At 63.5% G+C, this 55,169-nt stretch carries 56 protein-coding genes; 29 read left to right on the top strand and 27 right to left on the bottom strand.

The annotated features are described in order from the left end of the window. Positions 1-60: 60 nt before the first annotated feature. From AQ12_RS07185 to AQ12_RS07175, 3 genes are all read right to left on the bottom strand, one after another. Positions 61-738 (bottom strand): hypothetical protein, encoded by a 678-nt coding sequence (locus AQ12_RS07185; RefSeq protein ID WP_152682712.1) that lies wholly within the window; start codon positions 736-738, stop codon positions 61-63. A gap of 291 nt (positions 739-1,029) precedes the next feature. Further along, positions 1,030-1,881, bottom strand: coding sequence for a hypothetical protein (locus AQ12_RS07180; protein ID WP_048439202.1), 852 nt, complete (start codon positions 1,879-1,881; stop codon positions 1,030-1,032). A 35-nt stretch (positions 1,882-1,916) separates the two neighbouring features. Then, positions 1,917-2,525 carry a hypothetical protein gene (locus AQ12_RS07175; RefSeq protein ID WP_161798994.1) on the bottom strand — a complete coding sequence of 203 codons (609 nt, stop codon included), beginning with the start codon at positions 2,523-2,525 and terminating at the stop codon, positions 1,917-1,919. A 363-nt stretch (positions 2,526-2,888) separates the two neighbouring features. Between AQ12_RS07175 and atzF the strand changes: the two genes are divergently transcribed. From atzF to AQ12_RS07155, 4 genes are read left to right on the top strand one after another with little or no spacing between them, the layout of a single operon-like run. Beyond that, positions 2,889-4,586 carry an allophanate hydrolase gene (atzF, locus tag AQ12_RS07170; RefSeq protein ID WP_048439200.1) on the top strand — a complete coding sequence of 566 codons (1,698 nt, stop codon included), beginning with the start codon at positions 2,889-2,891 and terminating at the stop codon, positions 4,584-4,586. Between the two features lie 46 nt (positions 4,587-4,632). Further along, positions 4,633-5,637: an ABC transporter substrate-binding protein gene (locus tag AQ12_RS07165; protein ID WP_048439199.1), complete on the top strand. Its 1,005-nt coding sequence runs from the start codon at positions 4,633-4,635 to the stop codon at positions 5,635-5,637. Between the two features lie 5 nt (positions 5,638-5,642). After that, the gene (locus tag AQ12_RS07160; protein ID WP_048439198.1) at positions 5,643-6,494 is read left to right on the top strand and encodes an ABC transporter permease; all 852 of its coding nucleotides are present in this window, start codon (positions 5,643-5,645) and stop codon (positions 6,492-6,494) included. Next, the gene (locus AQ12_RS07155) at positions 6,491-7,318 is read left to right on the top strand and encodes an ABC transporter ATP-binding protein (RefSeq protein WP_048439197.1); all 828 of its coding nucleotides are present in this window, start codon (positions 6,491-6,493) and stop codon (positions 7,316-7,318) included. Before AQ12_RS07160 ends, AQ12_RS07155 begins: the two co-directional genes overlap by 4 nt. 6 nt (positions 7,319-7,324) lie before the next feature. Here AQ12_RS07155 and AQ12_RS07150 read toward each other — a convergent pair whose 3' ends face one another. Genes AQ12_RS07150 through AQ12_RS07140 form a run of 3 tightly spaced genes read right to left on the bottom strand, consistent with a single transcriptional unit; the run spans position 7,325 to position 9,992 of the window. Next, on the bottom strand, positions 7,325-8,014 hold the full coding sequence (locus tag AQ12_RS07150; RefSeq protein ID WP_082151446.1) for a TetR/AcrR family transcriptional regulator: 690 nt from the start codon (positions 8,012-8,014) through the stop codon (positions 7,325-7,327). Next, the gene (locus tag AQ12_RS07145; protein ID WP_238587671.1) at positions 8,011-9,264 is read right to left on the bottom strand and encodes an amidase; all 1,254 of its coding nucleotides are present in this window, start codon (positions 9,262-9,264) and stop codon (positions 8,011-8,013) included. Before AQ12_RS07145 ends, AQ12_RS07150 begins: the two co-directional genes overlap by 4 nt. After that, positions 9,192-9,992, bottom strand: coding sequence for a cysteine hydrolase (locus tag AQ12_RS07140; protein ID WP_048439231.1), 801 nt, complete (start codon positions 9,990-9,992; stop codon positions 9,192-9,194). The genes AQ12_RS07145 and AQ12_RS07140 overlap by 73 nt, the downstream gene beginning before the upstream one ends. 227 nt (positions 9,993-10,219) lie before the next feature. On the opposite strand from AQ12_RS07140, the gene AQ12_RS07135 reads away from it, so the two are divergent. Genes AQ12_RS07135 through AQ12_RS07085 form a run of 11 tightly spaced genes read left to right on the top strand, consistent with a single transcriptional unit; the run spans position 10,220 to position 19,263 of the window. Continuing rightward, the gene (locus AQ12_RS07135; protein ID WP_238587672.1) at positions 10,220-11,155 is read left to right on the top strand and encodes a BMP family protein; all 936 of its coding nucleotides are present in this window, start codon (positions 10,220-10,222) and stop codon (positions 11,153-11,155) included. A 54-nt stretch (positions 11,156-11,209) separates the two neighbouring features. After that, positions 11,210-12,832, top strand: a complete 1,623-nt coding sequence (locus tag AQ12_RS07130) for an ABC transporter ATP-binding protein (protein ID WP_048439230.1) — start codon at positions 11,210-11,212, stop codon at positions 12,830-12,832. Beyond that, positions 12,829-13,908 carry an ABC transporter permease gene (locus AQ12_RS07125; protein WP_048439194.1) on the top strand — a complete coding sequence of 360 codons (1,080 nt, stop codon included), beginning with the start codon at positions 12,829-12,831 and terminating at the stop codon, positions 13,906-13,908. The genes AQ12_RS07130 and AQ12_RS07125 overlap by 4 nt, the downstream gene beginning before the upstream one ends. After that, positions 13,905-14,828: an ABC transporter permease gene (locus AQ12_RS07120; RefSeq protein WP_048439193.1), complete on the top strand. Its 924-nt coding sequence runs from the start codon at positions 13,905-13,907 to the stop codon at positions 14,826-14,828. The genes AQ12_RS07125 and AQ12_RS07120 overlap by 4 nt, the downstream gene beginning before the upstream one ends. Beyond that, positions 14,825-15,037 carry an AtzG-like protein gene (locus tag AQ12_RS07115; RefSeq protein WP_238587670.1) on the top strand — a complete coding sequence of 71 codons (213 nt, stop codon included), beginning with the start codon at positions 14,825-14,827 and terminating at the stop codon, positions 15,035-15,037. The genes AQ12_RS07120 and AQ12_RS07115 overlap by 4 nt, the downstream gene beginning before the upstream one ends. Then, positions 15,037-16,419, top strand: coding sequence for an AtzE family amidohydrolase (locus AQ12_RS07110; RefSeq protein ID WP_048439192.1), 1,383 nt, complete (start codon positions 15,037-15,039; stop codon positions 16,417-16,419). The genes AQ12_RS07115 and AQ12_RS07110 overlap by 1 nt, the downstream gene beginning before the upstream one ends. Then, positions 16,419-16,796 (top strand): oxalurate catabolism protein HpxZ, encoded by a 378-nt coding sequence (gene hpxZ, locus AQ12_RS07105; protein ID WP_048439191.1) that lies wholly within the window; start codon positions 16,419-16,421, stop codon positions 16,794-16,796. The genes AQ12_RS07110 and hpxZ overlap by 1 nt, the downstream gene beginning before the upstream one ends. Positions 16,797-16,805: 9 nt before the next feature. Beyond that, positions 16,806-17,495 (top strand): cysteine hydrolase family protein, encoded by a 690-nt coding sequence (locus AQ12_RS07100; protein WP_369798998.1) that lies wholly within the window; start codon positions 16,806-16,808, stop codon positions 17,493-17,495. A gap of 19 nt (positions 17,496-17,514) precedes the next feature. Beyond that, positions 17,515-18,228, top strand: a complete 714-nt coding sequence (locus AQ12_RS07095; protein ID WP_048439190.1) for a GntR family transcriptional regulator — start codon at positions 17,515-17,517, stop codon at positions 18,226-18,228. Between the two features lie 43 nt (positions 18,229-18,271). Continuing rightward, positions 18,272-18,952, top strand: a complete 681-nt coding sequence (locus AQ12_RS07090) for a helix-turn-helix transcriptional regulator (protein ID WP_048439189.1) — start codon at positions 18,272-18,274, stop codon at positions 18,950-18,952. Further along, on the top strand, positions 18,949-19,263 hold the full coding sequence (locus AQ12_RS07085) for a hypothetical protein (protein ID WP_369798997.1): 315 nt from the start codon (positions 18,949-18,951) through the stop codon (positions 19,261-19,263). The genes AQ12_RS07090 and AQ12_RS07085 overlap by 4 nt, the downstream gene beginning before the upstream one ends. Positions 19,264-19,393: 130 nt before the next feature. Here AQ12_RS07085 and AQ12_RS07080 read toward each other — a convergent pair whose 3' ends face one another. From AQ12_RS07080 to AQ12_RS07055, 6 genes are read right to left on the bottom strand one after another with little or no spacing between them, the layout of a single operon-like run. Then, a complete protein-coding gene (locus AQ12_RS07080) occupies positions 19,394-20,068 on the bottom strand; it encodes an RraA family protein (RefSeq protein WP_048439188.1) in 675 nt (224 codons plus the stop codon). A 54-nt stretch (positions 20,069-20,122) separates the two neighbouring features. Next, positions 20,123-20,848 carry an amino acid ABC transporter ATP-binding protein gene (locus tag AQ12_RS07075; protein ID WP_048439187.1) on the bottom strand — a complete coding sequence of 242 codons (726 nt, stop codon included), beginning with the start codon at positions 20,846-20,848 and terminating at the stop codon, positions 20,123-20,125. Further along, positions 20,845-21,582, bottom strand: a complete 738-nt coding sequence (locus tag AQ12_RS07070) for an amino acid ABC transporter permease (RefSeq protein WP_048439186.1) — start codon at positions 21,580-21,582, stop codon at positions 20,845-20,847. The genes AQ12_RS07075 and AQ12_RS07070 overlap by 4 nt, the downstream gene beginning before the upstream one ends. 1 nt (position 21,583) lies before the next feature. Continuing rightward, positions 21,584-22,282: an amino acid ABC transporter permease gene (locus AQ12_RS07065; protein ID WP_048439185.1), complete on the bottom strand. Its 699-nt coding sequence runs from the start codon at positions 22,280-22,282 to the stop codon at positions 21,584-21,586. A 33-nt stretch (positions 22,283-22,315) separates the two neighbouring features. Further along, on the bottom strand, positions 22,316-23,137 hold the full coding sequence (locus tag AQ12_RS07060; protein ID WP_048439184.1) for an ABC transporter substrate-binding protein: 822 nt from the start codon (positions 23,135-23,137) through the stop codon (positions 22,316-22,318). 51 nt (positions 23,138-23,188) lie between these two features. Further along, a complete protein-coding gene (locus tag AQ12_RS07055) occupies positions 23,189-24,385 on the bottom strand; it encodes a pyridoxal phosphate-dependent aminotransferase (RefSeq protein ID WP_048439183.1) in 1,197 nt (398 codons plus the stop codon). A 123-nt stretch (positions 24,386-24,508) separates the two neighbouring features. Between AQ12_RS07055 and AQ12_RS07050 the strand changes: the two genes are divergently transcribed. Together AQ12_RS07050 and AQ12_RS07045 are read left to right on the top strand one after the other, a co-directional pair. After that, positions 24,509-25,471, top strand: a complete 963-nt coding sequence (locus tag AQ12_RS07050; RefSeq protein WP_048439227.1) for a LysR family transcriptional regulator — start codon at positions 24,509-24,511, stop codon at positions 25,469-25,471. A 77-nt stretch (positions 25,472-25,548) separates the two neighbouring features. Next, on the top strand, positions 25,549-26,382 hold the full coding sequence (locus tag AQ12_RS07045) for a hypothetical protein (protein WP_048439182.1): 834 nt from the start codon (positions 25,549-25,551) through the stop codon (positions 26,380-26,382). Here the strand turns inward: AQ12_RS07045 and AQ12_RS22005 are convergent. Beyond that, entirely contained in the window at positions 26,355-26,903 is a 549-nt protein-coding gene (locus tag AQ12_RS22005) for a GNAT family N-acetyltransferase (RefSeq protein WP_161798993.1), read from the bottom strand. The genes AQ12_RS07045 and AQ12_RS22005 overlap by 28 nt on opposite strands. A gap of 8 nt (positions 26,904-26,911) precedes the next feature. After that, the gene (locus AQ12_RS22000) at positions 26,912-27,727 is read right to left on the bottom strand and encodes an IclR family transcriptional regulator (RefSeq protein ID WP_053076599.1); all 816 of its coding nucleotides are present in this window, start codon (positions 27,725-27,727) and stop codon (positions 26,912-26,914) included. Between the two features lie 137 nt (positions 27,728-27,864). Here AQ12_RS22000 and AQ12_RS07030 point away from each other — a divergent pair, with 137 nt between their 5' ends. The 7 genes from AQ12_RS07030 to AQ12_RS07000 all read left to right on the top strand — a co-directional run bounded on the left by AQ12_RS07030 (position 27,865) and on the right by AQ12_RS07000 (position 38,247). Next, positions 27,865-28,692, top strand: coding sequence for a TauD/TfdA family dioxygenase (locus AQ12_RS07030; RefSeq protein WP_161798992.1), 828 nt, complete (start codon positions 27,865-27,867; stop codon positions 28,690-28,692). Further along, positions 28,693-32,013, top strand: coding sequence for a carboxyl transferase domain-containing protein (locus AQ12_RS07025; RefSeq protein WP_048439180.1), 3,321 nt, complete (start codon positions 28,693-28,695; stop codon positions 32,011-32,013). Between the two features lie 72 nt (positions 32,014-32,085). Further along, positions 32,086-33,078, top strand: coding sequence for a tripartite tricarboxylate transporter substrate binding protein (locus AQ12_RS07020; protein WP_048439179.1), 993 nt, complete (start codon positions 32,086-32,088; stop codon positions 33,076-33,078). Positions 33,079-33,084: 6 nt separating this feature from the next. Then, positions 33,085-35,259, top strand: coding sequence for an acetate--CoA ligase family protein (locus tag AQ12_RS07015; protein ID WP_048439178.1), 2,175 nt, complete (start codon positions 33,085-33,087; stop codon positions 35,257-35,259). After that, positions 35,246-36,142 carry a crotonase/enoyl-CoA hydratase family protein gene (locus AQ12_RS07010; protein ID WP_048439177.1) on the top strand — a complete coding sequence of 299 codons (897 nt, stop codon included), beginning with the start codon at positions 35,246-35,248 and terminating at the stop codon, positions 36,140-36,142. The genes AQ12_RS07015 and AQ12_RS07010 overlap by 14 nt, the downstream gene beginning before the upstream one ends. A gap of 17 nt (positions 36,143-36,159) precedes the next feature. Then, positions 36,160-37,482, top strand: coding sequence for a histidinol dehydrogenase (hisD, locus tag AQ12_RS07005; protein ID WP_048439176.1), 1,323 nt, complete (start codon positions 36,160-36,162; stop codon positions 37,480-37,482). A 9-nt stretch (positions 37,483-37,491) separates the two neighbouring features. Further along, entirely contained in the window at positions 37,492-38,247 is a 756-nt protein-coding gene (locus AQ12_RS07000) for an SDR family NAD(P)-dependent oxidoreductase (RefSeq protein ID WP_048439175.1), read from the top strand. 18 nt (positions 38,248-38,265) lie between these two features. On the opposite strand, the gene AQ12_RS22950 is transcribed toward AQ12_RS07000, so the two are convergent. The 3 genes from AQ12_RS22950 to AQ12_RS06990 form a co-directional block, all read right to left on the bottom strand. After that, positions 38,266-38,433 carry a hypothetical protein gene (locus AQ12_RS22950; protein WP_161798991.1) on the bottom strand — a complete coding sequence of 56 codons (168 nt, stop codon included), beginning with the start codon at positions 38,431-38,433 and terminating at the stop codon, positions 38,266-38,268. 125 nt (positions 38,434-38,558) lie between these two features. Beyond that, complete coding sequence (locus AQ12_RS06995; protein ID WP_048439174.1) at positions 38,559-39,050, bottom strand: VOC family protein; 492 nt, start codon at positions 39,048-39,050, stop codon at positions 38,559-38,561. Between the two features lie 117 nt (positions 39,051-39,167). Continuing rightward, the gene (locus tag AQ12_RS06990) at positions 39,168-40,358 is read right to left on the bottom strand and encodes an alanine--glyoxylate aminotransferase family protein (RefSeq protein ID WP_048439173.1); all 1,191 of its coding nucleotides are present in this window, start codon (positions 40,356-40,358) and stop codon (positions 39,168-39,170) included. Between the two features lie 54 nt (positions 40,359-40,412). Between AQ12_RS06990 and AQ12_RS06985 the strand changes: the two genes are divergently transcribed. Continuing rightward, on the top strand, positions 40,413-41,363 hold the full coding sequence (locus AQ12_RS06985; protein WP_048439172.1) for a succinylglutamate desuccinylase/aspartoacylase family protein: 951 nt from the start codon (positions 40,413-40,415) through the stop codon (positions 41,361-41,363). 43 nt (positions 41,364-41,406) lie between these two features. Here AQ12_RS06985 and minE read toward each other — a convergent pair whose 3' ends face one another. The 6 genes from minE to AQ12_RS22680 form a co-directional block, all read right to left on the bottom strand. Further along, positions 41,407-41,673 (bottom strand): cell division topological specificity factor MinE, encoded by a 267-nt coding sequence (gene minE / locus AQ12_RS06980; protein ID WP_048439171.1) that lies wholly within the window; start codon positions 41,671-41,673, stop codon positions 41,407-41,409. A gap of 2 nt (positions 41,674-41,675) precedes the next feature. After that, the gene (minD, locus tag AQ12_RS06975) at positions 41,676-42,491 is read right to left on the bottom strand and encodes a septum site-determining protein MinD (protein ID WP_048439170.1); all 816 of its coding nucleotides are present in this window, start codon (positions 42,489-42,491) and stop codon (positions 41,676-41,678) included. 25 nt (positions 42,492-42,516) lie between these two features. After that, positions 42,517-43,281, bottom strand: a complete 765-nt coding sequence (minC, locus tag AQ12_RS06970; protein WP_048439169.1) for a septum site-determining protein MinC — start codon at positions 43,279-43,281, stop codon at positions 42,517-42,519. 629 nt (positions 43,282-43,910) lie between these two features. Then, the gene (locus AQ12_RS21995) at positions 43,911-44,138 is read right to left on the bottom strand and encodes a response regulator (protein WP_082151440.1); all 228 of its coding nucleotides are present in this window, start codon (positions 44,136-44,138) and stop codon (positions 43,911-43,913) included. Then, entirely contained in the window at positions 44,093-45,670 is a 1,578-nt protein-coding gene (locus AQ12_RS21990) for an ATP-binding protein (RefSeq protein WP_053076595.1), read from the bottom strand. The genes AQ12_RS21995 and AQ12_RS21990 overlap by 46 nt, the downstream gene beginning before the upstream one ends. A 34-nt stretch (positions 45,671-45,704) precedes the next feature. Continuing rightward, a complete protein-coding gene (locus tag AQ12_RS22680; RefSeq protein WP_152682708.1) occupies positions 45,705-45,905 on the bottom strand; it encodes a hypothetical protein in 201 nt (66 codons plus the stop codon). On the opposite strand from AQ12_RS22680, the gene AQ12_RS06960 reads away from it, so the two are divergent. After that, positions 45,904-46,866 (top strand): Gfo/Idh/MocA family protein, encoded by a 963-nt coding sequence (locus AQ12_RS06960; protein ID WP_152682707.1) that lies wholly within the window; start codon positions 45,904-45,906, stop codon positions 46,864-46,866. The genes AQ12_RS22680 and AQ12_RS06960 overlap by 2 nt on opposite strands. 165 nt (positions 46,867-47,031) lie before the next feature. Then, entirely contained in the window at positions 47,032-47,796 is a 765-nt protein-coding gene (locus AQ12_RS06955) for a hypothetical protein (protein WP_048439167.1), read from the top strand. 473 nt (positions 47,797-48,269) lie between these two features. On the opposite strand, the gene AQ12_RS22675 is transcribed toward AQ12_RS06955, so the two are convergent. Beyond that, positions 48,270-48,947, bottom strand: a complete 678-nt coding sequence (locus AQ12_RS22675; protein WP_152682706.1) for a hypothetical protein — start codon at positions 48,945-48,947, stop codon at positions 48,270-48,272. A gap of 278 nt (positions 48,948-49,225) precedes the next feature. On the opposite strand from AQ12_RS22675, the gene AQ12_RS06945 reads away from it, so the two are divergent. Beyond that, positions 49,226-49,789 carry a hypothetical protein gene (locus AQ12_RS06945; protein WP_152682705.1) on the top strand — a complete coding sequence of 188 codons (564 nt, stop codon included), beginning with the start codon at positions 49,226-49,228 and terminating at the stop codon, positions 49,787-49,789. A gap of 137 nt (positions 49,790-49,926) precedes the next feature. Continuing rightward, positions 49,927-50,805 carry a HAMP domain-containing sensor histidine kinase gene (locus AQ12_RS06940; RefSeq protein ID WP_161798990.1) on the top strand — a complete coding sequence of 293 codons (879 nt, stop codon included), beginning with the start codon at positions 49,927-49,929 and terminating at the stop codon, positions 50,803-50,805. A gap of 138 nt (positions 50,806-50,943) precedes the next feature. On the opposite strand, the gene AQ12_RS06935 is transcribed toward AQ12_RS06940, so the two are convergent. From AQ12_RS06935 to AQ12_RS06925, 3 genes are read right to left on the bottom strand one after another with little or no spacing between them, the layout of a single operon-like run. Continuing rightward, positions 50,944-52,974 (bottom strand): DUF3732 domain-containing protein, encoded by a 2,031-nt coding sequence (locus AQ12_RS06935; RefSeq protein ID WP_048439163.1) that lies wholly within the window; start codon positions 52,972-52,974, stop codon positions 50,944-50,946. Next, complete coding sequence (locus AQ12_RS23515) at positions 52,971-53,450, bottom strand: three component ABC system middle component (RefSeq protein ID WP_048439162.1); 480 nt, start codon at positions 53,448-53,450, stop codon at positions 52,971-52,973. Before AQ12_RS23515 ends, AQ12_RS06935 begins: the two co-directional genes overlap by 4 nt. Continuing rightward, positions 53,447-54,673, bottom strand: a complete 1,227-nt coding sequence (locus AQ12_RS06925) for an ABC-three component system protein (RefSeq protein WP_048439161.1) — start codon at positions 54,671-54,673, stop codon at positions 53,447-53,449. Before AQ12_RS06925 ends, AQ12_RS23515 begins: the two co-directional genes overlap by 4 nt. Positions 54,674-55,169: the final 496 nt, after the last annotated feature.

Here is a 55,169-nt window from a genome sequence, read left to right as displayed (position 1 = left end):
GAAACCTTGATGTCCAATCTCTGGCCCGCGCGTCACCTGCCACTGGCCATGCCGGGTTACTCAGCGCACGACCCCGCCATACACCCTGCCTGACGATTGGCTGCGGCAAGTACATTGAACCCCGGGCACCGCGTTGCCATCGGAAATTGCGCACTTTTGCAGCGACCAATCGGCTTGCTGCTTTGGCTGGGCGGACACGTCGCAGCTCGCTCTTGTTGCCCTGTTTTCAAGCGCCGGGTTTTTTTCGCCGGTTGGTATTTGGGGCGTAGTCCCGATGGATCTGGTGATTCCGCCGTACAGCTTGTTGGTTGTCTTGCTGATGCACGAGCATTGGTGTCCCGCCTGCGCGGCTGAACCAGCCGGCACCACGCACGAATTGAAAAACCAGTCGCTTTGTGTCTTCGGCTGCGCCGAGACATCGCACACGAGGGACTGCGCCTCAATCGCACGCCGGGGCCGGCCATTCGAATGAGTCGCGTCCTGTTCTTGCATGCATGTGCCACGAGCGTCGCAGAACGCCGGCTCGCCAAGCCGCCGGATCAAGGCATGGAAGGCGTCGCGCTGGTGGATGCATGCAGCCCTGCTTACCGACGCGCCGTTGCAGATCTCGGTTGCAATGGACTTGAACTGGGCATCGCAGTACTCCCTGGTGAGCCCACTGTTTCGAGTGCCATAGCACTGGTCATGTGCCCGGCAGGCAGATTCAAAACTGACGCCGTTCGAAATGGCCTGCCCCATTTCGTAGATCTGGGCGAGTCCGCGCTGCCACCTGCCGGAGCCGCAGACCGTCACCGGATTTTGAATTTGCGTATCCGGTGGAGGCGATCCGCTGCCCGGGACTGTTGAAGGTTCCGCGGGCAATGGATCAGGGCATGAGACTCTCACGGCCCCCTTGACGGGAAGCGATGACGGCCCCGATGTTCGCATCAGGTACCCACTGGGCAGTCGCCAGCAATCTGCGAGAGCTGGCAAGCATGCGGCCGAACACAACCAGATGCCTGCTACAGCGAGAGTTCTCAGGCCCACGACTCAAGCCCGAATGGACGACGGCGAGCTTGACAGACTTCCCGGTAGTGTCGAGGGCAGCATGGCCCTCAGGTTCGTTTCGATCTTTGCGAATATGAGGTACAGGGCCAGCAACATGAAGGCGGCAAAGCAACTTCCTGCGAGCCCGAGCAGAAAAATCGCCCGCGCCTTCGCGGCTGCGATCCTGGCGAATTCGGCGGCCTCTTCTGCTGTTACCCGGCGCGCTTCCTGATCACGGAAAGCGCGTCGTTCCGCTTCGATCAAGGACCACATGCGAGCATGAAAGTTGATGGTCGGAATCACCACCGAGCCGACGGCTTTGTCCTTCTTGAGTTTGGCCACCTCCGGATTCTTGAGAACCGAACAGGTGAAGTCGGTCATCGCCCTGACCCAATCCGGCCCACGCGCCGGATTGGAGTCCGATGCGATGCGTTCGATACGTGAACGCAGGGCTTCATTGCGCAGTGACTGTTCAGGTCCACTGGTCGTCTCGGTCTCCTGTTCCGAGAGTTTCCGGAAATCCTCTGAACAGCGAAAGATCGCAAGCACCTGTTCCGCGTATTGCTGCGTCACGACATTCGGATCCTGCGCTGGCTTCGCGCCGCCACCTTTTTCCTCTTCGAGGCGGCGCTTTTCCTGCTCGATCAGGTATTTCTTCAGGTCTTCGATGGTGATGGTCCGGGCCGGTGGTTCTTTTGCGGGTGAGGGTGGTTCGGGCTTTTGCATGAAGTTGTATGCCACGAACGGAAGCATGACGAAGATCGCGAGGATCGCCATCGTCATCAGGAAAACAATGACGTACTTGAATATCAGGAGGTACTTGTCCTCTAACCGGGTATTCGGCGTTTCCTGCATTTATGAGCTCCGATGAACCCGGGGGCACCCGGGAATTAAAGATCCAGCGATGACTTGGCCTTGGGAGGGGGGGGCTTGCCGCCCTCGGCGGCGGGAGGTTTTGGGGCTGCAGGTGGAGCGGTCGCCGCAACTGGACTGGGAGCGGGGACTGGCGGCACCCTGATCGTGGGGGCAGTCGCCGCCACCGGCTGCTTGGCCTTCTTCGCCGCAGCCTCGGCGGCCATGCGGTCGGCACGTGCCTTTTCTGCCGCAAGTATTGCTGCGCGCCTGTCCGCTTCAGCTCGCCGCAGAGCTGCGTCGCGTTCTGCGAGAGCCTTGGTGGTTCGCGCGCTGTGATCGTCGGGCAATACGTTGAGTGAGACCGTCCGGGCATTGCCAAGGCATCCGATGGCGCTGTGCAGGCCCTGGAATTTCATCTTTCCGTAGACCTGTATCACACTGGAGCCCGCGCGTTTGTAGGAGTGGCGCAGCGAAAGCGCTCCATACGGAGTACCCGCACGCAAATTCTCCACACGCCCGTCGCCGAAGTCGACGACCAGGTTGCAAATGCTCTGGTTGCTGTTCTCGATCGGCCTTAGGTCAATGACGACTTCAAATTCTTCGCTGAGGCCGACCTCCGTCCTGGACGCGCGAGCTGAGGCCAATTCCTGGGCCTGGGCTTGGAGCGTGGGGATCGCGTAAGCCGAAAAAAGCAGCGCGGTGCACTGAGCAACGGCAACCGCGCGCATTCTGCCGCGAACGCAGCCGGCACAGTCGCGCAACAACCCACCCACAGCCTTTGTCAGGGCCTCGAATACAAGGAGCTTGGGTACCATGGAATCCTCCAGGCCGGCCAGGACACTTACTCGCATATGGCCTGTAAAAGCGCCCGGCACTGCATCCGGATTCCGGCTACGGCAGAGTACCTATTGTTTCCAAGTGTGTAAAGAGAAACAACGCGTGTCGCAATTGACGCCGTCCCGCCGCCACGCCATGGCACGCGCCTTGCATCTCAACTTGGATACAAGATGGGATGCTCAAAGATGGTGCAGGCGTGGATCACACGATTCGATCAACCGGTGTCGCTCTCGCAGGCGCAGGACGGCCCCCTTGCGGGTCTCGTTTTCGCCGCCAAGGACAACATCGATGTGGCGGGTGTTCCTACCACCGCTGCCTGTCCCGCATTCGCCTATGTGCCCGCTGAACACGCCACCGTGGTGCAGCGCCTGCTCGCAGCAGGTGCGGCGTGCCTGGGCAAGACCAACCTCGACCAGTTCGCCTGCGGCCTGAACGGCACGCGCTCGCCCTATGGCGCAGTGCCCAATGCCTTTGACGCGCGCTATGTGAGCGGCGGCTCCAGCTCCGGGTCGGCCTATGCGGTCGCAACCGGGCAGGTCGATTTCGCGCTCGGCACCGACACCGCAGGTTCCGGCCGCGTGCCTGCGGGGCTGAACAACATCGTGGGCCTCAAGCCTTCCAAGGGCCTGATCAGCACGCACGGCGTGGTTCCTGCTGCGCAGAGCGTGGACTGCGTGTCCATCTTCGCGCGCACGGTGGGCATGGCCGTGCGTGTGCTGCGCTGCGCATCGGCCTACGACCCGCGCGATCCGTATTCGCGCAAGCTGCAACTCGCTGCGCAGCCCTGGCGCGGTTCATTTCGTTTCGGTGTGCCGTCGGTGACCGAATTCTTCGGTGATGCCGTTGCCGAATCCGAGTTCGGCCTGGCGATCTCGCGCCTGCGCGAACTCGGCGGCACGCCGGTTGCCATCGACTACACGCCGCTCGCGCAGGCTGCGGGCCTGCTTTACGACAGCGCCCTGGTGGCCGAGCGTTACGCTGCCGTGCGGTCTTTCTTCGACGCGCATGAGGACGAGGTGATCGAGCCGGTGCGCAGCATTCTTGCGAGCGGCAAGGCCTACAGCGCGGCAGATTTTTGCCAGGCGCAGGTGAGGTTGCAGGCGCTCGCGCGTCAGGCCGCTGCGATGTGGGATTCGATCGACGTGCTGCTGGTGCCCACGGCGCCCACGCACTACACCATCGCGCAGATGCAGGCCGACCCGGTGGCGCTCAATCGCAACCTCGGCGCGTACACCAACTTCGTCAACCTGCTGGACTATGCGGCGCTGTCGGTGCCCAGTTCGATGCGGCCAGATGGACTGCCGTTCGGCATCACGCTGATAGGGCAGTGCGGCAGCGACCTGCAGCTGGCTGAACTCGGCCAGCGCTATCACCACGCGACCGGTCTGCTGCAGGGCGCGACCGGCGTGCCCTTGCCCCAACAGGAAACGATAGAAGGATTGCGCAGCCCCGCCTCGGTGCGGGTCGCCGTGGTCGGCGCGCATCTGTCCGGCATGCCGCTCAACAAGCAGCTCACCGAACGCGGGGCCACGCTGGTGGGCGCCGCGCAAACCGCGCCCGACTACCGGTTCTTCGCATTGCCCGGCACCGTGCCGCCCAAGCCCGGTCTCGTGCGCGTCGCAGCGGGCAGCGGCTCGCGCATCGCGCTGGAGCTGTGGGACATGCCGCTGGAGCACTACGGCTCATTCGTATCGCTGGTGCCTGCGCCGCTGGGCATCGGCACCCTGGCGCTCGCCGATGGCCGCACGGTGCAGGGCTTCCTGTGCGAAGCGCTTGCAGCGCAAGGCGCGCTGGACATCTCGCACCACGGTGGCTGGCGCACGTACATGGCTTCGCTGGCCGTTGCCGAACCGCTGATCACGCCCTGATCACCTCCATCCATGACCTCACGCTGAATCTTCCAGGAGCATTGCAATGACACACTTCACGTCGAATCCACCTGTCGCCACCGGCCGCCGCAAGCTGCTGCAAGGCGCGCTCGCAGCATCCGTCCTGGGGGTCGCCTCGCCTCTGCTGGCGCAGGGTGCGCCAAAGATTCGCATCGGCTACTGGCCGGTGGCAGCCGGCTTGCCGTTCTTCGCAGCGATTGAAAAGGGCTACTTCAAGGAAGCAGGCCTGGATGTAGAGCCGCTCAAATTCGCAGGCGCGCAGCAGGTGATGGAAGCCATGCTTGCGGGCCGCTCCGACGGAAGCTCCAACGGCACAGGCTCGGCCAATCTCGCCATCGGTGAGATCGCGCAGCCGGGCCTGTTCAAGATCTTCTGCACCAACCCGAGCAACGCAACCCATGTGCTCGAAGAGTTCATCGTCGCCAAGGACAACCCGGTCAAGTCCGTGGCCGATCTGCGCGGCAAGCGGATTGCCAGCGGCCCCGGCATCCAGAACGTGACGCTGTGCAAGACCATGCTCGAGCGTGCAGGCGCAGGCGTGATGAGCGTGACCGAACTGCCCATCGGCCAGCACGTGGCGGCCATCGTCGCAGGGCAGGTCGACGCGATCTACACGCTGGAGCCGACCGGCACGGTGGGCCGCATGAACGGCACGACGCGCGTGCTCGAAGCAGGCGTGGTCGCGCGCTACATCCTGGGCGATCCGCAGGCGCCGTGGCATGGCGGCTCTGCCAGCCTGACCACCGAGTTCATCAAGAAGAACCCCGACACCGCCAGGAAGTACATGGCCGCCTATGCACGCGGCGTGGACCTGGTGCGCAAGAACCCGGCTGAAGCGCGCCAGTTCATGAAGGGCTACACCGCCATCGAAGGCGCGCTCACCAGCGAAGTGCCGCTGGCCTCTTACATGATGTTCAACGAGTTCAAGGCAAGCGACGTCGCGTACTTCCAGAAGTTCTACGACCTGTTCACCGAAAAAGGCATCTTCGAAAAGAAGGTGCTGGTGGACGGCCTTCTGTACAAGGGCTGAGCGACATGGCTGATTCCCTGAACGTCACCGTGATCGCAGGCGGCGCAACGCCCAAACCGTGGGTGCCGCCTTCGGCCAACGCCATGCCACTCGCGCCCAGCCGATTCGACTGGAGCCGCGCGCTGCCGGTGCTGGGGCCGCTGCTGCTGTTCATCATCTGGGACCTGGTGGTGCGCATGGGCCTCATCAAGCCCATCTTGCTGCCGCCGCCGCTGGCCACGCTGGAGACGCTGGTCAAGGGCCTCGCCGGTGGTCCGTTGCTGTTTGACTTTCTGGTGACGGTCAAGCGCACCTTGCAGGCATTCGCCATTGCAGCCGTCGTCGGTATGCCGCTGGGCGTGCTGCTCGGCAGCAACGAGAAGGCGTACCGCAGCGTCGAGTTCCTGATTGATTTCTTCCGGTCCACACCGTCGTCGGCGCTGATCCCCTTGTTCCTGCTGATCTTCGGCGTGTCCGATATCAACAAGGTCGCCATCGCAGCGTTCGGCGCATTCCTGATCGTGATTTTCAACAGCGCTTATGGCGTGATCAACGCGCGCAAGCAGCGCGTGATGGCCGCGAAGGTGATGGGCGCTTCGCGGTGGCAGGTGTTCCGTGATGTGCTGGTGTGGGAGAGCCTGCAGCCGTCCTTCGTCGGCTTGCGCTCGGCGGTGTCGATGGCGCTTGTGATCGTGATCGTCGCCGAGATGTTCATCGGCTCCGACGCGGGCCTGGGTCACCGCATCATCGACGCGCAGCAGGTGCTCAACGTCAAGAGCATGTACGCCGCGATTCTTTCTGCCGGCGCTTTGGGCTATGCGCTCAACGTGCTGTTTCTGCTGGCTGAACGCCGCATCGTGCACTGGAGTGGAAGATGAGCGCTGTCCTGAACGCCCCCGGCGCCGACTACGTCGATGTGCCGCCGCCCGCATTCACACCCGGCCCGGCCGGCACCGAGATCACGATACGCGGCCTGACGAAATACTTCGCTGGCTGGCCGCTGTACGAGAACTTTGATCTGGACATTCCCAAGCACAAGATCGTGTCGGTGTTCGGCCCCAACGGCTGCGGCAAGTCCACGCTGATCAACATGATCGCGGGTCTGGTGCCGATCGACTCCGGCGAGATCCTGTTCGACGGCAAGTCGCTGAAGGACACGCGCATCGGCTACGTGTTCCAGAACTACCGCGAGGCACTGTTCCCGTGGATGCGCACCATCGACAACATCGCCTATCCGCTGAAGCTGGAGAAAAAATCCAAAGCTGAGGTGGACAGGCGCATGGCCGAACTGGTCGCATCGTTCGATGTGAAGTTCGACCTGAATCGCTATCCATACGAGCTGTCGGGCGGGCAGCAGCAGACCGCATCCATCATGCGTGCATTGGCGAACAACCCCGAAGTGCTGTTCCTGGATGAGCCGTTCTCTGCGCTCGACTTCGAGATGACACTATTCATCCGCGAGAAGCTGCAGGAGGTGTTCATGAAGACCGGCACCACCATGCTGCTGGTGTCGCACGATCTCGAAGAAGCGGTGTACCTGGCCGACGAGGTGCTGCTGCTGACCAAGCGGCCCACGCGCGTAGCCGAGATCCTGCCTTACCGCGAGGCGCGTCCGCGCACGGTCGAGACGCTGTCCGACCCGGGCTTCATCGCCACGCGCAAGCGCAGCCTGGAGATCTTCCAGCGCGAGGTCAGGCGATGAAAGCCGCTATTCGGCCTGTGGCGCAAGGAACGCCGCCACCATCTGCCGGGTGAGGTTCAGATGCGCCTTTTGCCACGACCCCTTGTTCAGGTCCCGCTCGAAGATGCGCGACAGGGTAAAGGCATGGGCGCGGCCGTAGTAGGCCAGGCTCACCATCGCCACGTACAGATGCAGCGCGTCTATGCCTGGGCGCACCGTGCCCGCAGCAGCGCCACGCGCAAGCAGCTTGCGGATCACACTCAACACCGGCGTGGACATCTCCGGGATGCGCGCGGAGCGGGCGAGGTGGCGTGCTTCGTTGAGGTTCTCGAAGGCCAGCAGTTTGCGCAGTTGCGGGTGGGCCGCGAAGTGGTTGTCCACGAAGTCGAAGATGCGCAGCAGTCCTTCGAGTGGCTGCAGGTGATCGGCACCGACTTGCAGTTCGTCGTGGCGCAGGTCGGCGAGCACAGCTTCGAGCACCGCGACATAGAGGTCGTCCTTGCTGCCGAAGTAGTGATACAGCATGCGGATGTTGGTGCCGGCTCGCTGCGCGACGCGGTCGGTGCGCGCGCCGCTGTAGCCGTGGTCGGAGAACTCGCCTACAGCAGCTTCAAGGATTGCCGCGCGGGTGCGCTCGGGGTCGCGCCTGGGCGGCCCTTGCAGTCCTTGCGGTGCGGCAGCTGCGCTCGCCTTGCGGCGAGGGGTACGTGATGTCAAGCGTTGCTCCGGTTGTGAGTCAGTGCGACGGCAAGGTCGAGCAGTTGCTCGTCCTGTCCGGCGGCGGCGATGAAGGAGACCGCCACGGGCAGGCTGTTCGCGCTTGCCAATGGCATCGTGATTTGAGGCAGACCGGCGTGGCCCGCGATGGAGCCGAGCGCGAGTGCGCGTTGGTAGAAGAGACCGAGTTCGTCGCCACTCGCGTTGCGCTGCAGGGCGACGCAGGGCGCGGCGGGGATCAGCCAGGCCTCGCCGGGCGCGAGGCGCGTGGCAAGGCTGTGTCTTGCTCGCGTTCGCCAGGCGTTCCAAATCTCGAACAGGGCAGGGTCCAGCGCCAGTGCCTGCTCGAAGCGCGGCGCGATGGAAGGACCGAACGCGGGTTTGCGCGCGCGAATCCAGGGCCCAAGCTGTTGCCGGATTTCCAGGCCCTGCAGCGTGGCGTAGGTGTTCACCCATTCGTGCCAGTCGCCATCGAACACGTCGACGCGTTGCTCGATACCGGCGCGTGCGCACCAGTCGATGAGCGCATCGCGCACAGGCGCATCGGCCAGTTCGAGTGTGTCGTGCGCAATCCGCAATTTCAGCGGACGCTGCGTTTGGGTCACGCGGCTTTGCAGCAAGACGCGGCCTGCCGCACGCAGCCGTTGCGCATCGCGGGCGAACCAGCCCACGGTGTCGTAACTCGGCGCGAATGGCACAACGCCATCGAGCGAGATGCGGCCGTGCGTCGCACGCATCGCAAAGACACCACAAAACGATGCGGGAACCCGCACCGAGCCGCCGGTATCGGTGCCCAGTGCGATGTCCGCTTCGTTCCAGGCGACGGCAGCCGCCGATCCGCTGGAAGAGCCGCCGGTCAGTCGCTCAGGGTCGGTGGGGTGACGCGGCGCGCCGTACCAGGCGTTGTCGCCCTCCAGGCTGAATGCCAGTTCATCGGTGATGGTCTTGCCCACGACTCGCGCGCCATTCGCGCGCAGCAAGGCAACGGCGGGCGCATCGGCGTCGGCGACGCCATGACTCGCAAGCCAGTCGGGATTGCCGCCTCCGGTGTGCGCAGCTGCTACGTCGATCAGGTCCTTCACGGCCAGCCGCATGCCATCGAGCACACCGCTGCCCGTCGCTGCGCGCTCGCAGCGCGGTCCGGGGACGAAGCCGCGTGACCCGGTCGAAGCCTCCATCACCGTGCGGGCAGGGCGTCGAGCACCTGCTGCGAGCCGGTCACGAAGCCGAAGCACTTCTTCACGTTCCATACCGTGGCCTCGGTGCAGAACGCAGGCGAGCTGGTCGCGCAGCAGTCTTCCAGCATCACGCAGCCGTAGCCCAGAAAGTTGGCATCGGTCAGGGTGTGCAGCACGCACTGGTCGGTGTTGCAGCCTGCGAACAAGATCGTCTTGATGCCCAGGTTCTTCAGGATGCTGTCCAGCGGCGTGTCCCAGAAGCCGCTGATGCGGTGCTTGTCCACCTGGATGTCGCCGGCTTGCGGCGCGAGTTCATCGACGACAGCGGCAGCCCACGAATCCTTTTCCAGCACGTTGCCCTTGCCGCTGGGCAGCGGGTAGCCCAGCCCCACGCCCTGGCCGCCGTTGTCGTACAGGTGAATCTGGTTGGGCGGCATGTTGGCGAGGTCGGCTCGATTGCCCCAGTTGACCCACACCACCGGCACGCCCGCATCGCGCAGCGCAGGCAGCAGTTTTTGCAGCGGCTCGATAGGCGTGCGGTCGGCGGTGTAGTCAAAGCCCAGCGAATCGACCCAGCCATCTTTCGCGCAGAAATCGTTCTGCAAATCGATGATGACGATGGCGGTTCGCCGCAAGTCCACGACCACGTTTTGCGGCTGCGCGGTGATGCGCGCGCGCTCGGGCGGCGGCGGTGCGACGGACATGTCGACCTCGCCCGGCGTGGCGATCCAGTAGTAGTGATGGCCCAGGCCCAGGGCGCCTTCGGGGCGGTTGTCAGGCAGGTACGGATGGCGTTTCATGACAGCTCCAGGTTGCGTTCGATCAGGGTGCGCGCCGCGCGACATGTTGGTGCGTGTGCACCGGCTGCGCGCGCGAAATTGCAAAAAGTACAGCTTTCAGACTGGCATTGTTATTGCGATGCATGTCGGTAAGTAATCGTTTATTTACTTGTTCCCTACCTCCAAGCGAAAGGCATGCCATGAAGACCCTGTCCCCCCTGTCTCCTCTTTCACGTTCGGTCATTGCGATGACCCTCGCCACCGGCGCCCTGTTGCCTGCCGCGCAGGCCGCTGACCCGCTGGCCGTGGGCATCCTCATCCCCGGTTCCAAGTCCGACAAGGGCTGGATGGAATCGGGTTATGACGGCTTGACGGCTGCGCAGAAGTCGCTGGGCAGCAAGGTCAAGGTGCAGATGATCGAAAACATCAACTACGCCGACATGGAACAGGCGCTCACCAATCTTGCGTCCAAGAACAAGCTGGTGATCGGGGTGGGCGGCCAGACGCAGGCAGCGGTGATGAAGGTTGCCAAGCGTTTCCCCAACACCAAGTTCTCCATCGTGGGCGGCAACAAGGGCGACGAGATGCCCAACGTGGCAGGCTACGACGTCAAGCAGGCCGAGATCGCGTTTGTCGCGGGTGCGGCAGCGGCCATGCTCTCCAAGAGCGGCGCTGTGAGTTATGTGGGCGGCATGGAGATTCCTTCCATCGTCAATGCCGGCAAGGAGTTCGGCAACGGCGCGAAGTACGTCAACCCCAAGATCAAGTATTTCGAGAACTACACCGGCGACTTCGACAATGTCGCCAAGTCCAAGGAAGCCACGCTGGCCGCCATTGCGCAGGGCGCGGACGTGCACTATCACATCCTGAACCTGGGCCTGCGCGGCATGGAGCAGGCAGCCAAGGAAAAGTCCACCAAGATCGTGGGCAGCTACACCGACCGCTGCGGCACCGATCCGCTGTATCCCGCCTACAGCATCACAGGCGTGGGTTACCAGGTGCAGTACGCGATCGACGAAGCAGTCAAGGGCACATGGAAGGCGGGCTACAAGCCATTCGGCCTGGCGATGGGCCCCAAGGCATCGGACATGGTCGTGTGCGGCGCGACACCCGAGATGAAGACCAAGCTGGAGCAGATCAAGAAGGACATCCAGAGCGGCAAGATCAAGGTGCTGGAAGGCTGATAGGCCGTGCGCGGCTATCCCGATTCGAGTCCGGGTGTGGGTACCGTGGATGCAGTGCGCGCTGCGGCTTCGGCCGCATCGTCTGCGGGCCCGCTGCTGCGCATCGAAGGGCTCTCCAAGCGGTTCGGCAGCCTGCAGGCCTTGCAGGACGTGTCACTGGACCTGTGGCCGGGTGAAGTTCATTGCCTGCTGGGCGAGAACGGCGCGGGCAAATCGACGCTGTGCAACATGGTGTTCGGCGTGTATGCGCCCGATGCCGGGACCATGACTTTTGAAGGCCATGCCTGGCGTCCTCGCTCACCGGCCGATGCGCTTTCGCGCGGCATCGCGATGGTCCACCAGCACTTCAGCCTGGTGCCTGACCTGAGCGTCGTGGACAACCTGATCCTGGGTCAGGCACGCGGTGTGCTGGATCGTCGCGCGTGGGCTGCGAAGCTCGACACCATGCGCGAGCGTTACGGCCTCGCACTCGATCCGTGGGCGCGCATCCAGGACCTGTCGGTGGGTGAGCGCCAGCGGGTGGAGATCGTCAAGTGCCTGATCCGCGAACCGCGCCTGCTGGTGCTCGACGAACCCACAGCCGTGTTGCTGCCTGCCGAGATCGAGTCGCTCATGGCGGTTTGCTCCCGTGTGGCCGCGCAGGGCTGCGGTGTTGCGCTGGTCACGCACAAGCTGGCCGAGATTCGCCAGGTGGCCAGACGAGCGACCGTGTTGCGCGGTGGCAAGGTCGCAGCGCGCTCCGACGCACCTGCGCAGGAAATCGATGCCTTGGTGCGAGCGATGATCCAGCGCGACCTCGCTGGGCCTGCACCGGCGATGGAAGATGTTGAAGAAACTCCTGCTCCGCTGGACATCGATGGACTGGCCTTGCCGTTGACCGGCTCGCGTCACCTCGCAGCGCCCGCTGCGATTCGTGCGCACGAGCCTGCGCTCACGGCAGACGGCCTCACCGTGCGCGACGCCGACGGCGTGCTGCGCCTGGACAGGTTCACCCTGATGGTTGCTCCCGGCGAGATCGTCGCTGTCGCGGGCGTCGAGGGCAACGGTCAAGGCGAATTGGGCGCGGTGCTGTCGGGCATGCTCGCGCCGACGGAAGGGCGGTTCTTTTTGAGCGGACAGGAGATGACGGGGCAATCGCCTCGCGTGCTCACCCAGGCCGGCTGCGGTGTCGTGCCCGAAGACCGTCATGCGCTCGCATGCGTCACGGGCATGAGCGTGGCCGAGAACATCATGCTGGATCGCCTCGCGCGCTTTCGCCGCTTTGGTCTGCTGGACCGCGCCGCGCTCACGCGCGAGGCGCAGGCGCTGATGGAGCGATTCGATGTGCGCGCTGCGAGTCCCCATGTGGCGTTCGGCGGCCTGTCTGGCGGCAACCAGCAAAAGGCGGTGCTCGCGCGTGAACTCACGCTCGATCCGCTGCGCTTTCTGATCGCTGCGCAACCCACACGCGGGCTCGATGTCGGAGCGGTGGAAGCGATCTACAACCACATCCGCGCGGCTGCAGCCCGAGGCGTTGGCGTGCTGCTGATCTCGTCTGAACTCGATGAGCTGCTGTCGGTGGCGCATCGGGTGGTGGTGCTGTATCGCGGTCGCATCATGGGCACTTGCGAAGCCTCGCGTTCCCAGCGCCCGCGTATCGGCGCATGGATGGCAGGGCAGCAGGAGCAGGCCGCATGACGATATCAATGGCACCCCGGGCATGGCGTCCCGGACCGGCAGTGTGGGTCTCCATCGCAGCAGTGGCCGGTGCGCTGCTGGCAGGCGTGGCGATGGTGGCGTTGATGGGCGTGCCGGTGGGTGAGGCGGTTGCCGCATTTGCCGATGGCGCGTGGGGCTCGCCGTATGCGTTTGCCGCTTCCATCAATCGCGCGCTGGTGTTCATGCTCGTGGGCCTGGGATTCATCCTGGCCGAGCGTGCCAACCTCACGAACGTCGGAGGCGAGGGTCAGATCGCCGTCGGCGGCATCGCGGCCACAGCCTTATGCCTGTGGGCACCGGTTGCCGCACTGCCGCTGGGCCTGACCTTCATCGTGCCCATGCTGGGCGCGTGCCTGGCCGGTGCGTTCTGGGGTGGCATCGCGGGCGTGCTTCGCGTGAAGGCGGGCACCAACGAAGTGATCGCAACGCTGCTGCTGTCCTTCATCGCGATCTGGATGGTGTACGGCAGCGTTCAATCGGAGTCGCTGCTGCGCAGGCCGATGACCAGCGCTGCCACGTTGCCCGAGTCGCTGGAGATCCCTGCTGCGACGCAATTGCCGCTGCTCACCGGCGACGCCGCGATGCCCATGCACATCGGCCTGCCGATCGGGCTCGTGCTGGCGATGGTGGTCGCAGTCGTGCTGGCCTTCACCGTCATGGGCTTGCGGCTGCGCGCAGTCGGACTCAACCCACGCGCCGCGCGCCGCGCCGGCATGCCGATCGACCGCCTCACCATCGGCGCGTTGTGCGCAGCAGGGGCGCTCGGCGGCCTCGCGGGTGCGTGCATGTTGCAAGGCGAGCAGTACACCTTGAAGGCGGGCTTCTCGTCGGGTTACGGATTCGACGGCCTGGTGGTGGGACTGCTCGCGCGGGGATCGGTGACCGGCGTCGTTGCGGGGTCGCTGCTGTTCGGCTTCCTGCGATCGGGCGGCATCAACATGGAGATGGTCGCGCAGGTGCCCACGGCGCTGGTCGTCGTGATACAGGGCCTGATCATCGTGACACTGGCAGGGGCAGCGCTGGCGATCGGGCGCATGGAAAGGAGCCGCGCATGATCGAACCTGAAATGGCTGCTGTGTTCGTGGGCTCCAGCATCCGTCTGGCCGCCCCCTTGCTGCTGGCCGCCACGGGCGAACTGGTGAGTGAACGCGCGGGCGTGCTCAACATGAGCGTCGAAGGAATGATGCTGACGGGCGCATTCGCAGGCGCAGTGGGCTCGTGGGCTACCGGCTCACCACTGGCGGGGCTCGCGCTCGGTGTCATCTGCGTGCTGCCGATCGCATGGCTGCAGGCGTTTTTGAGCATCACGCTGCGCGCCAACCAGATCGTCACCGGCATCGGTATCAACATCCTGGTGCTCGGCGCGACGACGCTGGGCTACCGCGCACTGTTTGGCGGCCGCTCCCGCGCAGAGATTCCCGGACTGGACAAGTGGGCGCCGCCGGGTCTGGCCGATGTGCCTTACCTGGGCGAACATGTGTTTCGCCAGACGTGGTTGTTGTATGCGGCCGCTGTGCTCATCGTGGTGGTGGCGTGGACCATGCGCAGCACGTCGGTCGGGCTCGCCGTTCATGCGGCAGGCACTGCGCCTCAGGCGGCGGCGAACTCGGGATTGCCTGTGAACCGCATCCGTTACGGAGCCGTCATGTTCGCGGGCTTCATGTCGGCATTGGCCGGTTGCTTTTTGTCGATCGGTGACATCCACACTTTCACCGAAGGCATGACCAGCGGCGCGGGGTATCTGGCGATTGCCGCCGTGATCTTCGGCAACTGGAAGCTGGGCCGCACCTTGCTGGCCTGCGGCCTGTTCGGCGCGGCGACTGCATTGCAGTTCCAGTTGCCTGCGCTGGGCGTGAATGTTCCGAGCGCGCTCTTGATCATGCTGCCGTATGTGCTGGCCCTGCTGGCCGTGGGTGGCCTGGTCGGTCGCCAGATTGCGCCGGCTGCACTCACACAACCTTTTGCGGGACGATGATGGACGAGTCTGAAGTTCTGGCCTATGTGACGTCTGCTGCGCGCATGGTGCGATTGCCATTGGATGCGCAGCGTGCGCAGGCAGTCGCCACGCATCTGGCGCGCACCGCTGCGATGGCTGCCTTGCTGGAAGCGGCCCCGCTGTCGCCGGAGGACGAACCCGCCGAGGTGTTTTGTCCTGCGCCATTTCCGAAAGAGGACGCATCGTGATGAACAGCGCGAAACTGCTGCGCGCCATCGCCAGCGGTGAGATGTCCGCGTCAGAGGCCTGTACGGATGCCATCGCACGCATAGAGCGGCTCGATGCGAAAGTCAATGCGTTCACCGGTCACACCTTCGACCGTGCGCGGGATGAAGCTCGCCGGGTGGATGAGCAGCGCGCGCGCGGCGAGAGCTTGCCGCCGCTCGCGGGCTTGCCCTATGCGGTGAAGAACCTGTTCGACATCGAGGGCGTCACGACGCTCGCGGGGTCGAAGGTCAACCGCGACTTGCCGCCCGCGCACGCCGATGCGGTTCTGGTGAACCGCATGAAAGGTGCGGGCGCTGTGCTGCTCGGCGGCCTCAACATGGACGAATACGCCTACGGCTTCACCACGGAGAACACGCACTACGGTCCCAGCCGCAATCCGCACGACACCACGCGTACGGCAGGCGGCTCTTCGGGCGGCTCGGGCGCGGCCGTGGCAGCAGGGCAGGTGCCGCTCGCGCTGGGCTCGGACACCAACGGCTCGATCCGCGTGCCGGCCTCGTTTTGCGGGGTGTGGGGACTCAAGCCCACGTTCGGCCGCCTGTCGCGACGGGGCACCTTTCCATTCGTGCACAGCATCGATCACCTCGGGCCTATCGCTGATTGTGTGGAGACACTTGCCTTGTCTTACGACGCGATGCAGTGGCCCGACCCGCTCGATCCCGGATGCCATGCGCAGCGCGTGCAACCCGTCGCAGCACGGCTGGGCTCCGGCGTGCAGGGGCTGCGCATCGGCGTGCTCGGCGGCTACTTCCATGACAACGCGTCGGAGCCTGCGCGTGAAGCCGTCGCGTTGGCCGCGCAAACGCTGAGCGCGATGGATGAGGTGACCTGGCCCGACCCGGCGCTTGGGCGTGCGGCTGCGTTCATCGTGAGCGCGAGCGAAGGCGGCAGCCTGCACTTGCCTGGCTTGCGCGAGCGCACGCAGGACTTCGAGCCGCACTCGGTCGATCGCTTCATCGCCGGAGCCCTGCAACCCGCGCACTGGTATGTGCGCGCGCAACGATTTCGCAGAAGCTACCGCGACAAGGTCAATGCGCTGTTCTCGAAGTGGGACGTGTTGCTGTGCGCAGCGACGCCGGTGAGCGCGCCCCTGATCGGCGAGGAGTGGATCACGGTGAACGGGCAGCGCTTTCCCTGCCGTCCGTCGATTGGTTTGCTCACGCAACCGGTGTCGTTCGCTGGATGCCCGGTGGTCGCTGCACCGATGTGGCCCCAGGGCACAGGGGGCATGCCGATCGGCGTGCAGGTGATTGCCGCCCCGTGGCGTGAAGACCTGGCGCTGCGCGCGGCCGCCGTGCTGCAGACCGCTGGCGTCGCCGGACTGAAGGAGGCCGATCTTTGATGAATGTCAATTTGCCCGATGTGCTCGCCGAAGTGATAGAGCAGTTCGCGCGTTACGAAAAAGCCTTGACCGGCAACGACGTGGCCGTGCTCGACGAGCTGTTCTGGCGCAGCCCGCATACGCTGCGTTACGGCCTGGGAGAGAACCTCTATGGCTTCGACGAAATCGCCGCATTTCGCCTGGGCCGTCCTGCTGCGGGACTGGACCGCGAAGTGCTGCGGACTTCGATCACCACCTTTGGACGTGACTTCGCCACAGCCAACATCGAGTTTCGCCGCATCGGCAGCGAACGCACCGGACGCCAGAGCCAGACATGGGTGCGCACGCCCGAAGGCTGGCGGGTGGTGGCCGCGCATGTGAGCCAGCTGGCTTCCTGAAAAACTGCCATGAAGACGCGAATGAACATCGACGCCCAGCCCTTCCCCTTCGAGTTCGAGCTGGCGCGCACCGCGCTCGTCATCATCGACATGCAGCGCGACTTCATCGAGCCTGGCGGCTTTGGGCAGTCGCTGGGCAACGATGTCTCGCTGCTCGCTGCGATTGTTCCGGCGTGCCAGCGCGTGCTCGGTGCGTGGCGTGAAGCGGGCGGCCTGGTGGTGCATACGCGCGAAGCACACAACGCCGATCTTTCCGACTGCCCGCCTGCCAAACGCAATCGCGGCAACCCCACGCTGCGCATCGGCGACACCGGGCCCATGGGCCGCATCCTCGTGGCGGGCGAGCCGGGCAACCAGATCATTGCGCAGCTCGCGCCGGTGCCCGGTGAAATCGTGATCGACAAGCCGGGCAAGGGCGCGTTCTATGCAACGCCGCTGCACAACCTGATGCAGCAGGCAGGTATCACGCATCTTGTGTTCATGGGTGTCACCACCGAGGTGTGTGTGCAGACCTCCATGCGCGAGGCCAACGACCGGGGCTTCGACTGCCTGCTGCTGGAAGACTGTACCGAGAGTTACTTTCCCGCGTTCAAGGCGAGCGCGGTGGAGATGATGCGCGCGCAGGGCGCAATCGTGGGATGGACTGCAATGAGCGATTCGTTCTTGCAAGTGCTCGCCATGAGCCAGCCTGCACGGTAACGCTGCTAGAGTCTGCGCGGTGCACACCACCATTCGCCGCCCTGTCACCGCACCTGCGGTGCTTGCGCCTTCGCGGGCGGAAGAGGTGTATGCGCAACTCAAGCTCGACATCGCGCACTTCAAGCTGGTGCCCGGTGACCGCTTCACCGAAAACGAAATCTCGGACCGGCTGGGCGTGTCGCGCACGCCGGTGCGACAGGCGCTCACGCGGCTGCAGCAGGAAGGTTATGTCGAGGTGCTCTTTCGCAGCGGCTGGCGCGTGCTGCCCTTTGACTTCGAGCAGTTCGAGCAGCTCTATGACCTGCGCATGGTGCTGGAGACGACCGCAGTACATCGCCTGTGTTCCGACGCGCAGAAAGTGGATCGCGCCATGCTCGACAAGCTGGTCGCGATCTGGCTGGTGCCTGTGGCTGAACGCAGCGCCGACATGGCGCAGGTGTCGCAGTGGGACGAGGAGTTTCATTGCAGCCTGGTCGCCGCAGCGGGCAATGCCGAGATGGCACGCGTGCATCGCGACGTGACCGACCGCATCCGCATCATCCGGCGGCTCGACTTCACCAAGCAGGCTCGCATCGACGCGACCTATGAAGAGCACGCGAAGATATTGAAAGCGATCCAGCGCAAGCGCGGCGACCAGGCCGCGATGCTGCTGCGCGCGCACATCGAAACCAGCCAGGCGGAAGTGCGCAAGATCACGTTGCACCAGGTGCATCTGGCGCGATCATCTGTATAGCGTTTTAGACAAGTAGGCAAATAAAGCCTAAAATGCAATACAAATGCCCGCCGCCGCGCAGTTGCACTCCGTCCTCGACCGTCAGCTCCTGATCCAGCTGGGCGAGCGGTTGCGCCGCGCTCGCAAGAGTCAAGGCCTCACCGCCGTCGCCTTGGCCGAACGTGCGGGCGTGTCACGCATGACCTTGAGTTCGGTGGAGGCCGGCCAGCCCGCCCCGACCATGGGGACCTATCTGCGTGTCCTTTCGGCGCTGGGTCTGTCGGGCGACCTGGCGCTGGTAGCGAGTGGCGAGCTTGGACCGCAAGCACCTTCGGCTGCAACGACCAAGGTCGTCCTGCCTGCAACGAATGCCCGGCATGACATCCAGGACCTGCAAAGTCTGATGCTCCACGAAGAGGCCATCAAGCTCGCAAAAAAGCATCCCGAACTCATCGAACGGGCACTGGCAACCCTGGAAAAGTGGCGCGCGTCGGGCGATGCTCATAGCCGCGTACTCTGGGACGAATGGTCGGTGATTTTGCGACGCAGGGAGTGGCGACGTGCGCTGGCACGTACGCGTCGCTCGATGGAACTGCGTCAGGCATCACCCCTCACCTTGCTGCTGCCGCCGGCGACCCGGGCGCGCATTCTTGAAGATGTCAGCCAGCTCAAACAAGCCGTGACGCTTGGTCATCTGTCCGCTCCGTCGTCGACGCGCAGGCAACCAGCAAGAGCGAAGAAATGAATCGCGAAGCCCTCGAACACCTGATCCGCGCTGCCGCTGAAGTTACCAATGAGTACGAATTTGTCATCGTAGGCAGCCAGTCGATCCTTGGGCCGATACCGAACCCGCCGCGCGAACTCACCATGTCGATGGAGGCTGACATCTACCCGATGAATGCTGAAGAGAAGTCCGACAAGATCGATGGCGCGCTGGGCGAGTCCAGAGTCGCGCCACCCGCAACGGTGTTGGATATTGCATCAGCGTCCTTGATCTGTTCATGGCGAAGACGGCAGCGAACCGCGAGAAGGACAGGGAGTTCAACATGGCCCTGATGCGTCACGGCTTGGTGTCAGTGCAGCCCGCGATCGAAATGGTCGCGCTCATGCCAGTGGACGATCTGCAAAAGCGCGCAATGCGCGCGCGCATCAGGCGTTGGGCAAGGATTCTGGAGGACAGGGGGTTTCAGGCGTGAATCGTGCACCCAATACGCTTGAGCGTTGCGTCAACCCACGACGAGTCATAGGTGCCGTCGGCCATGGATGCCACCATCTTTGCTTCGAGCGCGCTCTTGTTGATACCAGCTGCCAGCAGCGCTTCGACATCGTCGTAGGGCACGCACAAGGTGCCGTCTTCGTCGCCGATCATCAGATCGCCGGGATGGATCACCATGCCGTCGATGCTGATCGGCACATTGATCTCACCAGGGCCATCCTTGTAGGGGCCGCGATGCGTCACGCCGGCGGCGTACACCGGCAGTGAGCCTGCGCGCAGCGGTCCTGCATCGCGAATCGCGCCATTGATGACGAAGCCGCCCAACCCTAGCTTCACCGCCCAGCCCACCATGATGTCGCCGACGATCGCGTTGGAGAGTTCTCCGCCCGCATCCACGACGATCACATCGCCGGGCACCGCCATCTCCAGCGCCTTGTGCACCATGAGGTTGTCGCCGGGGCGCGCCTTCACGGTGAGCGCCGGGCCGGCCATGTAGCCGCCGCCGTGCATGGGCTTCAGGCGGGCGCCGCTTGCGGTCATGCGCGACATGCAGTCGCTGACGTTGGCGACCGGCACTGTCTTGAATTGCTGCGCGAGCGAGAGGCTGACCGCGCGGCGGCGTTGAAGGATCTGTAGTCCGATCATGGGAGTCCTGTGAATCTGGATGTGAATGGAAGGGATGCGGCTTGCGCCGCACGTTCAGCCGCGGATGTCCGCCAGGAACTTCTGCGCACGGGGTGTGGACGCCCGCGTAAAAAACTCATCGGGCGTGGCGGTTTCGACGATGCGGCCCTCGTCCATGAACCACACGCGGTCGCTGACTTCGCGCGCGAACCCCATTTCGTGCGTCACGCACAGCATCGTCATGCCGTCGCGCGCGAGCGACTTCATCACGGCAAGCACCTCGCCCACCATCTCGGGGTCGAGCGCGCTGGTGGGTTCGTCGAACAGCATCACGGGCGGGTTCATCGCCAGCGCCCGCGCAATCGCCACGCGCTGCTGCTGGCCGCCGGACAATTCGGACGGGAGCGAATCGCACTTCGTCGACAAGCCGACCTTGCCCAGCAACTGGCGCGCGTGTTCGTGCGCCTCCTTGCGAGGCAGCCCCGAAACCTTGATCGGCCCGAGCGCGACGTTCTGCAGCGCCGTCATGTGCGGGAACAGGTTGAACTGCTGGAAAACAAACCCGATGCGGCTGCGCATCTTGTTGATGTCGCCCTTGCCGCTGTGCATGTCCGCGCCATCGACGGTGATGGACCCCTGCTGGATCGGCTCCAGCCGGTTCACCGTGCGGATCAGCGTTGACTTGCCCGACCCGGATGGGCCGCAGACCACGACCACTTCGCCACGTGCGACGGTTGCATCGATTTCGTGGAGGGCGCGGTAGTCGCCGTACCACTTGCTGACGTTGCTGAAGGTGATCATGCTGTTCCTCTTGACGCGACGGGTTGGCTTGCGCTGGGCTGCACTGCAGTCGTGGGCGTGCGTCGGCGGACACGGCGTTCGATCCAGCCTACGCCGTGGGTGAGCAGGAAGCAGAGAATGAAATAGGTCAGCGCGAGCAAGGTGTAGACCTCGAACGGCTGCGTGAGCAGCATGCCGTTGACCTGGTTCGCAGCAAAGGTCAGCTCCTGGACGCTGATCACGTAGCCGAGCGAGGTTTCCTTGATCGTGGAGATGAACTGGCTGAGCATGCTGGGAAGCATGTTGTAGAGCGCCTGTGGCAGCACGACGATTCGCTGCGTCTGCATGTGGGACAGGCCCAGCGATCGCGACGCTTCGACCTGGCCCTTGGGCAATGATTCGATGCCGGCGCGAATCACTTCTGCCAGGTAGGCGCTTTCATAGATGACCAGCGCGCACAGCATCGTCGTGAAGCCCGAAACGGTACGCCCGAGTAGCGCGGGGATTCCGAAATACGCCCAGAAGATGAACATGATGAGCGGAAGCCCGCGCACCACATAGATGACCGCGATGGCCGGGGCGCGCAGGATGGGCCACGGACTCGTGCGAAGCAGGGCGAGGATGACGCCCAGCGGAAATGCCAGCAGGATGCCCAGCACCGACAGCACCAGCGTGAGCACCAGACCCCCCAGCGGCCCATTGGGATAGTTGCCGACCAGCAGCAGCATTGCGTAGGTTTGGATGATGTCCAGCATGTCAGCGCCTCTGGGTGCGATAGCGCTGTTCGAGCAGGTGGCCCGTAGCCATGATCACCAGCGAAATCGACAGGTAGATCACGGTGGCAATGGTGAACACTTCAAAGGTCTTGAACGTCTGGCCTTCGATTTGCCGTGCGGCATAAGTCAGTTCCGCGACGCCGATGGCCATCAGCAGGCTGGTGTTCTTGAACAGCAGCAAGCTGTTGTTGACCAGTGCGGGAAGGGCGGCGCGCAGCGCCTGCGGCAACACGACATAGGCCATCGTCTGCGCAAACGTAAGGCCGATGGCACGAGATGCCTCGATGTGGCCGTGCGGCACGGTGCGCATGCCGCTGCGCAGGTCTTCGCTCACATAGGCGGCCATGCACAGCCCCAGGGCGACCACGCCCGCATAGAACCCGCCGCCGTGGTCGTTCGTCCATTGCTGGATCGAATTGGGCAGCAGCGTCACCACGCCGAAATACCAGTACAGCACCTGCACCAGCAGCGGCACATTGCGGTGGTATGCAACATAGGCTGCAACACCGCGGTCGGCCGTCTTGGAAGGCAGGCTGCGAATGGCTGCGAGCAAGATGCCCACGCCATACGCGATCAGCCAGGCCGCCAGAGTCGCGAACAGCGTCAGCCGCAGGCCCGCCCACAGCTCAATGCCGTGAGGGCCCTGCAGCAAGGCGAGAGGATGAAAGTTGCCGAACATCGGTGCCTGTTACCGCCACGCGACTGCGTCGACTTACTTCAAGACGATGGGTTCGACACGGAACTCGCGGTTGGACTTGTACAGTGTCGTCGGGCCGAACCACTTGGTGTGAAGTTTCGCTGCTTCGCCAGACTTTTCCATGGATTCGAGCGTGTCGTTGACCTGCTTGAGCAGGGCGGCTTCGCCTTTCTTCACGCCCAGGCCCCACGGCTCCGACAGCATCGACTCACGGATCAGTTCGAGCTTGACCTTGCCTTCGACCTGCTGCATGAAACGCACCGAAGCGAGTTCCGAAAGCGCGAAGCCGTCCACCTTGTTTTGCACCAGTGCCATGAAGGCCGTCGGCGGGTCCTGGAAGGTCACGACCTCGCCGCCCGGCACCTTGGCCTTGACGGCCAGTTCAGAGGAGGAGCCCTTGGGCGCGCTGATCTTTTTGCCGCTCAGGCCGGCGAAGTTCTTGATGCCGTCAGCCGAGCGGACCATGATCTTTTGCTGGCTCACGAAGTACTGGTGGCTGAAGTCGATCTGCTCGGCACGCGCTGCCGAGTAGCCCAGGTTTGCAACGACCAGGTCAACCCGGCCCTGCGCCAGTTCGGGCAGGCGCGCCTCGACGGCGACCAGCTTCAGTTCCAGCTTCACGCCCAGGCGATCGGCCATGGCCTTGCAGAAGTCGACGTCGTAGCCGCGAATCTCGCGCGTGGCCGGGTCGGCGAAGCTGAAGGGCTCGGCGGTGCCTAGCGTGCCGCAAACGAGCACGCCACGCTTTTTGATGTCGCCCAGCTGGTCAGCCAGTGCGGGGACTGCAAGGCTGAGCAGGGTGGTGGCGGCAATGATCGATTTGATGAATCGGGACATGAATGACTCCTGGGGGGTGAAGGGGTGGGATGGAACGGAAAGGGACGGTGTTCAGCGCAGGTCGGCGCAAGCGGCACGTATTTTTTCGCAGCCGATCTCGATGCGGTCCATCGAGGTTGCGAATGACAGCCGCAGAAAGCCCGGCATGCCGTAGGAGGTGCCGTCGATGGTGGCGACGCCTGCTGCTTCGAGCAGGTACATCATGACATCGGCGTCGGTCGCCAGCGTGCGGCCTGCGCTCTTGCCCAGCAGGCCCTGCACGGACGGGAAGACATAGAACGCGCCATCAGGCGTGCTGCAGTCGATGCCGGGGACCTGGCCGAGCAACGCCACCATGCGATCGCGCCGCTGCGAGAACAGGGCCACGGCGCTGTGCACGCAGTCCTGGGGGCCTTCGAGCGCAGCGGCCGCAGCGTATTGGCTCATGGACGCAGCGCATGATGTGTTCTGGGACAGCAGCAAGGTGATGGCCTTCATCAGCGGCAGTGGGCCTGCGCCGTAGCCCAGTCGCCAACCCGTCATCGCATAGGTCTTGGACATGCCGTTGACGATGAGCGTTCGCGGTGCGAGTTCCGGTGCAACGACCAGGACCGAGACATGGCTTGCACCGCCGTAAACGTAATGCTCGTAGATCTCATCGGTGAGCAGCCACACGCGCGGATGACGCACGAGCACGTCGGCAAGGCCGCGCAGCTCTTGCGCCGAGTACACCGCACCGGTGGGATTGTTGGGCGAATTCAGGATGAGCCATCGCGTGCGGGGTGTGATCGCTGCTTCGAGCATTTCGGGCGTGAGCTTGAAGCCCGCAGCCGGGCCGCTCGCCACGATCACAGGCACGCCACCGTGAATGGCGACCATGTCGGGATAGGACACCCAGTACGGCGCAGGCACGATGACTTCGTCGCCAGCATTGAGCGATGCAGAAAGGGCCTCGAAGATGATCTGCTTGGCACCGCAGGCCACCACCACCTGTTCGGGTGCGAACGTGAGGTGGTTCTCGCGTGCCAGTTTGCTGGCGATGGCGCTGCGCAGTGCCGGCGTGCCGGCTGCGGAGGTGTAGCGCGTATGGCCGCCCTGCAGCGCATCCACCCCGGCTGCGACGATGTGGTCCGGCGTCGGGAAGTCGGGCTCGCCGATGGTGAAATCGACGATGTCGCGGCCTTCGGCGCGCAGCGCATCGACACGGGCCTTGGCCGCCATGCTGGGCGAAACCTTCACGCTGTTGAGGCGTTCAGCAACTATGGACATCTGGGGTGGAGCTCCTTGTTGAAGCCGATTGTTCGCTGCCACGATAATAAAAAAAAGCGATATTTACTTATAAGATTGCATCGCTTAAAGTGATTGATGGCGACGTCGCCGCAGGAGCCGGTCTTGTTCACCTATAAGCAGCTGGAGGCGATCTTCTGGATCTCGGAGCTGGGCGGTTTCGGCGCCGCCGCGCGCAAGCTCAACACCACTCAGTCGGCTATCTCCAAGCGGGTGCAGGAACTCGAGTCCGCGCTCGGCGTGGCGCTGTTCGAGCGTGACAAGCGCCAGGCGCGCCTGTCCCAAAAGGGCGAGGAAGTGCTGCAGCTGGCAAAGCACCTGCTGGAACAACGCGACGCCGCGATCGATCAGCTGAGCCAGCCTGGCGTGGCTGCACGCCGGGTGCGCATCGGGGTGACGGAACTCACTGCCATCACATGGCTGCCGCGCCTGGTCGCCGCCATACGCGAGCACTACCCCAAGATCGTGCTGGAGCCCGATGTGGATTCGAGCATGAGCTTGCGCGACAAGCTGCTGGCAGACGAGATGGACATGATCATCGTGCCCGACGCCGTGGCCGATGCGCGGTTCATGCACAGGCAGCTCACGGCCGTGCAGCTGTCGTGGATGTGCAAGCCCGGAATGCTGCCGACTTCGCGCGTGGTGACGTTGCAGGAGCTGACGCAAAAGACGATCTTTTCGCAGGGGAGCAGGTCGGGCACCTCCGTCCTGTTCGACGAATTCTTTCGCTCCAAGGAATTCCTGCGCGCCAACTCCATCAGCAGCAACAACATGCTCGCACTCATCGGATTGACGGTCGCGGGGCTGGGTGTTTCATACCTGCCCGCGAGGTGTTTGAAGCCGCTCATCGAGCGACGTGCATTGGCCGTGGTCAGGACCAAGCCTGCGCTGCCGCCGGTCAACTACGTCGCGTGCTTCAAGGGCGCAAGGCACAACAAGCTGATCTCGTCGATTGCGGACATCGCTGAATCGGTGTGCGACTTTTCCGAGCTGTTCCAGCTGGGCGGGTCGAGCGATGGAGTCAACGGGGGTATCGGGAGTGCGTTCTTTGGGGCTGGGGGTGCGTGAGGTGAAGCGATGTCGGTGGCGCAACGCGGGAACTGCCCGATGCACCATCAAGCCAACTGAGTCAAAGTGATGTCACTATGCCCATTGAAAACGTGAAAGTACTGGCGGTACCCACCGTCACCAAATTAGGCCCCGAAACAGCAGGCTCTGTCGTGATCGGCGGCTCCCATGCCGCGATCTACACCACCTACCTGACGCTCAAGGCCGGGGCCCGCGCTGCGATACAGCACGACGCGGCCATGGGGCTTGATCAGGCCGGCATCGCGGGTCTTGCCTGGGCGGAGCAATTTGGCTTTGCGATGGCTGCTGTCGATGGCAGGAGCGCCCGCATCGGCGACGGGGCCGACATGCTTCAGCGCGGAATCATCAGCGCGGTGAACAGGTACGCCGCCGCTTGCAAGGTGGAAGTGGGTATGTCCTGCAACGAGGTTGCCCACTTGCTGAGGGCGGCAGCAGAGCCCGCCACCCGACCGGCGCCGATGCTGGAGACGCGATCCGACATGACCTTGCCCGGCACGACGCAGCGGATCGTGATGGTGGACTCCATCGCCCTGGCGCGTGAGGGCGACGCTGACGCCATCGTGGTGAGCGGCTCGCACGGGGGCATACCGTCGGCCGGTTACGCCGCGAAGGTCGGCATCAAACTGGTGCTGTTCAACGATGCGGGGTTTGGCGCAGATGACGCCGGAAGTGCATCGCTGCCGATTCTTGAAGAGAAGGGGATTGCTGCGGCAACGGTGAGTGCGTTCACAGCCCGCATCGGAGAGGGGCGCTCCACCTACGAGACTGGCGTGATCTCTGCCGCGAACGCGCGTGCCGTGGCGCTCGGTGCTGTCGTCGGCTCACGCGCCAGAGACTTCGTCGCCAGCGCGGCGAAGGGTGCTCATGACCCAGCAGGCGGACAGAAGTGACGCACGACCCCCTCGACCACGCCGGCACGCGCCTCGAATAGCGCGCCACGCCGGGGTTCGAGGTATTTGCACATCTTCACGAGCAATCCCATCTCCGCAGAGAACTCGGTTCCGGTGATCGTGTAGCCCGCCTTGAGTTTCGCAATGAGGACAGAGCTGTTGGCCGTGCGGTGGTGCGACTCGACGCGGGTGCAGCCCAATGCGCGTGCTTCTTCCTCGATCGCTGCGATCAGGCGGGTGTACACACCCTGGCCGCGCCGCTCGGGCAGCACGCCGGAATTCGAGACGTAGAGGATGCCGCCGGGCATCAGCCATGCGTGACTCCAGCCGATCAGTGCTTCGCCCTCGAATGCGCCCACGCGCACCTGGTGCGCACCCGACTTGGCCGGCGGCGTGCCGCCAGTGGCAAAAAATCGCTCGGTGACGGCCTGGCGATCAGGGTCATGAAGGATGGCCTTCACCAGGTTGGTGAAGGCGGGTTCCTCGAACTGATCGACGGTGCGAATCTCGGGACTGGTCATGCGGTCCATCATGCCAGCAGCGCTTTCGTGTCCTGCGTGCCGACTTGCGCGCAGACCTTGCCCAGCGTTTCAACCTCGCTGCGCAGCGCCTTGACGAGCGTGGCAATGGAGGAGCCGGGAAACTGCCGGTCGGTGCCTGAAACACTGAGCGCCGCCACGGGCCGGCGTGTGGCATCGAGGACTGCAATCGCAACGCCGGTGATGCCGGCGACCGTGTTGTTCTGGTTGAGTCCGTAGTGCAGTCGGGAAGACTGCTCGATCATGTCGCGGATCAGCCGCACCCGGTCCGCACCCAGGTGCGCAGCGCGCGGCAAGCCGTAGGCGATGGCTGCGCGCATCTCGGCCGTGGGCAGGCACACGAGCATGGCCACGCCGGCGGAATTCATCACCATAGGCCGCCGGTCTCCCACCGCGAACGAGAGCGCTCGGGTGGTGACCTGGCCGGCGTGCGCGCAGCACACCGCGTCATACCCGCTGGCAAGCGTCAGCGCCGAGATGCCGCCATGGCGAGCTGCGATCCGGTGCACGCTTTCCTGCGCAGCAGCCTGCAGGCTGGCCGGTGCGCTGATCGCAAGACCCAGCTCGAACAGCAGCGGTCCGGGCAGGTAGCGCTGCGAATCCGGATGCCGCGCGACCATTCGCTCGCGCACCAGTCCGGCCAGGATTCGATGTGTGGTCGCTTTCTCGAGGCCGCAGCGTGAAGCCAGTTCGGTCAGGCCCCAACCAACGCGTGGCCTCGTCGCGAGCTCGCGAAGAATCGTGGCCGCGCGTCCCAGGCTCTGGGTACCTGAGGAAGGACTGGCGGAAGGCTGGCGCTGGCTCATGCCGGCAGTTTACAAGCGTTGGTCCGCAATGTGGACTCCTTCAGGGGCCATGCCTTGTCTTGCATCGGAGGCACACCTAGCATCGATTTCACTGCTCAAAAACAGGAATGCCAGGAGACATGAATACAAACATTTCCATGCGCCCCCTCTCTGCTCACGTGGGCTGCGAGCTGATCGGCGTCGATCCTCGCGATGTGGACAGTCCGCAAGTCGCCGCTGCCATTCGCGAAGCCTACGAGCGCTACCACCTCGTGCTGTTTCGCGGGCAGGAACTGTCCGAATCGCAGCAGGAGCGCCTGTGCGAGCTGATCGGCGTGATCTCCGCGCGTGGCGGCAAGGGTTATGCCAAGGCCGGCCGCCGTTCGGCGCTGGTGTCCAATCGCAACGGCGACGTGATCTTTGGCGATGGCGAGCTGTCATTCCACTCGGACCTCACGTTCCTGGAGTGGCCGCTCAAGGCGCGTTCGCTGCATGCATTGCAGTTGCCCAAATCAGGCGGCAACACGCTTTTTTCAAACGCCAACGCCGCCTACGAGGCGCTGCCTGCGTCGATGCGCGCGCGCATCGACAACCTGTGCGCCCGTCACGCAGTGGCGTATGAGCGCGACGGTCAGCAGTGGCTCGACGAGCACACGCGGCCAATCGTCGGGCACCACGGCCCGACCGGCAAGCCGGTGCTGATGGCCAGCCGCGCGGTCACCAAGGACATACCGGGCATGGAGCGTCCGGAGTTTCGCGCCATGCTCAAGCAGCTGTGGGCGCAGATCGAGCGCGAGGAATTCATCTACACGCACGTGTGGCAGCTGCACGACCTGATCCTGTGGGACAACGTGATGCTGCAGCATGCGCGCACCACCTTCGATCCGGCCGAGCCCCGCACCTTGCGCGCCGTCTCCATCGACTCGCACGAAGTCGCTGCGCTGGAATCCGCAGCCCAGCAACAGTCCGAGCCGGTGACCGCGTAGATGTCGGTTGCCTTCAAACGCATTCTCATTGCCAACCGCGGTGAGATCGCGATCCGCATTGCGCGCGCAGCTGGCGACCTGGGCATTCGCACGGTGTCGGTCGCGTCCACCGACGATGCGGACTCGCTCCACTGCCGGATGTCGGACGAGAACGTGGCGCTGCCCGGAACCGGCGCTGCGGCCTATCTGGACATGGACGCGATGCTGGCGATTGCCGCTCGCACGCACTGCGACGCCATCCACCCCGGCTACGGATTCCTGAGCGAGAACGCCGGGTTCGCACGCCGTGCGCGCGCGGCCGGCATCGCCTTCATCGGACCCTCGCAGGAGGCGCTGCAGCTGTTCGGCGACAAGGCCCAGGCGCGCCGGTTCGCCGCCGAATGCGGCGTGCCGATCCCGGCCGGCACCCAGGGTTCCACAACACTGGAGCAGGCGCGCGCGTTCATGCAGTCGCTGGGACATGGCGCAGCGGTGATGGTGAAGGCGCTGTCGGGCGGGGGCGGGCGCGGCATGCGGCAGGTCGAATCGCTTGCGCAGCTCGATGGCGCGTTCGCGCAGTGCGCGTCGGAAGCGCTGAAGGCTTTTGGCAACGCGGGTGTCTATGTCGAGCAGGTGATACCGCAGGCGCGGCACATCGAGATCCAGGTGCTGGGCGACGGCCGCCATGCAGTCCACCTGGGAGACCGCGATTGCAGCGTGCAGCGGCGCTACCAGAAGCTGGTCGAGATTGCACCCAGCCCGTGGCTGGCGCCGGTGATGCGGGCCCAGCTGGCCGATGCCGCGTTGCGAATGGCGGCAGCCAGCCGGTATGAAACGATAGGCACGTTCGAGTTTCTCGTGCCGCTGCAGCCGGCGCTGCAAGGGCCCGAATTTTTCTTCATCGAAGCCAATCCGCGCTTGCAGGTGGAACACACCGTGACCGAGGAGCTGACCGGCATCGACCTGGTGGCAACGCAGATCCGCCTGGCGGCTGGAGAGACGCTTCGCGACCTGGGCATCGCGCAGGACAGCGTTCGTTTCAACACCGGGCATTCGATCCAGCTGCGCGTGCTGATGGAGCAGATGACCGAAGATGGCGGCGCGCTGGCGGTCTCGGGTGCGCTCGATGCCTTCGAGCCGCCTGCCGGTCCGGGCGTGCGCGTGGACACGCATTGCCACGCCGGGTATGCGCCGAGCCGCAATTTCGATTCGCTACTGGCCAAGGTGATCGTCACCAGCCGCTCGTCGCGCTTCGAGGATGTGCTGGACCGCGCCTATCGCGCCATCGGTGAATTCAACATTGCCGGTGTCGAGAACAATCTGACTTTCCTGCAGAACCTGCTGGTGCTGCCCGAGTACCGGCGCGCGGCAGCATCAACCGCATTCGTCGTCGGGCATCACGGCGCATTGGTGCAGTCCGGCGAGGGCGTGCATCGCAGGCGCCATGTGCCGGTCACTGCGTCGCTGCCGCGTGCGGTCAACGCGTTGCCGGCGCAGGACGAACCATTGCCCCAAGGTTTCCTGGCGGTCGATGCCGACATGCGGGCCGGTGTGGCCGAGCTGTGCGTACAGCCGGGGCAACGCGTCTCCAGGGGCCAGCAGATCGCCGTGCTGGAAGCAATGAAGATGGAGCACAGCCTTGCGCCCCCCTGCGCAGGCTGGATTCGCGAAGTGCTTGTCGCGGTGGGTGACCACGTGCAGCCCGGCCAGCGGCTTTTTGTCATCGAGGTGGACGCCAGCGACAGCCCGGCCGAGCAGCAAGAACAAGGCGCGGCGGTGAGCGGACCGCGAGAGGACCTGCAAGAGGTGCGTGCCCGGCATGCCCTCACGCATGATGATGCACGGCCCGAAGCAGTCGCCAAACGCCGCGCGACCGGCCAGCGCACCGCACGGGAAAATCTCGCCGACCTTTGCGACCCTGGCTCGTTTCGCGAGTACGGCTCGCTGGCGGTTGCGGCCCAGCGCAGCTCCAGATCGTTCGAAGAGTTGCAGCGCATCAGCCCGGCCGATGGTTTCATCTACGGACTGGCATCGATCAACTCGCATCTGTTCGGTCCACACAAAAGCCGTTGCATGGTCGCCAGCCCCGACTACACCGTGTTCAGCGGCACGCAGGGTTTCATCGGCCACAAGAAGCTCGACCGCCTCTTCGAGCTGGCCGAGCAGTTTCGCCAGCCGCTGGTGTTGTTCACCGAAGGCGGCGGCGGGCGCGCGCTGGACACGGACAATTTTGCGGGCGTCAACCTGGCCAATCCGACCTTCTGGAAGCTGGGCCGACTGAGCGGCCTGGTGCCGCTGGTGGGCATTGTTGCCGGCCCTTGCTTCGCAGCAAGTGCGGCCATGCTGGGGTGCTGCGACGTGACCATCGCCGCGCGCAATGCATCGATCGGCATGGGCGGCCCGGTGATGATCGAGGGTGCGGGCCTGGGGCGCGTCAGGACCATCGATGTCGGTCCGGCGGCCATGCATGCTGACACCGGCGTGGTGGACGTGCTGGTGGATGACGAGGCGCAGGCGGTCGAAGTCGCCAAGCGCTACCTGGCTTTCTTCCAGGGCAGCGTGGACCAGTGGTCCTGCGATGACCAGGAGCCGCTGCGTGAAGCTATTCCCGAGCGGCGCACGCGTGTCTATGAAATACGCGACGTGATCCGGCGCCTGGCCGATACCGGCAGCACGCTGGAGCTGCGCGCGCAGTTCGGACGGGGCGTCGTGACCACGCTGGCGCGCATCGAAGGCCGCGCGGTGGGCGTGGTGGCCAACGACCCGCGCATCAATGGCGGCGCAGTGGGCGCCGACGAAGCCGACAAGCTCACCCGCTTCATGAAGCTGTGCAGCAACTTCGGCCTGCCCATCGTGTCCCTGTGCGACACACCGGGCTTCATGGTCGGTGTCGATGCGGAGCGCACCGCCCTGGTACGGCACGTCGCGCGCATCTTCATGGCCGGGCCCAAGCTGCGCGTGCCGTTCTTCACCGTTGTTCTGCGCAAGGCTTACGGACTGGGCGGCATGGCGATGGGCGCGGGCTGCTTTGCCGGATCGCTGTTCGCGGTGGCCTGGCCGACGGGCGAGTTCGGTTCGATGGGGCTGGAAGGCCAGGCACGCCTGGCGCACCGGCGCGAGCTCGAAGCCATCGCCGACGCGAACGAACGGGCGCTTCGCCTCAGGCACTATGTGGATCAGCTGTATGCGCGAAACAAGGCAGTGAACATCGCGCCGTACCTGAGCATCGACGACGTGATCGATCCGGCCGACACGCGTCAGTGGCTGGCCGACGGCCTGCGATCGGCCTGCGGGCGTGAGCGAGAGGCCGAGCGCGAAGGCGGCGGCCTGGATGCCTGGTAGCGGCGCGGCAGCCGCCTGAAACGCCAACCCGATGCACCGATGGATTTCTTGAAATTACACAAGGAGACAAGCATGACCCGAGTTCTTCAACATCTTGCCCGCGCCGTGGTGGCCGCGGCGCTTCTGGCGACAGGAGCAGCCAACGCGCAGCAGGCGCAGCCCTGGCCGCAGCGACCCGTGACCATCGTGGTGGGCTTCGCGGCGGGCAGCACGGCCGACCTGGTGGCGCGCGCCATGGCGACATCGCTGTCGCAGCGCACCGGGGGCAGCTTTGTCGTGGACAACAAGACCGGTGCCAACGGCATGCTGGCGGCCTCGACCGTCGCGCGCGCCAAGCCCGACGGCACCACCTTGCTGATATCCACCTCCAGTCCGCTGACGGTCAATCCGCACCTGTATCCCAACCCGGGCTATGTGCCGCAGAAGGACTTCCGCTTCATCACGCCCATCGTCTCGGTGCCGCTGGTGGTGGCCGTCAATCCGAACCAGCCGCTGATGAAGAACGTCTTCACGATCGAGGACCTCAAGCGGGTGGGCATGGCCAAGGCCAACGGCCTGACCTATGGCTCTGCCGGCAACGGCAACCTCACGCACCTGGCGGCTGCGCAACTGAGCACCTCGCTCGGCTTCAAGAGCGTGCATGTGCCGTTTCGCGGGTCCGCGCCCGCAGACATCGCGCTGCTGGCCGGCGACGTGGACTACACCGTAGGCCCGATATCCAATGCCCAGCTCATCAAGGACGGAAAGCTGCGCGCGCTGATGGTGACGGACAGCGAGCGCTGGGCCGACCTGCCCGCAGTGCCCACGGTGACCGACATGAAGATGCCCGAGATGGGCATCGTGGCCTGGACTGCATTGCTGGCGCCGGCCGGCACGCCTGACGACATCATCGAGGCACTGGGCAACCATGTGCGCGCCATCACGGTCGATCCGCGCAGCAAGCAGTCGCTGGGCATGCAGGGCCGCATCTGGACGCTCACGCCCGCGCAGTTCTCGGCTCGCGTCGCCGACGAGAGCACCCGCTACGGCGACCTGGTCAAGCAGCTCAACATCAAGCTGGAGTAAGGCAGCATGGCCGTGTCGCAGCAAGGCGCATTCACGCCGCGCGAGTCGCTCGTGCGCGCCCTGTCCCCGCGCAGCGTCGCTGTCGTGGGTGCATCCAACCGCCCGGGCTCGTTCGGGCAGAGAACGCTGGACAACCTTGCCAGCTATGCGGGCACGGTATACATGGTCAGCAAGACGGCCGCCGAGCTGTCGCAGGGCCGTACCTATCCGTCGTTGTCCGACCTGCCGCAGGTGCCCGATTGCGTCGTGCTCGCAACGCCCGGCGAGATCGCCGAGCCGCTGGTGCAGGAATGCGCCTCCATCGGCGTGGGTGGGGTCATCGTCTATGCATCCGGTTTCGGCGAAGTGGGCGACACCGAGCGGCAGCAGCGCCTGGGCGATATAGCGCGGCGCAGCGGCATGGCACTGTTCGGGCCGAATTGCCTGGGCGTTGCCAACCACACCTTGCCCATGGTGCTGTCGTTTGCCGACTTCACCGATACCGGAGAAGCCGTCACACGCGGTGTCGGCGTGATCAGCCAGTCGGGCGCGGTGGGCATCGCGCTGTCTCAGGCACGCAGGCGCGGCGTGGCGATCAGCCATGTGCTGACCTTCGGCAACGCGAGCAATGTCGATACCGCCGACCTGATCGCCTACCTCGCGCACGAAAGCGCGTGCGCGGCGATCGCCTGCGTCTTTGAAGGCTGCGCCGATCCGCTGCGCATCGTCGAGGCGGCTCGCGTGGCCGCCGCGCACGACAAGGTGGTCGTGATGTACAAGGCCGCCACCAGCGAGCAGGGCGCGGCTGCAGCGATCTCGCACACCGGCTCGCTCGCCGGATCGGACAGCGCGTACCGGGCCGTGCTGCGCAGCGCGGGCGTGGTGCTGGTCGATTCGCTGGAAGCATTGCTGGAGACCGCGACCTTCTTTGCGAAAGCGCCCGCACCCAGGGCGCTGGGCGCGGCCATCGTCTCGTCCTCTGGCGGCACGGGGATCATGGCCACCGACAAGGCCGAAGAGAACGGCATCGCGCTGCCGCAGCCCGATGAAGCAACGCTCGCGATCCTCAACCAGCACATCCCCAGTTACGGCTCCGCGCGCAATCCCTGCGACCTGACCGCGCAGGTGCTGGGCAATCCGCATTCGCTGGCCGCGTGCTGCGCAGCGTTCACCGACAGCGACGCGTATGGCGTGCTGGTCACGACACAGCCGTGGGCTGCACCCGCGCTGGCGGGTCGCGTGCAGGTCTATGAAGAGGCCGCACGCCGCAGCGGCAAGCCGGTGTGCACGGTATGGGTGAGCCAGTGGCATGAAGGCCCGGGCGCCATCGAGTTCGAGCGCAGCCCGCTGGTGCCGGTGTTCCATTCGATGGAGCGCTGCTTCGCGGCCATCCGGGCGTGGCACGACTACCACGCGTGGAAGCAGTCGCGCCACAGCTTCAGCGAAGTTGCCGCGTCGCAGCGCGCGCAGGCCGCAGCCTTGCTGGCCGACTCGCAGTCGCCAACGCTGGGCGAGCGCGAGGCCAAGCAACTGCTGGCGCTGTATGGCGTGCCGGTGGTCACGGAGACGCTTGCGACCAGCCAGGCGCAGGCCGTCGCTGCCGCGGACACGGCCGGCTACCCGGTGGTGCTCAAGATCGAGTCGCCGGACGTGCTGCACAAGAGCGACATCGGCGGCGTGCGCCTGAACCTGCGCTCCAGCCAGGATGTGCTGCAGGCCTACGCCGACATGATGGCGGCGGTTTCGAAAGCCGCGCCCGCCGCGCGCATCGACGGCGTGCTGGTGCAGCCGATGATTCATGCGGGCGTTGAGCTGATCGTGGGTGCCCGGCAGGACCCGCAGTTCGGCCCCTTGCTGGTCGTGGGCCTGGGCGGCATCTTCGTCGAGCTGATCGCCGATGTGTCGGTCGCGCCGGTTCCGGTGTCGCGCGAACAGGCGCTTGCCATGCTGCGCGGCCTGCGCGCTGCGCCTGCATTGCAGGGCGCGCGCGGCCTGCCCAAGGTGGACCTGGAGCGGCTGGCCGACATCGTGAGCCGGATCTCGCTGCTGGTGGACGACGTGTCCGGCCAGCTGCTTGAACTGGACGTCAATCCGATCATCTGCGGCCACCACGGGCACATCCATGCGGTGGACGCGCTGGTGGTTCGCCGCCAGGAAGTACGGGCCCCCCGGCCCGAAGGAGCAGGCAATGAAATGGCTTGAAAGCACGCAGTGCATCCAGTTCGCGGTGGCCGATGGTGTCGCCACCATCACGCTGAACCGTCCGCAAAAACGCAACGCCCTGAACCGGCAACTCATGCAGGAGCTGCGTCAGGCCCTGCTGGAGGCCGACGATCTGGTCGCGGTGCATTGCGTGGTGATCCAGGGTGCGGGCACCGACTTCTGTTCGGGCTATGACCTGGTCGATTACAAGGCCGAGCCTCCGGCAGGGGCAGGGGAAGCCGCTGCAGTTGCGGCCTACGACGCTGCGCAGTACCGCGTGCCTTCGGCCAGCCATGACAACGACATCTGGCGCATGGAGCACAACCAGGCCGACATCTTCACGGTGATGGACATCCACAAGCCCGTGATCGCCAAGGTGCATGGCCATTGCCTGGCAGGCGGCACCGATCTCGCGTTTGCATGCGACCTGGTCGTGGTTGCCGACGACGCGAAGCTCGGATTTCCGGCGACGCGTTCGCAGGGTTCGCCGCCGTCCCACATGTGGACCTACCTCGTCGGTCCCCAATGGGCCAAGCGCCTGCTGCTGACCGGCGACCTGATCCGCGGTGCGGACGCCGCGCGCATCGGCCTGGCGGTGCAGTCGGTGCCCGCTGCCACGCTGGACGAAGAAGTGGCGGCGCTCGCGCGTCGGCTGGCGCTTGTCGATCCGGACATCCTTGCCGTCAACAAGCGGGTGGTGAACATGGCGATGGAGCTGATGGGCGCGCGCACGCTGCAGCGCTTTGCGGTGGAGAACGACGCACGCGGCCATCAGGCGAAATCCAACCAGGCCTTTCGCGCCGACATGGCGCAGATGGGTTTCGCTGCGGCCGTGCGCAAGCGCGATGCGCCGTTCGGCGATCCCTTCGTCAAACCCAACTAACCACAGGTTCAAACAGCATGGCGATCCGGTATCTCAAACGCGGCAGGAGCGAAGCCGACACGGCGCAGGACGACGGCAAGGTACGCGCCACCGTCGAGCGAATCTTGAAGGAGATCGAGACGCGCGGCGACGCGGCTGTGCGCGAACTCTCTACCCAGTTCGACAAATGGACCCCGCAGGCGTTCCGGCTCACGCAGGCCCAGATCGAGGCCGCAGTCAGCAAGCTGTCGCCGCGCGAGATCGAGGACATCCGGTTCGCGCAGACGCAGATCCGCAGGTTTGCGCAGGCGCAACTCGCGTCGATGCACGAAATCGAGGTCGAGACGCTGCCCGGTGTGTTTCTCGGCCACAAGCACGTGCCGGTGCAGGCCGTGGGCTGCTATATCCCCGGCGGCAAGTACCCCATGATTGCATCGGCGCACATGAGCGTGCTCACCGCCAAGGTGGCGGGCGTGAGCCGCATCGTGGCGACCGCGCCGCCGTTTGAGGGCGAGCCCCATCCCGCGATCGTCACCGCCATGCACTTCGCGGGCGCCGATGAAATCCTCGTGCTCGGCGGCATCCAGGCGGTCGGCGCGATGGCCATCGGCACCGAGTCGATCGCGCCGGTGGACATGCTGGTCGGGCCGGGCAACATGTTTGTGGCCGAGGCCAAGCGGCAGCTGTTCGGTCGCGTGGGCATCGACCTGTTCGCCGGACCTACCGAGACACTGGTGATCGCGGACCACACAGCCGACGCCGAGATGTGCGCGGTGGACCTGCTGGGCCAGGCCGAGCATGGTCCGACCTCGCCGGCCGTATTGCTGACCACCGACGAAGCGCTGGCGGCGGCGACCATCGCCGAGATCGAGCGCCAGCTGCAAATCCTGCCCACGGCCGGCATCGCGCGCGAAGCCTGGGCACAGTACGGCCAGGTGATCGTCTGCGACACTGTCGATGAAGTCGTCGCCACCGCGGATGCGCTGGCGTTCGAGCACGTGCAGGTGCTCACCGCGGACCCGGACATCTTCCTGGCACGCCTGAAGAACTACGGCGCGCTCTTTCTCGGCGCGCGCACCAACGTCAGTTTTGGCGACAAGGTGATCGGCACCAACCACACCTTGCCCACCAAGCGCAGCGCGCGTTTCACCGGTGGCTTGTGGGTCGGCAAGTTCCTCAAGACCTGCACCTACCAGCGCGTCACGACCGACAGCGCATCGGCCATGATCGGCGAGTACTGCTCGCGCCTGTGCCACATGGAACACTTCGCCGGACACGGCGAACAGGCCAACCTGCGGGTGCGACGCTACGGCACGCGCGGCGATGTGCCGTGGTACGAGCCGGTGCAGGCGCTGACCTGAAGCCGCGCGATGAAGACGCCGAGCTTTCGCCTGGACGGGCGGCGGGCGCTTGTGACGGGCGGCAGCCGGGGCATAGGCCTGGCGGCCGCGCACGCGCTCGCACAGGCTGGCGCGCACGTCGTCATTGCGGCGCGCAGCCAGGCAGAACTGGCCCAGGCATGCCTGGCCATCGAGCGGGAGGGCGGGCACGCACAGGCGCTTTGCCTGGATGTGACCGATGCGGGCGCGGTTGCGACGTCGGTTGAAGCGCTGGGGCCCTTCCAGATACTGGTCAACAGTGCAGGCATGAACCGCCCGGCATTGCTGAGCGACACACTCGATGCGGACCTGGACGCTGTGCTCGATCTCAATGTGAAGGCCGCGTTCTATGTGACCCGTGCCGTTGCAGCAGGGCTTCAGCGCGCCGGTCTTGCGGGGAGCCTGATCCAGGTCTCATCGCAGATGGGGCATGTGGGCGGGCCGCGGCGCACGGTGTACTGCGCCACCAAGCATGCGCTGGAAGGGTTCACCAAGGCGCTCGCCTGGGAGCTGGGCGCCTGCGGCATCCGGGTCAATACCTTGTGCCCCACCTTTATCGAAACCGACATGACACGCCCGATGTTCAAGGATGAGGTGTTCCGTGACTACGTGACCTCGCGCATTGCGCTTGGACGCATAGGGCAGCTGGAGGACATCATGGGCGCTGTGGTGTTCCTGGCCAGCGATGCGTCCAGCATGGTGACTGGTTCGGCGCTGATGGTGGACGGCGGTTGGACTGCAGCCTAGCCCGGTTGGGCCGTAGCTTCAGACAAACAGGCTGAGGTTCGTCAGGACAATCGAGGTCAGCGAAGGCCCGCGGGTGCAACCGTCCAGGCTCGAGAGCAAGAGCGTTGGCAGTGATACGAGCGCCACCACGAGCACGTCGCGTGACTGCATCGGAAGGAAATTGGTGAGGGCGATTGCGGCTTTCATGGGATTGAGTATCTGGAAACTCGCTTGTGCGCGATGCCCTCCAGATGCGCAACCGGACGAGAGCCAATCTGTCTGCCCAACCGTAGGCCGTGCCCGACAGCATGTCAGCCTTGCCTACACAGCCGTTAGCCTTTTCGCGCAGCCTCGATTGCCGCGATGTCGATTTTGGTCATTTCCATCATGGCCTCGAACGCACGCTTTGCCGCCGCCGGGTCCGGGTCGATGATGGCCTGCGTCAGCGCGCGAGGGGTGATCTGCCACGACAGGCCCCACTTGTCCTTGCACCAGCCGCAGGCGCTTTCCTGGCCGCCGTTGGAGACGATGGCGTTCCACAGGCGATCGGTCTCGGCCTGGTCGTCGGTGGCGACCTGGAACGAGAACGCCTCGGTGTGTTTGAACATGGGCCCACCGTTGAGTCCGAGGCAGGGGATGCCCATGACTGTGAACTCAACAGTGATCACGTCGCCCTGCTTGCCGGATGGGTAGTCGCCGGGGGCGTGATGAACCGCCTTCACGGCGCTGTCGGGAAAGGTCTTGGCATAGAACTGCGCCGCCTCCAGGGCGGTGCCGTCGTACCAGAGGCAGATCGTGTTCTTGCTGGTGGGTTGCTGGGTCATGGCTGGGTTCTCCGGTGAAGTGAAGAGGAAGAGCAAGAGGAATGGCCCTCTGCGTCAACGACGAATGAGACCGTGCGCGATCGACATCTGGCGCTGACAAGCCCTATCGCATGAGCCTCAGGTGGCGCGCGCGACGGCTTGCACCGCTCGCTGCACGCCGCCCTGGCCCACCGGGATGCCCTGTGTGCGCAACGCCGCTTCCACGCCGGCGATCGCGCCCAGGATCATCGCGACGTTGCAGTCGCCCAGGTGTCCGATGCGAAACGCGCGACCCAGCATCGGCCCCAGGCCACCGGCGATCGCGACCTGGTATCGCTCGCGTGCGACGGTGCGTAGCGCCTCGACGTCGATGTTCGATGCAACCGTGATCGCGGTGACCGAAACGGACCGCGATGCAGGGTCACAGGCAAGAAAGTCCAGCGCGCCGCCTTCTCTCCAGCCCTCGACTGCGGCATGCACGGCGCTGGCAACCAGCTCGTGCCGCTTCCACACGGTGGGCAAGCCCTCGGCGAACACCAGGCCGAGAGCCGCCTCCAGCCCGCAGAGGAGGTTGATCGGTGGGGTGCCGCAGAATTTCACGTACGACAGGCTGCTCTTGCGCCGCGCCCAGTCCCAGTAAAACCGCGGCGCCTTGACGTCTTTGGAGTGCGCCAATGCGCGCGCGTTGACGGCCGTGAAGCTCAGGCCGGGTGGGCACATCAGGCCCTTTTGCGACGCACCGATGGCGACGTCCACGCCCAGTGCATCGAAGTCGAACGGACAGGCGGCCAGTGATGCGACAACGTCCGCGACAAACAGGGCAGGGTGGCCCAGCCGGTCCAGCATCGGCCGGATCGGCGCGAGGTCGCTGGTGACACTGCTGGCAGTGTCGGTGTGAACAACGAAGACCGCGCGGATCGCGTGGTTGCGGTCCGCGCGCAGTGCTTGTTCCATTGCAGCGAGATCGATGGGATAGCCCTCGCGCCAGGGCGTGCGCACGACCTCTCGTCCCAGTGCTTCGCTTTGCACGGCCCACGATTCGCTGAAGTGGCCGGTGCCGCAGACCAGCACCGTCTCGCCGATGGCTGCGACGTTCTCGATGACGGCTTCCCAGCCGCCATGTCCGTTGGCGGCGTAGAAGAAGACGTCCGCTTCACGCGTGTGCAACAGGCGCTTCAAGCCCTGCTCGCACGCGGCAATGGTTGCGTCGACGCGGGGGTCGGCCAGGTCCATGGGCTGCTGGGCCATCGCATGCAGCACGGCGTCCGGGATGGGCGTCGGGCCGGGGGAGTGGAGAAATCGGCGGCCGGGGATTCGTGATGCGGGCATGGGACGGATCGTAGCGGTATCCAGATTCCCGCTGGGCCCGGCTATGCTGGCGCCATGACCACCATCACCTTGAATGACGGATCGACGCAGGAGTTGCCGCACGTCGATGCGCTGGGCGCAACGAACTGCGGCTGTCCCGGCGTCTGGCGATTCGAAGGCGCGTCGCCGGGCCCGCACGTTGCGATCACGGCATTGATCCACGGCAACGAAGTCTGCGGCGCCGCAGCCCTGTGGGACTGGATGCAGCGCGCAAGTCGTGCTCCGGCATTTCGCAGTGGCCGCCTGACATTGGCGTTCTGCAACCTCGCGGCTTATGCGAAGCTCGATGACGAAACCAAGCAGGCCTGCCGCAAACTTGACGAGGACCTCAACCGCGTGTGGGGGCGGGTCGATGCATCGCCCGCGGGCATGGAGTCGAGCGAGATGCAAAGGGCCCGAGAAATCCTGCCCTTCATCGGCGACGCCGATGTGCTGCTCGACATTCATTCGATGAGTGGCGAAGCGCCTGCGCTGGGGCTGGTGGGGCGCGCGGCAAAGAACGTGGACTTCGCGCGCCGGCTCGGCGTACCTTCACTGCTGGTGCAGGACTCGGGACACGCAGCCGGATTTCGCCTGATTGACCGGCACCCGTTTGCCACGCCGGGCGAATCTGCAGTGGCGATGCTCATCGAATGCGGCCAGCACTTCAGCCGCGCGGCATTCGATGTGGCGGCCCAGGCCGTCGACCGAACGGTGGCCGTGTTCCTGGGTGGAGCCGAGCTTGCGCCTGTGTCTGCTCAATCCGTGATCGAGGTGACGCAAGCGGTGACCATCGAGTCCGAGGATTTCCGGTTCACACAGGAGTGGCCCAACATGGGCTGCATTCCAAAGGCCGGCACGCTGTTGGCGCATGACGGTGAGCTTGAAGTTCGCACGCCTTACGACGACGCGTTTTTGATCATGCCGGCGTCGGCTCGGGATCGGCGGCCCGGGCTGACGGCGGTGCGGTTTGGGCGGGTGGGGTGAGGGCGGCGGATCGGTCCGTTGTCGCTGGGGGAACCCTACGCAGTCACGCGCGGGCCTCCGGCAGCTCGATCTTGACCTCCAGCACCTCCAGGTTGCCCTGCCGTTCGAGCTGGACCTTGATGTCGTTTGGGTCGATCTTGATGTATTTGCTGATCACGGCAACCAGCTCGCGTTGCAACGCAGGCAGGTAGTCGGGCTCTGCAGCGTGGCGGCCACTGCGCTCGTGCGCAAGAATGATCTGCAGCCGCTCCTTGGCGACGCTCGCTGTTTTCTTTTTCTCGCCGAGCAGGAAGGAAAGGAAAGAGCCCATCGTCACTTGCCTCCGAACAGGCGCTTCAGGAAGCCGGTCTTGTGCGGATCGATGAAGCGCATGGGCACGTCCTTGCCGAGGAAGCGCTCAATGACGTCCTTGTAGGCCTCAGCGACGTCCGTGCCTTTCATGTGCACCGCCGGGACGCCCTGGTTGGAGGCCTGCAGCACCGTCTCGCTCTCGGGGATGACACCGATGAGCTTGATTCGCAGGATGTCCTTGATGTCCTCCAGCGAGAGCATCTGCCCCTGGTCCACGCGGTTCGGGTTGTAGCGCGTGATGAGCAGGTGCTCCTTGATCGGCTCCTTGCCTTCGATCGCGCGCTGCGTCTTGCTGGCGAGCATGCCCAGGATGCGGTCCGAGTCGCGCACCGACGAGACCTCCGGGTTGGTGACCACCAGTGCCTCATCCGCAAAGTGCATCGCCATCAACGCGCCGGTCTCGATGCCCGCGGGCGAATCGCACACGATGTATTCGAAGCCCATGTCGCCCAGGTCCTTCAGCACCTTCTCGACGCCTTCCCGGGACAGCGCATCCTTGTCGCGCGTCTGCGAAGCCGCAAGCACGAAGAGGTTTTCGCACTGCTTGTCCTTGATCAGCGCCTGGTTGAGGTTGGCCTCGCCCTGGATGACATTGATGAGGTCGTACACCACGCGTCGCTCGCAGCCCATGATGAGGTCGAGATTGCGCAGGCCCACGTCGAAGTCGATAACGGCCGTCTTGTGGCCCGCGAGCGCGAGGCCCGAAGCGAAGCTGGCGCTGGTGGTGGTCTTGCCGACCCCGCCTTTGCCCGAGGTGACGACGATGATTCTGGTCATTGGAATGTGGATCCTTGGAAATTCGTTAAAGCGCTTCGAGCACCAGCTTCCCGTCGCTGCCGCCCTCGAGGCGCACCTGCGTGGCCTTGCCGAGGACGTCGGCCGGAAACGGCACTTCGCTCGTGCGGTACACGCCGGCGATGGAGATGAGTTGAGGTTCGAGGCAGGTAGAGAAAATGCGCGCCTCGGTGTTGCCGCGCGCGCCCGCGATGGCCTTGCCCCGCAGCGGCGCATACACATGGATGTGACCATCCGCGATGATTTCCGCGCCGGCGTTGACCATGCTGAGCACGACGACATCACGCCCGCGCGCATAGACCTGCTGGCCGGAGCGAAGCGGTTTGTCGATCACGAGGGCGCTCTGTGAAATCACTTGCTCAGCAACAGGCGCGACCGGCGTGTCTTGCTCCCTCTCGCCGTGGGACAGGGCAGGCTCAGGGGAATCGTGCTGCGGTGTCTTCACCACATCCTCCCCCTTCGCCAGGCCGGCCTGAGACGCAGCCCGCATCTGTCCCTCACTCCCGCCCTTCACAGCCACCGGCATCAGACGGTGACCGCGCAGCAACTTCACCAGCCGCGCGAAATCCACATCGCCCGCCCCATGCAAGGGCGACAGGTCCACCACCAGTGCATCGTCCTCGAAGAAGTCCGGGATGTCGCCGAACCGCGCAGCCAGGTCGTCGGCCAGGGCCGCGAGGTCGGTGGACTTGAGCAGCAGCGCGACCAGGGGAAGGTTCGCGCTCTTGATCTCGAAAGTGGCAGGGGCGCGTCCTGCGAGGGAGACGGTCATTGAAACGTGAAGCGGGGGCTTTGGAGGGCGAAGGGCGATGACGAAGGGCGGCGCAGTTTAACAGTGACCTGCGGGCTGCGTTGTGACGTTCTTGTTGCGAAATGCACCTGCCTGGCGAACCGGCGAGTGCATCGCTGCCAAAGAGCGATGGTGGCTCTGCCGGTGCGTCGGCAGAAGCAACGACGTGTCAGTAACGACCGCCGCCGTAGCCGCCCTTTCTCGATGATGGCGCGCAACAGGGTGCGCAGGGGGAAAGCGGGGCCTCGGCCTGCGGTGGCGATGCGGCCCTAGCGAGTGCAGCGCTCTTTGCAAACCTTTTGATTCGCGCCCAGGATGCGCCTGGAGGCAAGCTCAGCAAGCGGCCGGAAGCCGCCGCATTTGAAGCAGCTCATGGAACCTGGGCGGGCTGAGGAGAGGACCACGGCACCCGGGGGCTTGCCCCGGGAATAGCGCAGCCCGTCGTCGGAGATGACGCTTGAGTGAGAGGCGGAGGACATCGTGACGCTCCGGCGGCGGCCGAAGGTGAGGTGACTGGGCGCCGATTTTAAACCTCGATGGGGCAGGCAGGCCCCATCGCCCTGAAAGACCCCGTACAGGCGCGGGGGCCGCAAGAGACGAGGGAGCGCCTGTCAACCGGCACGGCGGCGAGGAACTGCATCAAGCGGCCTGAGGTTCGACAGCAGATTCGCGAGTTTGGCGCTCTCCACGGGTTTTGCGAAGTGTTCGTTGAATCCCGCCTCCAGTGCCGCAGCGCGATCTTGCGGCTGGCTGTACCCCGTGATGGCCACCAGCATCGGCGCCTCGGGCATGGTCAGCCGCAGCGTTCGGGCGAGTGCAAGGCCGTCGATCCCGGGCATTCCGGCGTGCCGCTGTTCGACAGAGCAGCGGTGTCGATTCTTGAAAGCGTGACGGTAAACGTGCTTCCTCGCCCCTCTCCGTCGCTTCTGGCCGCGATCCGTCCATCGTGCAGCTCCACCAACCGCTTGACCAGCGCAAGTCCGATTCCCAGGCCGCCCGCGGCTCGGTCGGACGTCCGCTCGGCCTGCACGAAAAGCTCGAAGCAACTCTCGATGAGCTTTGGGCTCATGCCCACCCCGTTGTCCTGTATCACGACCGAAATGTGCGTCGGGCTCTGTTCAAGGTTGACCGAAATCTCGCCTCCCGGCGGCGTGTACTTCGCGGCGTTGGTGAGAAGGTTAGTCACGACCTGGGTGAGCCGCTTGGCGTCGCCGCTTACCGTGGCGGCGAAGGGCGTGGTCTGGAAAATCAGGCGGTGCCGGCGTTGCTCGACGAGCGGCCGCACTTGCTCGAGCGCGTCCTGAAGGATGCTGCGCAGATCCAGCGGGACGCGATCGAGGTCCACGTGCCCCCGCGTCACGCGAGAAACGTCCAGCAGGTCGTCCACCAGCCCCGTGAGGTGTTGAACCTGGCGCGCCACGATCTCGCTGGTCTTGCGCACGCGCGCTTCGTCGTGCGCAGCCAATCGCAGCAAGCTGGCCGCGGATGCGATCGGCGCCAGCGGATTGCGTAACTCGTGCGCGAGCATCGCGAGGAATTCATCCTTCCTCCTGCCGGCATCCAGTAGCTGCTCCTCGGCCAATTTGCGGGTGGAAATGTCGCTTGCGCAGCCGAGCCACTCGACGATCTCGCCCCGCGTGTCCAGCAACGGCACGGCGCGCGAGACCGTCCATCCTCGACTTCCGTCCGCACGCAGCACCGGATGCTCCAGTTCGAAAGTTGACTTGGTGCGGATCGCCTCGTCGATCGCCTGCCTCACCGCTGCAATGTTCTCGGCAGGAACATAGTTTTCAATGCGCCACTCGCCCTTTTCGCCCGTGCCCTGGAGGAAGCCGCGTCCATTGAGTTCGTCGATGAAACGCCAGTCCGGGCTCATGCGGTAGATCACGTCGCCCGTGGCATCGCGCAAGGCGTTGAATCGGTGCTCGCTCGTACGCAGCGCGATCTCCGAAGCGACGCGCGCCGTGACGTCAATCGCTTGGTGGATGATGTGTGTGACCCGACCCTCCTGGTCCAGCACGGGCGAGTTGACCGGGCTCCAGTACCGCCTCTCGAAGCGACCTTCCTCCCGTGGACCCACTGGGATGTCGTACTGCAGGAGCCCGAGCGAGTCCCTGGTTTTCGACTGCATGACCCGTTGCAGGGACTCGAACAACCGGCGGACGCCGGTTGCCTGCGGATCGTTCGGGTTCTCGGGGAAGGCATCGAAGATGTGCCTGCCAAGGACGCTCTGCCTGGTGCGGGACGTCGCCTCCAAATAAGCGGGATTCACATCGACGATGACCAGGCGCGTGTCAAGGACGAGGTATGCACTCGCGGTGGACCTGAAGATGCCCTCGTAATCGAAGGGTGGGGCTGCTGGTCTTGTCATCGGGGAGATAGGTCGGTGATCCCCCAAGTTTCACTCAGGTCAGCAGTTCTGTGTTGTCGTGCAGAAGAAAGTTTGCTTTTGCTATGACCAGACCAGCACGAACACTCCAGTGCGCGAGAGCGGCGTCGTCATTGGTGTCGATGCGATCGGGCTCCAGGCAAGGTGTGCCCCGCTTGACTGAGATGCGTGCGACTTTCACAGAGAATGTCCGCACTACTTTGAGGAGGCTGGGCATGGTCACGATCGGCATCATCGGCGCGGGCATCATGGGTGAACGCATGTTGCGTGCGGCACAGGAACAGGCGTCGGACTTTGTTCAAGTCACCGGAATCTGGGACCCGTCGGCCGAAGCGTTGTCGCGGATCGGCGCGCTGGCGCCCCATGCGCACTCCGTGCCGGCGCTGATCGCGGCGGCGCAGTGCGTGTATGTCGCCTCACCCCCTGCAAGTCATCTGGAGTACGCGCGGGCCAGCCTGGAAGCCGGCAAGGCTGTGTTTTGCGAGAAGCCCCTGGCCGTGGATATGTCAACGGCGCGGGCGTTCGTCGAAGCGGTTGGGGGCGGTCGGGTTGCCGTGAATTTTCCGATGGCGTCATCGCCGGCAGTGGCGAAATTGGCCGACTGGCTGTCCACGGGGGTGGTGGGGACGCAGCTGCGGCTGGAAATCGAAGTTGGTTTCGCCGACTGGCCACGCTCGTGGCAGCGCGACGCGGCAGGGTGGCTGGATCGGCGTGCGCAGGGCGGCTTCACGCGGGAAGTGGTGTCGCACTTTCTCTTCCTGACGCGGCGGCTGTGCGGCGCGATGGTTTTGCAGGCGGGCCGGGCGCGCTTTGATTCGCCCGATACCAGCGAGCGAGCGATTGCAGCGCAGCTGACTGCGGGAGGGTTGCCAGCGACATTGACAGGCGGTGTGGGGACCACGCTCAAGGACGACCACAACACCTGGACATTGTGGGGCGATCGCGGAGCCATCCGGTTACGCGACTGGTCGATCGCAGAGCGGTTGGTTGATGGTGTGTGGGTGCCTGATCAAGCGGCAATGCCCAATGAACGAATGCGCTCGCTCGTGCTTCGACGGCAACTGGAGGGAGTGGAGCGAATGACGCTTGGCGACACGCATCACCTGGCCACCGTGCAGGAAGCGTTCGAGGTGCAGACGGTTGTGGAGGGGGTATTGGAGGGGTGGGTGCGGGAGTAGGTGGGTATGGGGGCGGCATCGCACCGGGATCTGCTGGTTCCGACGGTCTGGTTTGGGGTGGGAGCGGCCGGCAGGCGAATCTAGAGTTCTCGGCGGGGCACCCTGCGCCGCGCGAATACACTCCCAGCACAGCAGGAAATTCCGCGGAGTGGAGGACTTCCCATCATGGCAAACGACAAATCCGTCCAACAGCAAATGGCCGAAATCGAAGCATTCGTTCGCGGGCGGCCAGCAGTGTCGAATGAACGGCTGCTATTAGAACTAGATGAGCTTCTTCGATCGTTCCCAGACGAGGTGACCCTCGTCCAAGGTCACGAGGGCGCTGCGGAGTGGCTCGGACGTGCGCAAGCTGTTATGGAGCAATGGGACACCGTCTTCGCGATTTCGTTTCAAGCCGCTGTTGGCGACATGACATCGGGTCATTGGAATCGGCAGAAGCCTGCGCTCCAACGGCTGAAAGCTGAACTTGTGCGTGCCAGGCACGACGTTCTACTTCGTATGCCCGACACGGGAACCACGGTGGTCGGGATGGGCGAGCCATTCGTCTATTTCGATGAGGTGCGAAAGATTATTCAGCGAGCCCGCTTGGACCTTCTGTTCGTCGATCCCTACCTAAATGAGGACTTCGTCGCCCGGTATCTGCCATTTGTCACGGCCGGCACCAAGGTGAGGCTCCTTGGCCGCGAGAAGATGAAAACGTTATTGCCTGCCGTCGAGATGTTGCGCCAGCAGACTGGGCTCGATATCGAGGCCCGCTCAGGCTCAGGCTTCCATGACCGCTACGTTTTCGTCGACCAGTCTGAGTGCATCCAGTCAGGCGCCACCTTCCATCAAGGCGGCGTTAGGACGCCGACCGTTCTTACTCCCATCGTGGATGCAGCAGACACCTTGCGTGGCATCTATGAAAAACTGTGGACAGAGAGCTTGTGACTCTAGCGGGCGCACAGCGCCGACTCCGGCTTGTGGCATGACAATTGAGCGGCAGCTCCTGATGGAGGCTGCCAATTCGGAAGTTGACGGTGTCGGGGTGTTGAGCGCACGCGTTATAGGTCCAGGCTTGGGGGACAGCAAGCGCACGTTTCAAGTCCTCCTTCGCTAGCGCTAGCGCCAGTGCCAGTTCCGCGACCAGCAGCAGCACCGCCAAGTCGGATCTGAGGGCTTAACGGAGTCTTTCACAGGCTGCATCGGCCTTTTAGGGGGCTTGAGACCGAGGCGGCGGCGCTATTCAGGGCCTCGGCCAGTGGTTGGCGAACGTCTGCTTTCGGCCAATAGCGGCCGCCCGCACCAGCCGCTTAGCTCCGAAATACCGAAGAAGTGGCCGCGCAGCCAAATGCGCGGCGACACTGCTGATAAGGCTAGGAAGGAGCGGGCCAGCTCCGACAGAACGTGCGCTGATCGATTTGCTATGCGGCGCCATTCGCGCGCTTAGCTGATGCAAACACTGTGTCTGCCAGCGACTGACTCACACTGCCAAGAAGTTCGAGACTTGAGCGGACGTAGGCTGCACTTGGTACGGCGAACTCATGAGAATGACCAATGAGGCAGAACCCATGGACGGATCCGTTCTCTGCAAGTTCCCCAGGAACATCAGCGAAGCTCCCATCGCCATGAGCCAGGCCATTGCGAAATCGCCGGAGTACATCTAACTGCTTTCTATCGTGTTCGTTTGGAAACGGTACTACGTTCAAGGCGCTGCGAAAAAATTCATCTGATGCAGTCAATATGTCGGTCCCTCGACGAACCTTGAACTCGAACGCCAAGTTCTTTTGTGTATGAACGTACGCCCCCAGATCTTTGATGCTGGACTCGAACAGTGACCATAGGGAGACCACAAAACCGCATCGAAAGATTCTCGAAAGTAGCTGCTGCGATTCGTGGTGCACGATCGCCAAGTGATTTGATGCCTCATCTGCGGGCATCCCGCGCTTTCTTAGATCAGCTCGAGCGCGAACTGCGCCCTGATCGCTTTGATGGGAGATGGCTTCCTCTATCGCATCCAGAGCCGGCAAAAGGACCTCAAAGCGGGGGCCGGGATGGGGAAGCCACTCCAGGAAGAAGTCGAGGGAATTGTCGATTGACATTGCTTTACCGATCTACAAAAAATAGCTCTTGGCTGGCGGAAGTGGTTGAGAGAAATACAAAAAGGGCAACGTGCCTGGCGCGGGCAGAGCGAGTATGGCTGCTCTGGGTCGAGAGCAGACATCCCGGACCAATGATCAAAATTCGCGGGCTCTGCATATACTGTCAGCTCTAAAAATGAGAAGAAGGTGAGGGGGAGATGCTGTGGAATTGGTTTGGATTGGGTAAGCCCCCGGCGTTGTCCGCTTTCGATGGAGCGCTTCCAAGGGAGGAGTTAATCTTGAAAGGCCGAATGGCCTTTATTGACGATGAAGAGCCCTTGCTTCTGGATCACATTCGCAAGTCAGGCTTTGCTGTCGACCACGATCGCGATGGCAAAGACCTTCGAAACTACGAATTGCAGTTGTACGACGTTGCGATCGTGGACTATTACGGCGTCGGTCAGCATCTTGGCGCTGGGCAGGGCTTTGACCTTCTTAAACATCTGAAGCGAGTCTCACCTCGTACCCGACTCGTCGCGTATACCTCCAGAAGCTTGAACGCATCAGAATCTGAGTTCTTCAGACAGAGCCATGTTGTACTGCCAAAAGACTTGGGACTCGGAGACTCCTTAACCCTGATCGAGGACCAACTGAGGAAAGCGCTAAGCAAAGACCATCTCTTTGAAGCGTTGATAACTAAGCTCTCTGTTTCCAATGGCGAGGAGCGCGAACGGCTTCGACTTGTGCTTACTAATGCGCTTGGCGCAAGGAAGAAGGCGAAGGTCAAGGAGTACCTCGTCAAAGCAGTTGGTGTGGGCGCGGAGAAGACGGTCGAGGTCTTAATCGACAAGCTCTTCATCTAATGAAATCCCCTTCGCTCGTCCCGCTGACCGACCCGAATAGTCTAGAGATTCATGACGGTCTTAGTGTCCCCGCACCGACTTTCTGCCGAGAAGGAATCAAATCTAGAGGAGCTTGCAGGGACCACTATGCGGCGCTAATGCAATCTCCAGATCGTTGGTCTGAGTGCCCCTACGGCTTCACGACAAGAAGCTTCACATTTGATGGAAAAAAGTGGGCTGTCTCCGGTGTGATTGGTTTCCCCCGCTTTGGCTCTGAAGCAGAGCGCCAGATGGCCAAGAAGTTTCCGGATTCGCGTGTCAGTAGAGACACGATCGAATCCACAGTGTCTGTCTCCCGCGAACTCGAAAGGGTAAAGAGTGATGTGGTCGCAGAGGGCGCCAAAATATTGCCACAGGCTTTCCATGAATTGCGGAAGCTAAACGGAGCGGTTATTCAGCACGCCGAGCGTGCGATGACAGACCAAGGTGAAACTCGGAACCTATTGAGTATCAAGAGCGCCGCGGAGTTAATGCGGAACAATTTTGACATCCTCGAAGCGTTATCGAATATTGAGGGAATGAAATCACTTCCTGTTGATTCCACAGTCAATCTCTTTGATCTTGCCTTCAAGATGAAGCGCGTATATCAGGAGCGTGCGCTGGCTCGGAAAATGGGAATTCAAGTCAACGGCGTGCGCGCCATTATCCAGGGCAGCCAAAAATCTTTTCCACTGGTCCCGGCCGTATTACTCGAGAACGCCATTAAGTATGGAACTATAGGCGAGACGATACACATCGACATCACTGCGGAGGGTGGACGAGCTGTCCTCGTTGTAGAGAACCATTCCAATCGACCGATTGACCCCGTACGTTGCTTTGAGCGGGGTGTGCGCTTCTCCAATGACGTAGAGGGTGGAGGGTTCGGTCTTTTTCTCGCACGGGAAGTTGTCATCGCACACCGTGGCACGATCCGATGTGCGCCATCTACTGGGAGAGTAAAGATGATCGTTGAAATTCCGCTGGTAACTATCATCTAGTAGCCAGTCAGTAGTTCACATCCGCGCAGGAGGATCGCGTTCAACCGATGTCCGCTTTCGGCCAGAAGCGGACACATCGCCGCATACTGCGGCTTCACAAGCATCGCAAGGCAACGCCGCCGGCCTAGCTATCGACAGCTACTTCTCCGACCGCCGCTTCCAGTTGCGAGGGATCAAGCCCTTGCCCGACGCCTTGGTCCAGCGCTCCTTTGTCGCTGCCACGTAGCGCGGGTCGGACGGGAAATAAGCATGTTCAAGCAAAAGTACTTGCAAGCCGCTGCGTCCCTCAACCTCTTTGAAAAGGAAGTCGATGTGCTGCCGCATGGCCACGTAGTCTTCGTCTTCGGAAATGGAAATTTCGTCCGGCCGACTTTCATCTTCAGCCGAATCAATCTCGGCGACACCCCCATCCGCTTCGTCCTCAATTTCATCGGAATCTCTGCTCTGATTTGGGAAGTAGGGACGACTGAGCTGGTCCAACACGATGACGCCCGGTACTGGCCTTCGCTCTTTCTCGAAGTGCCTTTGCAGCCCAAACGCAAGTGCCACATGAACTGCCAGCCAGTTCTGGTCCGAACCTAAATCAGCCATTGAGAGCACCGCACCGTCAGGCCCATCCTCAATGACTGAAATCGACGGCTCTCGGGCTGAAAAGACAAGCTCTGCATCAACACAGGGTTCAACCTTGGGTAACTTTGAAAATACTTCAGAGGCGTACTGCGAAACGGCGGATTCCGCACGGCGCATGCGGATTCGTCGATTGTCCGCGTCTACCTGCGCTTCTAGGTCCGCAATCTCATCCCGCTGTTTAGTTAGGTCTTTAGCGGGCTTCAGGAGTTGGTCATCGACGGTTTCGAGAAAAAAGGTGGCCTTGCCACGAAAGAAGGATTGAAGCTGTGCTAGGTCGGCAAACTGCCTAGCCTCGGCAATCCGATTCAATGCCGATGCAACCGCAGCATCGAGTTGCCGGAGAAGTCCGCTGAGCTCCTCTACTCGTGTGTTCATTTGCGCTGCTGCTTCACCAAGCTGTGGCCGAAGACGTCCAATTGCGCTCGTTTCGGTGCGGATAGTTTCAAGCGAGTGCCGCATTGCCAACGCGGTCTCGGCGCCAGCTGTCGTTTCGGATTCGCATACGGGACACTTCGTGGGTACCTCCAGCAAGTGGAGATGCTCTGCAATTCGAAGCTTCTCGTGCTGGCTGCTAACTGCGGTCTCATAGTCCAGTGATTCTTGCTCAGTCACGGCTAGCGCTCGAAGCTTGCGTTTCGTCTGGTTCAGCTCTCTCAAAGCGACTTGGCGGCGCTCCTGCAAGATGTCCAGCTGGTCTGCGCCAGGGTACTGTAGCGGACGGGCCGCTGGCGATGCTGCATTGCGCACCAAGCTGATTAGCAAAGCCTCGTCAGCTTCCTCGGGTGCGCTCTCCACAAGTCCTAGCTGCTGTGCTTCACCGAGCAATACCCGAGACCGCTGCTTAAGGACGCTGTCTTTTGCGACGCGGGCCTCCTCACGAGCAGAATCAATCTCTAGGGCCCTACGTGCCTGGCGAAGACGTCTTTCCGCCGCTGCAGTCGAGCCGCTCACTACGCCCAGGAAGTACGGCATTGTCGAGACGATGGGGGGTGCTTTGCGATTGTCGTCAAGGCCATGAAGCAGGACCGTCTCGCTGTCAATGACCTCCTTGGTAACGAACATGTAGGGCGTGAACTGCCGGATTGACGGCCGGTCCGTAGAGTCTCGTTCGGTCTGCTCGGAATCAGCCACGGGCGAGGAGTCAATGCCGAACGCCTCGCCCAGTCTGGCTTTGCTAACCGCAACGAGTCCCCGGCCTTCAAACTCCTCGACGGAGCGAGGAGTCTTTAAGTTTCTCCCCGTGGTCACGTACATGTAGGAGTTCGGTGCCTTGCCGACAAGCGGGACTTGGCGGCACGAAATCATCTCGTCATCGCCCATCACCCACTTCACTCCAACGGCCACGCATCGGCGTCGCACATACACAGGCAGCTGGCACTTGGACGACCCGAGGCAAAAGTCTAACGCCTTAATGACTGCCGACTTGCCTGTCCCAGATGCACCGGTGATGATGTTCACACGATCAGCGTCCAGTTCGATTATGCGAAACGAATCCTCCTCGCCAATGAAGAAGACGCTCGCAATATTCCATCGCTTCATACAGAGACTCCCAATGCTTCTAGGACGGCCCTAGGGGAACCCATCCCGGCCATCCAACTTCCCAAAAGCCGGGCCCGCTTCAATGCGGCACCCGCCACGCCCATAGTGACGGCTTTGGGGAACTTTGTCTTAGTGCTCTCAACGGAACCGTCTGGCGTAAGCTTAAAAATGCCAGCTATACAACCAAACCGGATGGCAGCTGTCGTGATTTCAAGCGTCGAGTTGACCTTGTTGGCCAGACCGACCGAGATCTCCGGGTTTCGATTCATCCACAACGTGAACCCAGTCTCCCTGTTGCAACCATCGAAGGTAGGCGCCAGGTCCTCAGAGATCGCGAGGGGTACAACCAGATACACCAACGGGGTAGCGGGAGGCAGTCCCTCGCTCGTAACCTGATAGGCGGAACAAAATTGCGCGAGCACGGCACCGCAGAACGCTGGATTGGTTTCGGCGAAAACATCACGCGTGGCGATCACGGGTGGCCCTTTAACAGGGCAATGTAATCAGGGTGCCAACCGACTGTCTTTTCAACCGCCAAAACCTGATAGGTGCCACGCACGTAATAGGAAGCGCTCCAGTTCTTGGCAAAGGGATCGATTTCCTGGTGGGCTTGGGAGAACGACCATCGAAATATCTGCAGACCCGCAGCCCGCTTTGTATCTTCCGCGGCCGACTGATGCTGCTCGGCGACCGGCTCATGCCTATCACCCCATTCCTGAACTAAGTATTGGTCGTATCGATGAATACGACCAGCCATGTCCGCTCGCTCGGTCATCCACTTGTGGCGCTGCGACCTTGCCTTCCATTCTTCTCGCTGCGCCGAGCGAATCTCGGACTTGGTGCAGCTCACGAGCTCCAGCTGTGTAGCGATCATCGACGGGGGGCTGTGGTCGTCAGGCGGAGCATCGAATTGGAAGTCGGCGAGCAGTTCGTCTCGCGATAGCTCGCCCGCCATCTCGATCATTCGCTGCTGCACTTCAAGCTTGGTGATGAACCGATCTCGTTTTGCGCAGAACGAGTACACGATCTGAAGATCCCACCACTCCATCAGGCGCTGCGAAATCGCCTCACGCTGGTCAGGTGGAAACATTGTGAGCGTGGTCGTTATCTTGCGTTGAATCTTGTTGATGTCGTTCGCGGCCGGATGAATCGTTACTCTGGCGAGAAGTTTCTCGCGGATCACGCTCGAGAGGTTTAGGTAGGCAGAACAGCCGGCCAGCCGCTCAATGTGCGGCAGGGGGTTCTTGCCATTCTTCTTGGCCAGAGAATGCTCGTTCACCACGCGTTGAGCTTCTGCCTCCAGAAGCGTCAAGAGGTTCGCGCGTGAAGCCTTTTCATCCAGCAGCGGTGCCAAGACACTGCCGGATGGAAGCGTTGCTACCGTGACCAGCTGGAAGCGCGTATCGTCGAGACTGACCTTTGGGAGCACGTCGATCCACGCTCTGAGTGTCTTCCAAAGGGCTACGGAGGCCAAACTCACCGCCGCTGGCTTCATGCTCAGGGAATGTTTCAGCTGAACGAGGAGGGGGCGACCGTTTAGGACGATCTCCACATCATCCAGACGTTCTAGACACACTGTGGCGTCGTCTTCAGTAGCGTTGACGATGGCCAGTAGACCGTACAGGGACTGATAGTAGAAACCCAAGGCCGCATCGACGGCGGAATGTCCGCGATTTTCGGCAGTTGTCGCAAAATTCAAGTCGGCCTCCTATATCTCAGCGCGCTCGGCGCGAGCATCGACCCAAAGCTCCCCAAGCAACGCAGCCAAGTTCCTTTAGCAAACTGTAACGACTTTTTGATCATCGGCAGGTAGTTGCGCTCGACCCCCCGGCCGGAGAGCCGCACTTCTTCCGCCTAAGGCGGCGCAGTCACGACGGTTTAGCTCGTACAAGCTTCGCTCGATAGCTGCGAAAGAGACAAACTCTGGGGATCGCATGTCCCTAATTTCGATAATCCAATATCGTCACTAGCTATGTGAATCGGTTGGTGATGTCCACTTCGGATCGAAAGCAGACGTCGGGGCATCTGCTGAGGCGAGCATCCACCGCAACCCGCGAAACGCAATTTCGCAACCCCCTCGCGCGATCCATCAAACGAACTTACCGGGGCAGCCCGAGCCGACCACACGAGTGATGACAGCTCCCGCCCCAAGTGTTGCCCCCCAACCACCCACCCGCCCCGAGGTCTCTGACCCA

The sequence above is a fragment of the Caenimonas sp. SL110 genome, from assembly GCF_001044395.1.
GTDB lineage: Bacteria > Pseudomonadota > Gammaproteobacteria > Burkholderiales > Burkholderiaceae_C > Ramlibacter.
The sequence above is the reverse complement of the archived record's forward strand: the minus strand, read 5'-3'. Positions and strand labels throughout refer to the sequence as shown.

Excerpts from the sequence above, each read along its gene's own strand:
- AQ12_RS07185 (WP_152682712.1), bottom strand. The coding sequence starts at position 738 with ATGGGGCAGGCCATTTCGAACGGCGTCAGTTTTGAATCTGCCTGCCGG.
- AQ12_RS07180 (WP_048439202.1), bottom strand. The coding sequence starts at position 1,881 with ATGCAGGAAACGCCGAATACCCGGTTAGAGGACAAGTACCTCCTGATA.
- atzF (WP_048439200.1), top strand. The coding sequence starts at position 2,889 with ATGGGATGCTCAAAGATGGTGCAGGCGTGGATCACACGATTCGATCAA.
- AQ12_RS07165 (WP_048439199.1), top strand. The coding sequence starts at position 4,633 with ATGACACACTTCACGTCGAATCCACCTGTCGCCACCGGCCGCCGCAAG.
- AQ12_RS07160 (WP_048439198.1), top strand. The coding sequence starts at position 5,643 with ATGGCTGATTCCCTGAACGTCACCGTGATCGCAGGCGGCGCAACGCCC.
- AQ12_RS07155 (WP_048439197.1), top strand. The coding sequence starts at position 6,491 with ATGAGCGCTGTCCTGAACGCCCCCGGCGCCGACTACGTCGATGTGCCG.
- AQ12_RS07145 (WP_238587671.1), bottom strand. The coding sequence starts at position 9,264 with ATGGAACGTGAAGAAGTGCTTCGGCTTCGTGACCGGCTCGCAGCAGGT.
- AQ12_RS07140 (WP_048439231.1), bottom strand. The coding sequence starts at position 9,992 with ATGAAACGCCATCCGTACCTGCCTGACAACCGCCCCGAAGGCGCCCTG.
- AQ12_RS07135 (WP_238587672.1), top strand. The coding sequence starts at position 10,220 with ATGACCCTCGCCACCGGCGCCCTGTTGCCTGCCGCGCAGGCCGCTGAC.
- AQ12_RS07125 (WP_048439194.1), top strand. The coding sequence starts at position 12,829 with ATGACGATATCAATGGCACCCCGGGCATGGCGTCCCGGACCGGCAGTG.
- AQ12_RS07120 (WP_048439193.1), top strand. The coding sequence starts at position 13,905 with ATGATCGAACCTGAAATGGCTGCTGTGTTCGTGGGCTCCAGCATCCGT.
- AQ12_RS07115 (WP_238587670.1), top strand. The coding sequence starts at position 14,825 with ATGATGGACGAGTCTGAAGTTCTGGCCTATGTGACGTCTGCTGCGCGC.
- AQ12_RS07110 (WP_048439192.1), top strand. The coding sequence starts at position 15,037 with ATGAACAGCGCGAAACTGCTGCGCGCCATCGCCAGCGGTGAGATGTCC.
- hpxZ (WP_048439191.1), top strand. The coding sequence starts at position 16,419 with ATGAATGTCAATTTGCCCGATGTGCTCGCCGAAGTGATAGAGCAGTTC.
- AQ12_RS07100 (WP_369798998.1), top strand. The coding sequence starts at position 16,806 with ATGAAGACGCGAATGAACATCGACGCCCAGCCCTTCCCCTTCGAGTTC.
- AQ12_RS07090 (WP_048439189.1), top strand. The coding sequence starts at position 18,272 with ATGCCCGCCGCCGCGCAGTTGCACTCCGTCCTCGACCGTCAGCTCCTG.
- AQ12_RS07085 (WP_369798997.1), top strand. The coding sequence starts at position 18,949 with ATGAATCGCGAAGCCCTCGAACACCTGATCCGCGCTGCCGCTGAAGTT.
- AQ12_RS07080 (WP_048439188.1), bottom strand. The coding sequence starts at position 20,068 with ATGATCGGACTACAGATCCTTCAACGCCGCCGCGCGGTCAGCCTCTCG.
- AQ12_RS07075 (WP_048439187.1), bottom strand. The coding sequence starts at position 20,848 with ATGATCACCTTCAGCAACGTCAGCAAGTGGTACGGCGACTACCGCGCC.
- AQ12_RS07070 (WP_048439186.1), bottom strand. The coding sequence starts at position 21,582 with ATGCTGGACATCATCCAAACCTACGCAATGCTGCTGCTGGTCGGCAAC.
- AQ12_RS07065 (WP_048439185.1), bottom strand. The coding sequence starts at position 22,282 with ATGTTCGGCAACTTTCATCCTCTCGCCTTGCTGCAGGGCCCTCACGGC.
- AQ12_RS07060 (WP_048439184.1), bottom strand. The coding sequence starts at position 23,137 with ATGTCCCGATTCATCAAATCGATCATTGCCGCCACCACCCTGCTCAGC.
- AQ12_RS07055 (WP_048439183.1), bottom strand. The coding sequence starts at position 24,385 with ATGTCCATAGTTGCTGAACGCCTCAACAGCGTGAAGGTTTCGCCCAGC.
- AQ12_RS07045 (WP_048439182.1), top strand. The coding sequence starts at position 25,549 with ATGCCCATTGAAAACGTGAAAGTACTGGCGGTACCCACCGTCACCAAA.
- AQ12_RS22005 (WP_161798993.1), bottom strand. The coding sequence starts at position 26,903 with ATGACCAGTCCCGAGATTCGCACCGTCGATCAGTTCGAGGAACCCGCC.
- AQ12_RS22000 (WP_053076599.1), bottom strand. The coding sequence starts at position 27,727 with ATGAGCCAGCGCCAGCCTTCCGCCAGTCCTTCCTCAGGTACCCAGAGC.
- AQ12_RS07030 (WP_161798992.1), top strand. The coding sequence starts at position 27,865 with ATGCGCCCCCTCTCTGCTCACGTGGGCTGCGAGCTGATCGGCGTCGAT.
- AQ12_RS07025 (WP_048439180.1), top strand. The coding sequence starts at position 28,693 with ATGTCGGTTGCCTTCAAACGCATTCTCATTGCCAACCGCGGTGAGATC.
- AQ12_RS07020 (WP_048439179.1), top strand. The coding sequence starts at position 32,086 with ATGACCCGAGTTCTTCAACATCTTGCCCGCGCCGTGGTGGCCGCGGCG.
- AQ12_RS07015 (WP_048439178.1), top strand. The coding sequence starts at position 33,085 with ATGGCCGTGTCGCAGCAAGGCGCATTCACGCCGCGCGAGTCGCTCGTG.
- AQ12_RS07010 (WP_048439177.1), top strand. The coding sequence starts at position 35,246 with ATGAAATGGCTTGAAAGCACGCAGTGCATCCAGTTCGCGGTGGCCGAT.
- hisD (WP_048439176.1), top strand. The coding sequence starts at position 36,160 with ATGGCGATCCGGTATCTCAAACGCGGCAGGAGCGAAGCCGACACGGCG.
- AQ12_RS07000 (WP_048439175.1), top strand. The coding sequence starts at position 37,492 with ATGAAGACGCCGAGCTTTCGCCTGGACGGGCGGCGGGCGCTTGTGACG.
- AQ12_RS22950 (WP_161798991.1), bottom strand. The coding sequence starts at position 38,433 with ATGAAAGCCGCAATCGCCCTCACCAATTTCCTTCCGATGCAGTCACGC.
- AQ12_RS06995 (WP_048439174.1), bottom strand. The coding sequence starts at position 39,050 with ATGACCCAGCAACCCACCAGCAAGAACACGATCTGCCTCTGGTACGAC.
- AQ12_RS06990 (WP_048439173.1), bottom strand. The coding sequence starts at position 40,358 with ATGCCCGCATCACGAATCCCCGGCCGCCGATTTCTCCACTCCCCCGGC.
- AQ12_RS06985 (WP_048439172.1), top strand. The coding sequence starts at position 40,413 with ATGACCACCATCACCTTGAATGACGGATCGACGCAGGAGTTGCCGCAC.
- minE (WP_048439171.1), bottom strand. The coding sequence starts at position 41,673 with ATGGGCTCTTTCCTTTCCTTCCTGCTCGGCGAGAAAAAGAAAACAGCG.
- minD (WP_048439170.1), bottom strand. The coding sequence starts at position 42,491 with ATGACCAGAATCATCGTCGTCACCTCGGGCAAAGGCGGGGTCGGCAAG.
- minC (WP_048439169.1), bottom strand. The coding sequence starts at position 43,281 with ATGACCGTCTCCCTCGCAGGACGCGCCCCTGCCACTTTCGAGATCAAG.
- AQ12_RS21995 (WP_082151440.1), bottom strand. The coding sequence starts at position 44,138 with ATGCCCGGGATCGACGGCCTTGCACTCGCCCGAACGCTGCGGCTGACC.
- AQ12_RS21990 (WP_053076595.1), bottom strand. The coding sequence starts at position 45,670 with ATGACAAGACCAGCAGCCCCACCCTTCGATTACGAGGGCATCTTCAGG.
- AQ12_RS06960 (WP_152682707.1), top strand. The coding sequence starts at position 45,904 with ATGGTCACGATCGGCATCATCGGCGCGGGCATCATGGGTGAACGCATG.
- AQ12_RS22680 (WP_152682708.1), bottom strand. The coding sequence starts at position 45,905 with ATGCCCAGCCTCCTCAAAGTAGTGCGGACATTCTCTGTGAAAGTCGCA.
- AQ12_RS06955 (WP_048439167.1), top strand. The coding sequence starts at position 47,032 with ATGGCAAACGACAAATCCGTCCAACAGCAAATGGCCGAAATCGAAGCA.
- AQ12_RS22675 (WP_152682706.1), bottom strand. The coding sequence starts at position 48,947 with ATGTCAATCGACAATTCCCTCGACTTCTTCCTGGAGTGGCTTCCCCAT.
- AQ12_RS06940 (WP_161798990.1), top strand. The coding sequence starts at position 49,927 with ATGCAATCTCCAGATCGTTGGTCTGAGTGCCCCTACGGCTTCACGACA.
- AQ12_RS06935 (WP_048439163.1), bottom strand. The coding sequence starts at position 52,974 with ATGAAGCGATGGAATATTGCGAGCGTCTTCTTCATTGGCGAGGAGGAT.